The sequence below is a fragment of the Candidatus Viridilinea mediisalina genome, assembly GCF_002532535.1.
Taxonomy (GTDB): domain Bacteria; phylum Chloroflexota; class Chloroflexia; order Chloroflexales; family Chloroflexaceae; genus Viridilinea; species Viridilinea mediisalina.
Genome location: NZ_NQWI01000001.1, coordinates 1 through 54,653 on the forward strand (window position 1 = coordinate 1; position 54,653 = coordinate 54,653).

General features: G+C 60.0%; 65 protein-coding genes and 1 tRNA gene (1 of these 66 running past the window's edge). 42 read left to right on the plus strand and 24 right to left on the minus strand.

What is annotated here, in order from left to right:
• Positions 1–624: 624 nt before the first annotated feature.
• Complete coding sequence (gene malQ / locus CJ255_RS00005; protein ID WP_097642031.1) at positions 625–2,178, minus strand: 4-alpha-glucanotransferase; 1,554 nt, start codon at positions 2,176–2,178, stop codon at positions 625–627.
• Between the two features lie 528 nt (positions 2,179–2,706).
• On the opposite strand from malQ, the gene CJ255_RS00010 reads away from it, so the two are divergent.
• Complete coding sequence (locus CJ255_RS00010) at positions 2,707–5,169, plus strand: Ig-like domain-containing protein (protein ID WP_097642032.1); 2,463 nt, start codon at positions 2,707–2,709, stop codon at positions 5,167–5,169.
• A 198-nt stretch (positions 5,170–5,367) separates the two neighbouring features.
• On the opposite strand, the gene CJ255_RS24275 is transcribed toward CJ255_RS00010, so the two are convergent.
• From CJ255_RS24275 to CJ255_RS00030, 4 genes are all read right to left on the minus strand, one after another.
• Positions 5,368–6,519 (minus strand): carbohydrate ABC transporter permease, encoded by a 1,152-nt coding sequence (locus CJ255_RS24275; protein WP_097642033.1) that lies wholly within the window; start codon positions 6,517–6,519, stop codon positions 5,368–5,370.
• Between the two features lies 1 nt (position 6,520).
• Positions 6,521–7,651 (minus strand): carbohydrate ABC transporter permease, encoded by a 1,131-nt coding sequence (locus tag CJ255_RS00020; RefSeq protein ID WP_097642034.1) that lies wholly within the window; start codon positions 7,649–7,651, stop codon positions 6,521–6,523.
• 96 nt (positions 7,652–7,747) lie between these two features.
• Positions 7,748–9,307: an ABC transporter substrate-binding protein gene (locus CJ255_RS00025; protein WP_217352370.1), complete on the minus strand. Its 1,560-nt coding sequence runs from the start codon at positions 9,305–9,307 to the stop codon at positions 7,748–7,750.
• A 215-nt stretch (positions 9,308–9,522) separates the two neighbouring features.
• On the minus strand, positions 9,523–10,530 hold the full coding sequence (locus CJ255_RS00030) for a LacI family DNA-binding transcriptional regulator (protein ID WP_097642035.1): 1,008 nt from the start codon (positions 10,528–10,530) through the stop codon (positions 9,523–9,525).
• Positions 10,531–10,921: 391 nt separating this feature from the next.
• Between CJ255_RS00030 and CJ255_RS00035 the strand changes: the two genes are divergently transcribed.
• From CJ255_RS00035 to CJ255_RS00045, 3 genes are read left to right on the plus strand one after another with little or no spacing between them, the layout of a single operon-like run.
• A complete protein-coding gene (locus CJ255_RS00035) occupies positions 10,922–11,806 on the plus strand; it encodes an NAD(P)-dependent oxidoreductase (RefSeq protein ID WP_097642036.1) in 885 nt (294 codons plus the stop codon).
• A 51-nt stretch (positions 11,807–11,857) separates the two neighbouring features.
• Complete coding sequence (locus CJ255_RS00040; RefSeq protein WP_097642037.1) at positions 11,858–13,150, plus strand: hypothetical protein; 1,293 nt, start codon at positions 11,858–11,860, stop codon at positions 13,148–13,150.
• A 13-nt stretch (positions 13,151–13,163) separates the two neighbouring features.
• On the plus strand, positions 13,164–14,078 hold the full coding sequence (locus CJ255_RS00045) for a DUF58 domain-containing protein (protein WP_245863073.1): 915 nt from the start codon (positions 13,164–13,166) through the stop codon (positions 14,076–14,078).
• A gap of 129 nt (positions 14,079–14,207) precedes the next feature.
• On the opposite strand, the gene CJ255_RS23205 is transcribed toward CJ255_RS00045, so the two are convergent.
• A complete protein-coding gene (locus CJ255_RS23205) occupies positions 14,208–14,372 on the minus strand; it encodes a hypothetical protein (RefSeq protein ID WP_165774502.1) in 165 nt (54 codons plus the stop codon).
• An 83-nt stretch (positions 14,373–14,455) separates the two neighbouring features.
• Between CJ255_RS23205 and CJ255_RS00050 the strand changes: the two genes are divergently transcribed.
• The 4 genes from CJ255_RS00050 to CJ255_RS00065 all read left to right on the plus strand — a co-directional run bounded on the left by CJ255_RS00050 (position 14,456) and on the right by CJ255_RS00065 (position 21,739).
• Entirely contained in the window at positions 14,456–17,074 is a 2,619-nt protein-coding gene (locus tag CJ255_RS00050; RefSeq protein ID WP_097642039.1) for an SUMF1/EgtB/PvdO family nonheme iron enzyme, read from the plus strand.
• Positions 17,075–17,929: 855 nt separating this feature from the next.
• Complete coding sequence (locus CJ255_RS00055; protein ID WP_097642040.1) at positions 17,930–18,499, plus strand: Uma2 family endonuclease; 570 nt, start codon at positions 17,930–17,932, stop codon at positions 18,497–18,499.
• Between the two features lie 121 nt (positions 18,500–18,620).
• Positions 18,621–20,483, plus strand: a complete 1,863-nt coding sequence (locus CJ255_RS00060; protein WP_097642041.1) for a vWA domain-containing protein — start codon at positions 18,621–18,623, stop codon at positions 20,481–20,483.
• Entirely contained in the window at positions 20,480–21,739 is a 1,260-nt protein-coding gene (locus CJ255_RS00065) for an alpha/beta hydrolase (RefSeq protein WP_245863074.1), read from the plus strand. The genes CJ255_RS00060 and CJ255_RS00065 overlap by 4 nt, the downstream gene beginning before the upstream one ends.
• Here the strand turns inward: CJ255_RS00065 and CJ255_RS00070 are convergent.
• Complete coding sequence (locus CJ255_RS00070) at positions 21,660–22,250, minus strand: ATP-dependent Clp protease proteolytic subunit (RefSeq protein ID WP_097642043.1); 591 nt, start codon at positions 22,248–22,250, stop codon at positions 21,660–21,662. The genes CJ255_RS00065 and CJ255_RS00070 overlap by 80 nt on opposite strands.
• A gap of 88 nt (positions 22,251–22,338) precedes the next feature.
• Here CJ255_RS00070 and CJ255_RS00075 point away from each other — a divergent pair.
• The 3 genes from CJ255_RS00075 to CJ255_RS00085 all read left to right on the plus strand — a co-directional run bounded on the left by CJ255_RS00075 (position 22,339) and on the right by CJ255_RS00085 (position 24,527).
• A tRNA-Lys gene (locus tag CJ255_RS00075) sits at positions 22,339–22,413 on the plus strand.
• A gap of 489 nt (positions 22,414–22,902) precedes the next feature.
• Positions 22,903–23,844, plus strand: coding sequence for a hypothetical protein (locus CJ255_RS00080; RefSeq protein ID WP_097642044.1), 942 nt, complete (start codon positions 22,903–22,905; stop codon positions 23,842–23,844).
• Complete coding sequence (locus CJ255_RS00085; RefSeq protein WP_245863076.1) at positions 23,841–24,527, plus strand: ATP-binding protein; 687 nt, start codon at positions 23,841–23,843, stop codon at positions 24,525–24,527. Before CJ255_RS00080 ends, CJ255_RS00085 begins: the two co-directional genes overlap by 4 nt.
• Here CJ255_RS00085 and CJ255_RS00090 read toward each other — a convergent pair.
• Both CJ255_RS00090 and CJ255_RS00095 read right to left on the minus strand, forming a co-directional pair.
• Positions 24,475–24,822: a HepT-like ribonuclease domain-containing protein gene (locus CJ255_RS00090; protein ID WP_097642045.1), complete on the minus strand. Its 348-nt coding sequence runs from the start codon at positions 24,820–24,822 to the stop codon at positions 24,475–24,477. The two genes, CJ255_RS00085 and CJ255_RS00090, sit on opposite strands and share 53 nt — an antisense overlap.
• Complete coding sequence (locus CJ255_RS00095) at positions 24,819–25,109, minus strand: nucleotidyltransferase family protein (RefSeq protein WP_245863078.1); 291 nt, start codon at positions 25,107–25,109, stop codon at positions 24,819–24,821. The genes CJ255_RS00090 and CJ255_RS00095 overlap by 4 nt, the downstream gene beginning before the upstream one ends.
• Before the next feature lie 65 nt (positions 25,110–25,174).
• Between CJ255_RS00095 and CJ255_RS00100 the strand changes: the two genes are divergently transcribed.
• The 9 genes from CJ255_RS00100 (at position 25,175) to CJ255_RS00140 (ending at position 30,271) form a co-directional block, all read left to right on the plus strand.
• Positions 25,175–25,483, plus strand: coding sequence for a hypothetical protein (locus CJ255_RS00100; protein WP_097642047.1), 309 nt, complete (start codon positions 25,175–25,177; stop codon positions 25,481–25,483).
• A 52-nt stretch (positions 25,484–25,535) separates the two neighbouring features.
• Entirely contained in the window at positions 25,536–25,814 is a 279-nt protein-coding gene (locus CJ255_RS00105; protein WP_124681754.1) for a hypothetical protein, read from the plus strand.
• A 187-nt stretch (positions 25,815–26,001) separates the two neighbouring features.
• Positions 26,002–26,301 (plus strand): hypothetical protein, encoded by a 300-nt coding sequence (locus tag CJ255_RS00110; RefSeq protein WP_097642049.1) that lies wholly within the window; start codon positions 26,002–26,004, stop codon positions 26,299–26,301.
• A 224-nt stretch (positions 26,302–26,525) separates the two neighbouring features.
• Positions 26,526–27,002, plus strand: a complete 477-nt coding sequence (locus CJ255_RS00115) for a hypothetical protein (RefSeq protein WP_165774504.1) — start codon at positions 26,526–26,528, stop codon at positions 27,000–27,002.
• 66 nt (positions 27,003–27,068) lie between these two features.
• Positions 27,069–27,449 (plus strand): hypothetical protein, encoded by a 381-nt coding sequence (locus CJ255_RS00120; RefSeq protein ID WP_124681756.1) that lies wholly within the window; start codon positions 27,069–27,071, stop codon positions 27,447–27,449.
• Complete coding sequence (locus CJ255_RS00125; protein WP_097642052.1) at positions 27,446–27,901, plus strand: PIN domain-containing protein; 456 nt, start codon at positions 27,446–27,448, stop codon at positions 27,899–27,901. Before CJ255_RS00120 ends, CJ255_RS00125 begins: the two co-directional genes overlap by 4 nt.
• A gap of 12 nt (positions 27,902–27,913) precedes the next feature.
• Positions 27,914–29,392 carry a hypothetical protein gene (locus CJ255_RS00130; RefSeq protein WP_097642053.1) on the plus strand — a complete coding sequence of 493 codons (1,479 nt, stop codon included), beginning with the start codon at positions 27,914–27,916 and terminating at the stop codon, positions 29,390–29,392.
• A gap of 13 nt (positions 29,393–29,405) precedes the next feature.
• On the plus strand, positions 29,406–29,831 hold the full coding sequence (locus CJ255_RS00135; protein ID WP_097642054.1) for a hypothetical protein: 426 nt from the start codon (positions 29,406–29,408) through the stop codon (positions 29,829–29,831).
• Positions 29,828–30,271 (plus strand): HNH endonuclease, encoded by a 444-nt coding sequence (locus CJ255_RS00140; protein ID WP_097642055.1) that lies wholly within the window; start codon positions 29,828–29,830, stop codon positions 30,269–30,271. Before CJ255_RS00135 ends, CJ255_RS00140 begins: the two co-directional genes overlap by 4 nt.
• A gap of 78 nt (positions 30,272–30,349) precedes the next feature.
• Here the strand turns inward: CJ255_RS00140 and CJ255_RS23210 are convergent, their stop codons facing one another.
• The 3 genes from CJ255_RS23210 to CJ255_RS00150 form a co-directional block, all read right to left on the minus strand.
• Complete coding sequence (locus tag CJ255_RS23210) at positions 30,350–30,493, minus strand: hypothetical protein (RefSeq protein ID WP_165774505.1); 144 nt, start codon at positions 30,491–30,493, stop codon at positions 30,350–30,352.
• 70 nt (positions 30,494–30,563) lie between these two features.
• Complete coding sequence (locus CJ255_RS00145) at positions 30,564–32,213, minus strand: pentapeptide repeat-containing protein (protein ID WP_124681757.1); 1,650 nt, start codon at positions 32,211–32,213, stop codon at positions 30,564–30,566.
• Between the two features lie 14 nt (positions 32,214–32,227).
• On the minus strand, positions 32,228–33,214 hold the full coding sequence (locus CJ255_RS00150; protein WP_097642057.1) for a helix-turn-helix domain-containing protein: 987 nt from the start codon (positions 33,212–33,214) through the stop codon (positions 32,228–32,230).
• A gap of 132 nt (positions 33,215–33,346) precedes the next feature.
• Between CJ255_RS00150 and CJ255_RS23215 the strand changes: the two genes are divergently transcribed.
• The gene (locus tag CJ255_RS23215; RefSeq protein WP_165774506.1) at positions 33,347–33,517 is read left to right on the plus strand and encodes a hypothetical protein; all 171 of its coding nucleotides are present in this window, start codon (positions 33,347–33,349) and stop codon (positions 33,515–33,517) included.
• Positions 33,518–33,598: 81 nt separating this feature from the next.
• Here CJ255_RS23215 and CJ255_RS00155 read toward each other — a convergent pair whose 3' ends face one another.
• Positions 33,599–33,862 (minus strand): hypothetical protein, encoded by a 264-nt coding sequence (locus CJ255_RS00155; protein WP_097642058.1) that lies wholly within the window; start codon positions 33,860–33,862, stop codon positions 33,599–33,601.
• Positions 33,834–34,121, minus strand: coding sequence for a BrnT family toxin (locus CJ255_RS00160; protein WP_097642059.1), 288 nt, complete (start codon positions 34,119–34,121; stop codon positions 33,834–33,836). The genes CJ255_RS00155 and CJ255_RS00160 overlap by 29 nt, the downstream gene beginning before the upstream one ends.
• On the opposite strand from CJ255_RS00160, the gene CJ255_RS00165 reads away from it, so the two are divergent.
• The gene (locus CJ255_RS00165; RefSeq protein WP_124681758.1) at positions 34,071–34,493 is read left to right on the plus strand and encodes a hypothetical protein; all 423 of its coding nucleotides are present in this window, start codon (positions 34,071–34,073) and stop codon (positions 34,491–34,493) included. The genes CJ255_RS00160 and CJ255_RS00165 overlap by 51 nt on opposite strands.
• A gap of 20 nt (positions 34,494–34,513) precedes the next feature.
• Here the strand turns inward: CJ255_RS00165 and CJ255_RS00170 are convergent, their stop codons facing one another.
• From CJ255_RS00170 to CJ255_RS24790, 3 genes are all read right to left on the minus strand, one after another.
• Positions 34,514–34,825, minus strand: a complete 312-nt coding sequence (locus CJ255_RS00170; RefSeq protein ID WP_097642061.1) for a HigA family addiction module antitoxin — start codon at positions 34,823–34,825, stop codon at positions 34,514–34,516.
• A 17-nt stretch (positions 34,826–34,842) separates the two neighbouring features.
• Positions 34,843–35,187: a type II toxin-antitoxin system RelE/ParE family toxin gene (locus tag CJ255_RS00175; protein WP_245863079.1), complete on the minus strand. Its 345-nt coding sequence runs from the start codon at positions 35,185–35,187 to the stop codon at positions 34,843–34,845.
• 160 nt (positions 35,188–35,347) lie between these two features.
• Complete coding sequence (locus CJ255_RS24790; protein ID WP_097642063.1) at positions 35,348–35,743, minus strand: HNH endonuclease; 396 nt, start codon at positions 35,741–35,743, stop codon at positions 35,348–35,350.
• Between CJ255_RS24790 and CJ255_RS23220 the strand changes: the two genes are divergently transcribed.
• From CJ255_RS23220 to CJ255_RS00205, 6 genes are all read left to right on the plus strand, one after another.
• Positions 35,647–35,856, plus strand: a complete 210-nt coding sequence (locus CJ255_RS23220; protein ID WP_165774501.1) for a hypothetical protein — start codon at positions 35,647–35,649, stop codon at positions 35,854–35,856. The genes CJ255_RS24790 and CJ255_RS23220 overlap by 97 nt on opposite strands.
• Entirely contained in the window at positions 35,853–36,263 is a 411-nt protein-coding gene (locus tag CJ255_RS00185; RefSeq protein WP_097642064.1) for a hypothetical protein, read from the plus strand. Before CJ255_RS23220 ends, CJ255_RS00185 begins: the two co-directional genes overlap by 4 nt.
• Positions 36,250–36,852 (plus strand): response regulator transcription factor, encoded by a 603-nt coding sequence (locus CJ255_RS00190; RefSeq protein WP_245863085.1) that lies wholly within the window; start codon positions 36,250–36,252, stop codon positions 36,850–36,852. Before CJ255_RS00185 ends, CJ255_RS00190 begins: the two co-directional genes overlap by 14 nt.
• Positions 36,849–37,823 carry a coiled-coil domain-containing protein gene (locus tag CJ255_RS23225; protein ID WP_097642066.1) on the plus strand — a complete coding sequence of 325 codons (975 nt, stop codon included), beginning with the start codon at positions 36,849–36,851 and terminating at the stop codon, positions 37,821–37,823. Before CJ255_RS00190 ends, CJ255_RS23225 begins: the two co-directional genes overlap by 4 nt.
• Positions 37,824–37,852: 29 nt before the next feature.
• Positions 37,853–38,299, plus strand: a complete 447-nt coding sequence (locus CJ255_RS00200; RefSeq protein WP_097642067.1) for a hypothetical protein — start codon at positions 37,853–37,855, stop codon at positions 38,297–38,299.
• A gap of 749 nt (positions 38,300–39,048) precedes the next feature.
• Positions 39,049–39,552 carry a hypothetical protein gene (locus CJ255_RS00205; RefSeq protein WP_124681759.1) on the plus strand — a complete coding sequence of 168 codons (504 nt, stop codon included), beginning with the start codon at positions 39,049–39,051 and terminating at the stop codon, positions 39,550–39,552.
• A gap of 221 nt (positions 39,553–39,773) precedes the next feature.
• On the opposite strand, the gene CJ255_RS00210 is transcribed toward CJ255_RS00205, so the two are convergent.
• Together CJ255_RS00210 and CJ255_RS00215 are read right to left on the minus strand one after the other, a co-directional pair.
• A complete protein-coding gene (locus tag CJ255_RS00210; RefSeq protein WP_097642069.1) occupies positions 39,774–40,619 on the minus strand; it encodes a hypothetical protein in 846 nt (281 codons plus the stop codon).
• Positions 40,620–40,697: 78 nt separating this feature from the next.
• The gene (locus CJ255_RS00215) at positions 40,698–41,243 is read right to left on the minus strand and encodes an AAA family ATPase (RefSeq protein WP_165774507.1); all 546 of its coding nucleotides are present in this window, start codon (positions 41,241–41,243) and stop codon (positions 40,698–40,700) included.
• 376 nt (positions 41,244–41,619) lie between these two features.
• Between CJ255_RS00215 and CJ255_RS00220 the strand changes: the two genes are divergently transcribed.
• The 5 genes from CJ255_RS00220 (at position 41,620) to CJ255_RS00240 (ending at position 44,908) form a co-directional block, all read left to right on the plus strand.
• Positions 41,620–42,150 carry a site-specific integrase gene (locus CJ255_RS00220; RefSeq protein WP_097642071.1) on the plus strand — a complete coding sequence of 177 codons (531 nt, stop codon included), beginning with the start codon at positions 41,620–41,622 and terminating at the stop codon, positions 42,148–42,150.
• A 118-nt stretch (positions 42,151–42,268) separates the two neighbouring features.
• Positions 42,269–42,985, plus strand: a complete 717-nt coding sequence (locus CJ255_RS00225) for a hypothetical protein (protein ID WP_097642072.1) — start codon at positions 42,269–42,271, stop codon at positions 42,983–42,985.
• A 725-nt stretch (positions 42,986–43,710) separates the two neighbouring features.
• Positions 43,711–44,028, plus strand: a complete 318-nt coding sequence (locus tag CJ255_RS00230; protein WP_097642073.1) for a UPF0175 family protein — start codon at positions 43,711–43,713, stop codon at positions 44,026–44,028.
• A 150-nt stretch (positions 44,029–44,178) separates the two neighbouring features.
• On the plus strand, positions 44,179–44,424 hold the full coding sequence (locus CJ255_RS00235) for a UPF0175 family protein (RefSeq protein WP_097642074.1): 246 nt from the start codon (positions 44,179–44,181) through the stop codon (positions 44,422–44,424).
• Positions 44,417–44,908 carry a PIN domain-containing protein gene (locus tag CJ255_RS00240; protein WP_097642075.1) on the plus strand — a complete coding sequence of 164 codons (492 nt, stop codon included), beginning with the start codon at positions 44,417–44,419 and terminating at the stop codon, positions 44,906–44,908. Before CJ255_RS00235 ends, CJ255_RS00240 begins: the two co-directional genes overlap by 8 nt.
• 10 nt (positions 44,909–44,918) lie before the next feature.
• Here the strand turns inward: CJ255_RS00240 and CJ255_RS00245 are convergent, their stop codons facing one another.
• Positions 44,919–45,389 carry a DUF7682 family zinc-binding protein gene (locus tag CJ255_RS00245; RefSeq protein WP_124681760.1) on the minus strand — a complete coding sequence of 157 codons (471 nt, stop codon included), beginning with the start codon at positions 45,387–45,389 and terminating at the stop codon, positions 44,919–44,921.
• Positions 45,390–45,442: 53 nt separating this feature from the next.
• Here CJ255_RS00245 and CJ255_RS22330 point away from each other — a divergent pair, with 53 nt between their 5' ends.
• The 5 genes from CJ255_RS22330 (at position 45,443) to CJ255_RS00265 (ending at position 47,939) form a co-directional block, all read left to right on the plus strand.
• Complete coding sequence (locus CJ255_RS22330; protein ID WP_124681761.1) at positions 45,443–45,673, plus strand: hypothetical protein; 231 nt, start codon at positions 45,443–45,445, stop codon at positions 45,671–45,673.
• 119 nt (positions 45,674–45,792) lie between these two features.
• Positions 45,793–45,999, plus strand: a complete 207-nt coding sequence (locus tag CJ255_RS00250) for a hypothetical protein (RefSeq protein WP_097642077.1) — start codon at positions 45,793–45,795, stop codon at positions 45,997–45,999.
• Between the two features lie 123 nt (positions 46,000–46,122).
• Positions 46,123–46,443, plus strand: coding sequence for a hypothetical protein (locus CJ255_RS00255; protein ID WP_124681762.1), 321 nt, complete (start codon positions 46,123–46,125; stop codon positions 46,441–46,443).
• A gap of 400 nt (positions 46,444–46,843) precedes the next feature.
• The gene (locus tag CJ255_RS00260) at positions 46,844–47,269 is read left to right on the plus strand and encodes a hypothetical protein (protein ID WP_097642079.1); all 426 of its coding nucleotides are present in this window, start codon (positions 46,844–46,846) and stop codon (positions 47,267–47,269) included.
• Positions 47,270–47,282: 13 nt separating this feature from the next.
• A complete protein-coding gene (locus CJ255_RS00265) occupies positions 47,283–47,939 on the plus strand; it encodes a hypothetical protein (RefSeq protein WP_097642080.1) in 657 nt (218 codons plus the stop codon).
• A 273-nt stretch (positions 47,940–48,212) separates the two neighbouring features.
• On the opposite strand, the gene CJ255_RS00270 is transcribed toward CJ255_RS00265, so the two are convergent.
• Positions 48,213–48,635, minus strand: a complete 423-nt coding sequence (locus CJ255_RS00270) for a type II toxin-antitoxin system VapC family toxin (protein WP_097642081.1) — start codon at positions 48,633–48,635, stop codon at positions 48,213–48,215.
• Positions 48,632–48,940 (minus strand): hypothetical protein, encoded by a 309-nt coding sequence (locus tag CJ255_RS00275; RefSeq protein WP_097642082.1) that lies wholly within the window; start codon positions 48,938–48,940, stop codon positions 48,632–48,634. Before CJ255_RS00275 ends, CJ255_RS00270 begins: the two co-directional genes overlap by 4 nt.
• Positions 48,941–49,015: 75 nt before the next feature.
• Here CJ255_RS00275 and CJ255_RS00280 point away from each other — a divergent pair, with 75 nt between their 5' ends.
• Positions 49,016–49,309, plus strand: a complete 294-nt coding sequence (locus CJ255_RS00280; RefSeq protein ID WP_097642083.1) for a hypothetical protein — start codon at positions 49,016–49,018, stop codon at positions 49,307–49,309.
• Between the two features lie 86 nt (positions 49,310–49,395).
• Here CJ255_RS00280 and CJ255_RS00285 read toward each other — a convergent pair whose 3' ends face one another.
• Together CJ255_RS00285 and CJ255_RS00290 are read right to left on the minus strand one after the other, a co-directional pair.
• Positions 49,396–49,713: a DUF5615 family PIN-like protein gene (locus CJ255_RS00285; protein WP_097642084.1), complete on the minus strand. Its 318-nt coding sequence runs from the start codon at positions 49,711–49,713 to the stop codon at positions 49,396–49,398.
• Positions 49,697–49,924: a DUF433 domain-containing protein gene (locus CJ255_RS00290; RefSeq protein WP_097642085.1), complete on the minus strand. Its 228-nt coding sequence runs from the start codon at positions 49,922–49,924 to the stop codon at positions 49,697–49,699. The genes CJ255_RS00285 and CJ255_RS00290 overlap by 17 nt, the downstream gene beginning before the upstream one ends.
• Positions 49,925–50,089: 165 nt before the next feature.
• Here CJ255_RS00290 and CJ255_RS00295 point away from each other — a divergent pair, with 165 nt between their 5' ends.
• From CJ255_RS00295 to CJ255_RS00305, 3 genes are all read left to right on the plus strand, one after another.
• On the plus strand, positions 50,090–50,554 hold the full coding sequence (locus CJ255_RS00295) for a hypothetical protein (protein WP_124681763.1): 465 nt from the start codon (positions 50,090–50,092) through the stop codon (positions 50,552–50,554).
• Complete coding sequence (locus CJ255_RS00300; protein ID WP_097642087.1) at positions 50,551–54,075, plus strand: type IV secretory system conjugative DNA transfer family protein; 3,525 nt, start codon at positions 50,551–50,553, stop codon at positions 54,073–54,075. Before CJ255_RS00295 ends, CJ255_RS00300 begins: the two co-directional genes overlap by 4 nt.
• A 78-nt stretch (positions 54,076–54,153) precedes the next feature.
• On the plus strand, positions 54,154–54,653 hold the 5' portion of the coding sequence (locus tag CJ255_RS00305; protein ID WP_097642088.1) for a hypothetical protein. The gene runs 511 nt beyond the window's last position; 500 of the gene's 1,011 nt are visible here — the first part of the coding sequence; it begins with the start codon at positions 54,154–54,156; its stop codon lies off the right edge, out of view.

The window sequence follows — 54,653 nt, forward strand, 5'->3', positions numbered from 1 at the left end:
GGTAGGAGGTAGGAGGTAGGAGGTAGGAGGTAGGAGGTAGGAGGTAGGAGGTAGGAGGTAGGAGGTAGGAGGTAGGAGGTAGGAAGTAGGAGGTAGGAGGTAGGAGGTAGGAGGTAGGAGGTAGGAGGTAGGAAGTAGGAGGTAGGAAATAGCGCAAAGGAACGCAACAAAACCGCAGTGCCTTCGCCCCTCTCCCACAACGTGGGAGAGGGTTAGGGGGTGAGGGCCATCCTTTGGCCGTCCCAAGCCCTGTACATGGCTTCTGGACATGGCTTCAGGAAGCATGTTCTATCTATTCATGAACCTTTTTACCGTTGGAGTGCCGACGTTAGGGAAGCAGAAATTGTTACGTGTCCCAGCAGCCTGTCATGCTGAGTAGTACATGGTTCACATGCATCGTAGTGCCGACTTTAGTCGGCTTCCCATCGCTTCCACAGACCTCAGCCGACTAAAGTCGGCACTACCTACCGTCTCTCAGGATGACAAAACAACGGGGCAATCAACAACATCCGCTTCCCTTAGTCGGCTGAGGTCGCCGACACCCCCCGGATGCCGACTAAAGTCGGCACTACCTATGGCGCAAACTGTAAAGTGCCCTGAAACCATCCCTCACAAAAAAGCACCCTACGCCGGATCATACTCCAGATCGCTCTCCTCCGGCGCTGGCTTGCTTGCGGCGGGCAAGCGGTTGTAGAGGCTGGTGAAGAAGTGGAGCCCATGGGCCAGGCCATCGTTGAGCGCTTCAGGCTGGAAGCGCCAACTCCAGTTGCCGCCGGAGTGACCAGGGATGTTCATGCGGGCCTCGCCGCCCAGGCGCAAAACATCTTGGAGCGGGATGATGGACATATCGGCAACCGACATCATCGCGGTACGAATGAAATCCCATGCAATATCATTCCCATCGCGGCCCAAGTAGCCGCGTACATGTTCGCGTTCCTCTTCACTGAGTTCATGGAACCAGCCGATGGTCGTATTGTTATCGTGGGTGCCGCTATAGGCCACGCAGTTGCGGCTATGATTGTGGGGCAGGTAAAAATTATCGGCATCGCCCCCAAAGGCAAATTGCAGCACAATCATACCAGGCAGATCAAACTGATCGCGTAGGGCCAGCACATCGGGCGTAATCAGGCCCAAGTCTTCCGCAATGATCGGCAGGGCACCAAACTCAGCCTGGAGGCGCTCGAAGAGCGCCGCACCGGGACCTTTGATCCAACGCCCATTGATCGCAGTCTCTTCACCGGCTGGCACCTCCCAATAGGCCGCAAAGCCCCGGAAGTGGTCGAGGCGCAGGATGTCCACTTGGGTAAAGGCGGCGCGCAGGCGTGCCACCCACCAGGCGTAGCCATCTTTGGCCATACGATCCCAGCGGTAGAGCGGATTCCCCCAGAGTTGCCCGGTTTTACTAAAATAGTCGGGCGGTACGCCCGCAACAACCGTAGGCTTACTCTCTTTGTTGAGGAAGAAGAGATCGGGATTAGCCCAAACATCAGCACTATCGTAAGCCACAAAGATGGGGGCATCGCCAATAATGCGGATGTGGCGCTCGTTGGCATAGGCTTTGAGCGGCAGCCACTGCTGAAAGAAGAGAAACTGAAGGAACTGTTGAAGCTCAAACGCCTCAGCATGTTCGTGGCGCGCCTTGGCCAACGCTGCTGGCCGCCGCGCACGCAGCCCCGGCTCCCAAGTAGACCAAGACTGACCGTTATGGGCCTCTTTGAGCGCAATAAAGAGCGCATAGTCATCGAGCCAGCCAGCTTGCGCTTGGCGAAACTCCGCGAAGGCAGCGCTCACGTCCGGCGCAACGCCCTCACGCATCCGCTCATAGCTACGGCGCAGCAACGGCAGCTTAAAGCCCATCACCTCACCATAGCGCACACTCGCGTGATCGAGCTGATAATTGGCCGCAGCCTCAAGCACCTCATCGTAACTCAGCAACCCACGCTGCACAATCTGATCAAGGCTCACCAACAGCGGATTACCAGCAAACGCCGAAAAGCACTGATAGGGCGAATCGCCATAACCCGTGGGGCCAAGGGGCAAAACCTGCCACAGACTCTGGCCTGCGGCGGCGAGAAAATCAACAAACTGATAGGCGGCAGGCCCAAGGTCACCAATGCCCCATGGGCCGGGCAATGATGTCGGGTGGAGCAGAATGCCACTACTGCGCGCAAAGTGCATGCAAAACCTCCCCTAAGACGGCTAACACCACGCATTGTAGCATATTGCACCACTTTGGCTCAAAGGGATGGTTTCAGGACACTTTACCGTTTACGCCATTAGGTAGTGCCGACTTTAGTCGGCTGAGGTCGCCGACAACCCCCGGATGCCGACTAAAGTCGGCACTACGACGGTAAAGCTGAATGGCTGTTTCTGAAACCTTCCCAAAGGAATGCAAAGGAACACAAAAAAGCTATTTTCTATTTTCTCGTTTCTGTATCCTCTCCCACCGCACCACAGACCCTACATGGCTTCCCAATGCCCTATTCGCGGCCTCTATAACCCTATCGTCCAAACTGGACTATACCTAGTCAAGCTTGACTATACTTTTCGTATAGTCGCCGGAATGGGCATAGTCCAAGCTAGACTATACCTTTTCTATACCTCAAGTATAGTGACATCCGTCGCTCGTTACCCTAGGCTAGATGGCATACTGCAGGGTGCAGTATGCGCTTGGCTGCGCTAGGGAACTTGCTTAAGGAGAAAGTGATGTCTGGGTACCAACGCCCGCGACGAGAGCTGTGGTTGACGCTGTTCTTGGTGGCGCTCTTGGTGAGCGGCAGTTTTGGGCTGGCACTGCGCCCGGCCTATGCTTCAACAACAGAAGTTATTGGTGGTGAAGAGGTCGCAGGAACGCTCCGGGTTACGGTGTTTGATGATGGGAGAATGAATGTTGAGCGCTACAGTGGCACAGCATGGGTACGCCAGGTGTTTGGTAACAGGGCGAAAGACTCTGCGTTGCATATCGCTGGCAGCCGCTACACGATGGGTGGCTACTACGCAGGCACGCGTGTCACTGGTCTGGTGAATGTGCGCACAGACAATGTCATTACGTCTACTATGCGTGCGGGCAGTGATGTGGAGATTGTCCAGATCACGAGCTATACTGCCGGTAGAGCCTTCTACAATCTTGAATGGCAGATCACCAATCTTAGCGAAAACCCGCTAACCGATCTGCGTTTCTTTCATGGCATGGACACCTACCTCGACGGCGGTGATAACGGTGCTGGCTGGTGGGATGGGGCAAGTAACAGCATTGGTGTGAGTAAAGTCACCAGTGGCATCGAACAGCGCATGGCGCTCCGTGGGCTAACACCGCCACACGCCTATGAGAGTCGACGCTATAGCACCGTGAACGGCTCGGTTAATGCTGGTGCCCTGCAAAATGAGATTGACCCCAGGGAAACCACAGACAATGGCTACGCAATGGAGTGGCGCCTGGCCAGCCTTGCGCCAGGAGCGACGTGGGTGGTGCGGGCGCAGGAGATCTTCTTGGCTGGTGAACTGCTTGAGGCGCCGGTCATCACCGCGCCGACTGAAGGCGTGACAACCAGCGGTCGCCCGCAGATCAGTGGTACAGCCGAGCCCGAAACTACGGTGATCGTCAGAGATGCCAATGCCGAGACCATCTGTGAGGCAATCACCGATGCTGACGGCAATTGGAGTTGTACGCCAGAGACGAATCTGCCGGCAGGCGAGCAGGCGATTTCGGCGATTGCTGATCGTGAAGGCGGGGTGCCGAGCCAGCCGAGCGATACGCGAAACTTTACGGTACAACTCGGGCCAGTCCCCGATCTGCCCACCCTAGAGAGCCCGGCAGCAGATAGTACCGTTGGCCTGCGCCCGACCTTCAGTGGTACCGCTGAGGCGGGTAGTGAGGTGGCCGTCACCGACGCAGATGGCAACGAAATCTGTAGCACAACGGCGGATGAGGAGGGCAATTGGAGTTGTACGCCAGATGAAGATCTGGCTGAGGGGCCGAATAGCGTTCTGGTGACGGCGACCAATGAGAATGGCCCCAGCGAGGCGTTGCCGCGCGACTTCACGGCGCAAGCCGCGCCCGACGCGCCCACCATCGAAAGCCCGGCCTCCGGCAGCAGCGTTGGCCCGCGTCCGCCCTTCAGCGGCACTGCCGAACCCGGTAGCACCGTAGCCGTCACGGACGAAGAGGGCAACGAAGTTTGTACTGCCACCACGGACGCTGAGGGGGCCTGGAGTTGTACACCAGCGAGCGATCTGCCCGCAGGCAGCACAACCTTCAACGCCACCGCGAGCAACCAATGGGGCGAAAGCCCAGCGGCCAGCGTCGAAGTCACAGTCGAGCATACCCCCGACGCGCCCACCATCACCAGCCCGGCCTCCGGCAGCACCGTCGGCCCGCGCGCACCCTTCAGTGGTAGTGCTAAGCCCGGCAGCACCGTGGCCGTCACCGACGCGGAGGGCGAAGAAGTCTGTAGTGCCACCACGGACGCCGAGGGAGCCTGGAGTTGTACGCCAGCGAGCGATCTGCCCGAGGGCACCGCAAGCTTCAGCGCCACTGCGAGCAACGCGGGCGGCGAAAGCCCAGCAGCCAGCGTCGAAATCACGGTCGAGCATGCCCCCGACGCGCCCACCATCACCAGCCCGGCCTCCGGCAGCACGGTCGAGCCGCGCCCAACCTTCAGTGGCACTGCTAAACCCGGCAGCACGGTAGTTGTCACGGACGCCGAAGGCGAAGAGGTCTGTACTGCCACCACGGACGCTGAGGGGACATGGAGTTGTACATCAGAGCGTGATCTGCCCGCACGTACCACGACCTTTAGCGCCACCGCGAGCAACGCGGGCGGCGAAAGCCCAGCGGCCAGCGTCGAGGTCACCGTCGAGCATGCCGACGAGCCCACCGTCACCAGCCCAGCCCCCGGCAGCAGAGTCGACTCGCGCCCACTCTTCAGTGGCACTGCCGAACCGGGCAACACGGTGGTCGTCGTCAACGAAGCGGGCGACGAGATCTGTCGTGCCACCACGGACGATGAGGGCAACTGGAGTTGCAGGCCAGATCGCGATCTACCCATGGGTACCGCAAGATACCTTATCACCATAACCGACGCGAGAGGCGAAAGCACAACCAAAACGGTCGAAGTGACCGTTGAGATGATGCACTTCCGCATAATCCTGCCCATCGTGATTAGGTAGGGTTGCTCTTTATTGTTGCGTTGTGGCGGCTGCACCGCCACAACGCAACAATAAACGGGGTGTGGGGCGCATGCCCCACACCCCGTTTATTGTTGCGTTACCCCAATTACCAACAGGCCGCATGCCTCATGACATTCAAGCGCATTGAGACGCCATGTCCGACAATCTGCAATCTGCAATCTACAATCGTAAATGGTATTACCCCTTCACCGAGCCGGCGAGCAGGCCGCGCACAAAGAAGCGCTGCAACGAGAAGAAGACCAGCAATGGGATGAGCATAGAGATAAAGGCTCCAGCGGTGAGGACGTGCCAGTCTTGGCCGCGTGAGCCGACCATGTCGGCGAGGCGCATAGTGAGGACTTGGACGTTGGGTTGGGCACCGATGAAGATCAGGGCCACGAGGTAATCGTTCCAGACCCAGAGGAATTGGAAGATGGCAAACGAGGCCAGGGCGGGCAACGAGAGCGGCAGGATGAGGCGGGTGAAGATGGTAAAGTGGGAGGCGCCATCAATAAAGGCCGACTCGAGGATGTCGCGGGGCAATTGGCTGATGTAGTTGTAGAGCAGGTAGGTGGCCAAGGGCAAGCCAAAGCCGGTATGGGCCAGCCAGACCGCCATGTAGGTGCCGTTGACATCGAGGCGCACGAAGTCGCGCAGGAGCGGGATGAGCGCCACTTGTAGGGGGACTACCAGCAGGGCCACAACGATGGTAAAGAGCAGAAAACGCCCCGGAAAGCGCATCCAGGCGAACCCATAGGCGGCAAAGGCGGCAATCAGGATCGGAATGACCGTTGCGGGAATCACGACGGCAATGTTGTTGATCAGCACACCCCAGAGGTCTTCACCCGATTCTACCACCCGATTCCCGGCGGCATCGGTATAGACATATTCACGCCCACCTGTGACAATGCGGTAATTTTCGAGGGTAAAATTGGTATTCATGCCCCATGTCGGCTCTTGGAGTGCAATCAGGCGGGCACGGCGGTTCTCCCATGTAATTTGGCGGCCATCGGGCAGGATCACGCCATCGGCGATTTGACTGGCAGTATAGGTGCCACTGCCCAACTCGGCAGGCAGCGTAATCGGCTCACGCAGGTTGGTATCGGGTGGCAATTCAATCGTAGCCACCGTCTCGAGGCCACGGTGGGGCAACACCGTCCACCACCCGGAGCTACGAATATCATCGCGGTCACGGAAGGAGGAGACCAGAAGCCCCACGGTGGGGAGCGTCCAGATGACACAGAGGATGGCGAGGATGGTATTGACAATAATCTTGTTGATCAACTGCTGGCGCTTTTGGCTCGTCGCACGGCGCGCAGGTGCAGCAGGTTTTGCAGTTACCGCAGCCATATTAGAATACCTCCTGCTTCTTCAGTTGCCGCAAGTTGTAGATCATCACCGGAATCACGGCGAGCAGCAGCACAATCGCAATCGCCGAACCATAGCCAAAGTTGCGATTGGTGAAATATTGGCGGTAGAATTCAACCGCGATCACCCCGGTACCATATTGACCGCCGGTCATCACAATGACAATATCAAAAATCTTGAGCGTAAAGATCAGGATTGTGGTCGTCACGGTCACAATCGTCCCTTGAATCGCAGGCAGCATAATATGCCAAAAGATCTGCAACTCGCTGGCACCATCCACGCGGGCGGCTTCGATAATATCTTCAGGAATACCCTTGATTGCTGCCGAAAAGATCACGAGGGCAAAGCCGGTTTGCATCCAGATCAAAATAATCACTAAGAAGAAATTGTTTTGCGGTTGTAATAAGGTTGTCCACGCTTGTGGTGGAAAGCCTAGTTGAGTACCCATGGCATTAAGCAGACCAATCTGGGTCTGGCCAGGGGGGGCATAGTGGTAAACAAAGCGCCAAATCACGCCCGCACCCACAAAAGAGATGGCCATAGGCATAAAGATGAGCGATTTGGCCAGAGTCTCGAAGCTACTACGGTCGGCCAGCACGGCAATAATCAGGCCAAAGATCACGCAGCCCAGTGTGCCAATCAGCATCCAGAAGAAGATATTATTTCTGAAGGCTGTGAGCATGGTACGTTCAGTAAAGACCGCAACATAGTTGCTGAGGCCAACAAATTCCGCTGAGTTGAAATTGAAGAAACTCAGATAGAGCGTGCGCAGGGCGGGAAAGAGCAGCGCCCATCCTAGGAAAAGGATCGCCGGGCCAACAAAGACATAGGGCAGCAACAAGCGCCGCAGTTCTCCCGGCAACTGCTCGACAATCATATTGAGCGTATAAAAGCCCCAAGCAGCGCCGCCAACGCCCCAGATAATCGCCAGAGCCGCTGTAAGGAGTTTGGGCAAACTATCGTTGCGCTGCACATCGCGCAAAAACGTGAAACCGCCCCAAATAAAAGCGATCAGCAGTACCAAAAGCAGTAACGCGAGGGCCAAACGCCCCGGATTGAAATCTTCGCTTGAGGGCGGACTCACATGACGCGGAGTCGCATTTGTGGTCTGCATAAGACACGCTCCATTGCGTTCTTTTGTTCCGTGTTGGTGGCGTTGCCACCAACACGGAACAGGTTAAAGCGGAGTTGGGGCATAGCCCCCACAGATTTAGCGATCCGGCCAGCCTCGATCAATCTCTTGCATGGCCGTCTCCAGATCGAGCGTCCCAGCAACAAACTCGGTCATGCCGCGCCAGAAGGAACCAGCGCCAACCTCACCGGGCATCAGGTCAGAGGCATCGAAGCGCAGACTGGTGGCATTGAGGATAATCTCGCCCACCCCGCGCTCAATGTCGTCACCGTACCAGGCGAGATCCGAGTCGTTGTGGGGCGAAATCGCACCACCAGCAGCCAGCCACTCCTGCACCGAAGCGCCACTGGTGAAGTAGGACATCACCGCCCGCACTTCAGGCCGGTCGTTGAACATGGCCATCAGGTCGCCCGCGACCAGCACAGGATCGCCAAACTCTGGGTCAATGCCGGGCAGATAGAAGAAGTCGTAGTCCACGCCGGGCATAACATTGCTGGGGAAGAAGCTGGTGATGAAGTTGCCCTGCTTGTGCAGCCAGCAGCCGGGCGGATTGTTGAACATCGGCGCAGGCGCATCACCAAAGCTAGTGGTGACAATTGCGGCCCGTCCACCATAGACAAATTCGTCGTTGAACCAGATCTCAGCCATCTTCTCGGCAGCGGCACGCACCTCAGGCGAATCGAAGGGCAACTCACCCGCGACCCAGCGGTCGTAGTTTTCGAGCGAAGTGGTGCGCAACATGATCTCTTCGATCCAGTCGGTGGCAGGCCAGCCAGTGGCCGCGCCCGACTCGATGCCGATGCACCAAGCGGGATCGCCATCAAGCGCGATCTCTTCGGTCAGTTCCAGCATCTCATCCCATGTGGTGGGAATTTCGTAGCCAGCGGCCTCAAATTCGGCCTTAGGGTACCAGACCAAGCTCTTGCCATTGACGCGATGCCAGACGCCTGCGTTGATCGGGCCGTCGGGCCCTTCCATAATCGCCATGTCGAGCCAGCTCTGATTGTAGTTTTCGGTCAGCCAGGCCGAGTTGATGAACTGATCAACATCAATGACCTTGCCGTCGCGCACAAAGTTAGCAAGCAGACCAGGCTGCGGGAAGTCTACAATGTCGGGCGGATTGCCGCCATCAACGCGGATCGAGATGCTTGCCTCAAACTCTTTCGAGCCCTCGTACTGGATGTCAATCCCAGTCAGTTCCTCAAAGGTGGCAATTGCCTGATTAAACTTCACCGCATCAGCATCGGTGAAGGGGCCACTCATGGTGACCACGGTACCCTCGAACTCACCAGCAAATGCAGCAGCCAGTTCATCGCTGATCTTCGCAGCATCATTGGCCAGCGCACGGGTAGCCGAACCAGCGTCGCCTGCTGGGGTTACCGGCTCAGGCTCGTCAACCGGCTCAGGCTCGTCAACAGGTTCGGGCTCGTCAATCGGTTCGGGCTCATCAACGGGTTCGGGCTCATCAACGGGTTCGGGCTCATCAACCGGCTCCGGCTCAGTCACATCGGCAGGGGCCACCGTCGGCTCCGGCTCAACCGGGGGCGTCGTGGGGGTCGCTGCGGTACCACCGCCACAGGCGGCCAGCATCACAGCCAGCATCACGAACAGGGTCAGAATGGAGAGTTTGCGTACCATGTCGTTCCTTCCTTGACATTGGATTGAATGAGGCAGACGTTGCCTCTTGCGGGTTTGCTTGATTAGAGCGGCCTAGAATCAACACCACCTCCTTTCATAGGAAATAGCATACAGGAAATAGGATATAGGTTTGCGGCATCAGGATGTGCTGAATGCCTCCAAGCTGTTCATCTGTTCATCCGTTCCCCTGTTCCTCTGTTCATTCGTTCCTCTGTTCACCTGTTCTTCATACTCGTGCGTCGGACGACCAACTCGACGGGCAAGCGCTCGGCGGGTGGTGGTGCTGCCCCGCTCAAGAGCAGAAAGAGCAACTCAACTGCACGGGCACCGCTCTCAAAGAGGGGCTGGCGCACGGTGGTGAGGCCCAGATATTCAGCAATGTCAATGTCATCGAAGCCCACCACCGCGAGGGCTTCAGGGACAGGAAGGTGGAGGTCGCGTGCCGCTTCTAGCACCCCCATTGCCTGCGTATCACTCGCCGCAAAGATGGCGGTGGGAGGTTCAGGCAAGTGTAGCAACTCACGCGCCAACACGCGGGCTTCGTAGCGTCCATGCAGGCCGTGGCGCTCATAGGCGGGGTTCAAAGGCAGCTTGGCCGCTGCAAGCGCCTGCTGATAGCCAAGCATGCGGTCGCGGCTACTGGTAAAATTGAAGGTCAGGGGGTCCGTTTCAGGATCACCGATAAAGGCAATGCGGCGATGGCCCAACGCGATCAGATGGCTCGTCGCCAAGTGCCCGCCCGCCACATCATCAATGCTAACCCCTGGCAAGCCCTCGGCGCAAGTGTCAATCAGCACAACTGGCAGATGCGCTTCGCGCAGCGCCACGGCCTCATCAGGGCGCGGGGCCAACGAGACCAGCAAAAGCCCATCGGCACGATCATTACGCACCGCTTCGCGCAAACACTCGTCGCGCCGCTCGACCGCCTCAACATTAAAGACCACCAAATGGTAGCCGGAGGCCGTCAAGGTTGCTTCAATCCCCCGGAGCCGCTCAACGACCGAAGGGCGCGTAAAGAAGGGCGCAATTGTGGCGACGGTGAGCGTTTTGCCCAAGGCGAAGTTACGGGCAATTTGGCTGGGATTATAGCGCAATTCAGCCATCACCGCGAGGACGCGCTGGCGCGTGGCCGCACTCACCAAGGGGCTATTGTTCAGCACCCGCGAGACGGTGCCTAGCCCCACCCCAGCGACCCTTGCAACATCACGAATCGTAGCAGCCATAAGACCTATCCAAACCCTGATCAACACTGATGGGCTTGGCACCCCCTTGGAACTAGTTCCATCCTAGCACAAAAGCGACGCATGTCAAGGGGAGATGGTATGATGGGCAGGGCTACGCCCATAATTCCATTTTGTTGCGTGTTGGCGGCGAAGCCGCCAACACGCAACAAAAATTGTTAGCGCGAAGAAGCCTTGGGTTCGCCGCCACCGCGACGCTGGCTCGGTGGTTGAGCCTGCCGAAACCAGCCTGTCGAAGCCAAGCGGCGCGGCCCAGGACTTTTTCGTGCTAACCAAAAATTATAGATGGTTTGGGAGAGGCGCAGCCGCACCCAAACCCCCGCCGGGCGGCTGCGCCGCCACCCAGTAACAAAAAAAGTACGGAGGAACCAACATGCATGAGCGAATCGGCTTCATCGGGCTTGGAATTATGGGGCAAGGCATGGCCGCCAATCTGCTCAAGGCGGGCTATGGGCTGACTGTCTGGAATCGTAGCACGGCACGGGCGGATGCGCTGGTGGCGGCGGGGGCAGTGCGGGCCAATAGCCCGGCTGATCTGGCAGCCACATGTAGCATCATCTGCTCGTGTGTCAGTGATACCCCCGATGTGCGCGACGTGCTCTTGGGTGAACAGGGGGTCATTCAGGGGGCTACGGCAGGCAGCCTGGTGATCGATTTTAGCACAATTAGCCCCCAAGGGGCTCGTGAGATTGGCTTGGCCTTTGCGGCTCGTGGCATGCACTTCCTCGATGCGCCCATCAGTGGGGGCAGCGAAGGAGCCAAAAACGGCACCCTCAGCATTATGGTGGGCGGTGAGGCTGAACAGGTGGCGCGGGCGATGCCCTACCTGCAAGCTATGGGCAAAACGATCACCCACGTAGGGGCCAGCGGGGCGGGCCAGACGGTCAAACTGGTCAACCAGATTCTGGTGGTGGGCACCATGCAAGCCATGAGCGAAGCGTTGGTCTTTGCCGAGGCCAGCGGGGTTGACCTGCACACCATGCTTGCAGCGGTAAGCGGCGGGGCTGCTGGCAGTTGGACCTTGAGCAACCGTGGGCCGCAGTGCATCGAGCATGACTGGCGTCCCGGCTTTACCATTGATCTGCAGCAGAAGGATCTGCGCCTCGTGCTTGAAGCAGCGGATCAGGTGGGCGCACCCATGCTGATCACCAGCCAGATAGCCCAACTCTACCGCGCATTGCAACAGAGCGGCCTGGGTCACGAGGGCAACCACGCCCTGATCAAGGCGGTAGCACGTTTGAGTGGGCGCGAGTGGTGAAGCGGTGAATCCATGTTGACGCCGTGACACTCGTATAGGTATACTGATGCTGTGAATAGGTCGCTCCACAAGCAACTGCAACGTTTAGCCAGTGATCGCTGGGCGCGGCGCGGGCTGCGTTTGCTGCTGCGTGCCGCGATGCTCGCCCTGCTGTTGCTTGGTGGGACTGCGGCGCTCCAGTTGTTCAGTGAATATACCCCCAACTGGGCTTGGGTCAATGCGGCTGCACTGACCTGCATCGGCGTGGGGGCCGCGTTGGTGCTACGCCGTCCCTTGGCCCCATCTGAGGTTGCGCGTGATCTCGACCGGCGCTTTCGGCTCAATGAGCAGTTGAGTACCGCTCTGGAGATCGCTCAGCCAACCAATGGGGTTACCCACTGCCTACACGAGCAGTCGCGCCGGACGATGCACCGTTTGCAGCCGCAGATCGCGTTGCAGCAGGTTGTGCCTCGGCGCGAGGTGGTGGCCACGGCGTTGCTGCTGTTTACGATGGGGGGCTTGCTGCTGCTCAACTACTTCAATGAGCGTGAGGTTTTGGCCCAAGCCGGGCCTGATCCGCCGCCCGTAGCTACCGAACCGGCGCTCGTTGTGCCGCCCCCACCCCTCGAAGCCCCGCCGCCGCCACAGCCCTTCATGGCTACCGAATCCGACATGATCGGTGAGGCGCTGGTGCCACTCACAGACCCCAACGATCTTGCTGCCGCTGCGGCCTTGGCCGAGGCGCTACGCAACCAGAGTGTGACTCGCCCGGCTGCTGAGGCGCTCGACCGGGGCAATGCTGCTGAGGCGGCCCAGCAGTTGCGCGACCTGGCCGATCAAGCAGCCAGCCTCGCCTCTGAGACGCGGGGCGAACTGGCCCAAGGCTTGCGCCAAGCGGCCAACCAGATTGAGCCATTGAATCCTGCATTGGCCAACCAGGTGCGTGGTGCCGCCGATGCTCTGGCGACTACCGGCGTTGATCCGGCCCAAGGGTTTGAGGGCTTGGCCGCTGCGCTTGAGCAGTTGGCCCAAGGCCAGCGCCCTAGCCAACAGGCGGATGGCAGCGGTAACCCGGCTGGTGGTGGTGGTGGTGCGAGTGGGCAACACCTCGCGGGCCAGCAGCGCGAGAGCGTCAACCAGCGTCTGGGGGTGGATGGGGTACCCCTAGAGCTTGAGAGCGACGGGCCAGGTGGTGGGGCCACGGGTGGCGCTGCTTCAGATTTGCCGCTTAGTGCCAGTGAGGGTGGTACTGGGGCCACATTTGCACGGGGCAGCCCTGATAGTAACCGAGTAGAAGTGGGTGGCGATCCGCTACGGATTCCGCTCGATCTGCGTGATGTGGTTCAAGACTATTTTTCGCCGTAAGCAGCCCACGGCTGTGCCATCACCACTGCGCCCCAACGCCCCATCGGAGCGTCCGCTCTTCGATGAGCTCTTCCTACGCCGCATCGAGCGCATGAGCCTACAAGCGCAACGCACACTGCGCGGCAATCCGGCCAGTGGCGAGCATCGCAGCCAGCGCCAATTGCCCGCAACCATCTTTAGCGACCATCGGCCCTACAGTAGTGGCGACGATCTGCGCTACGTAGACTGGCATGTCTATGCACGCCAAAACCAGGTCTTGGTCCGCTTAGGCGAAGCCGAACAGGATGTGCATGTCCACCTGCTGGTAGACGCCTCGCAAAGCATGCTCCTGGGCCAACCCCCGCGCCTACGACTTGCCCAACAGCTTAGTGGCGCACTTGGCTACCTCGCCCTCGCCCACAGCGACCGTGTCCATGTTGTGCCCTTTGGCCCCAGCGCCGGACGCGCCTTTGGCCCCGTCCAAGGCAAAAGCCAAACGGTCGAACTGCTCCGCTTCATCACCCAGATCAAACCCCAACCCACCACCCAACTCACCGCTGTGCTCCAGCACTACGCCCGCGCACATCCGCAGGGCGGCATACTGGTGATCTGCTCCGATCTGCTGGTACCCGACGGCCTTGACGAAGCCTTGCGCCTACTCAGCCCGCCGCGCTGGCAGACGTTGGTGCTGCACCTGCTCGATCAGCAGGATCTCCAGCCGGAACTGCGCGGCAGCCTCGAGCTTGAGGATAGCGAAACGGGCCAGCGGCTCGATCTAACGCTTGATGCGACCACACTGGCAGCCTACCAACGCAACCTAGAAGCCTGGCGCAGCCAACTCGCCCGCACATGCAGCCGCTACGCCGCCACCTACGCCCCACTCATGAGCCACTGGCCCCTTGAGCAGCAGGTAATTCCCTACCTGCGCCTGCGCCGCCTGTTGTGGTAGGATGGGTGGGTGGGGAGGGGATGATTATTATGGATGGGCTTGGATAAGGCTTTGGAATGGACTAGATGGCCCTCACCCCCTACCCCTCTCCCACGTTGTGGGAGAGGGGCGAAGGCAACAAAGTTTTTGTTAGCGCGAAGAAGTTCTGGGCTCGTGGGGGGGCGTCGCGTTGGCTGAGCCTGTCGAAGCCACCGCGACGCTTGGCTCGGTGGCTGAGCCTGTCGAAGCCACCGCGACGCTTGGCTCGGTGGCTGAGCCTGTCGAAGCCACCGTCGCGGTCCAAGGCTTGTTCACGCTAACAAGTTTTTTGCGTTCCTCTGCGTTCTTTTGCGGCAATCTGCAATCTGCAATCTACAATCGTAAATGGTATTACACCCATGAACCAACCCGATCCGCCCCAGCACATAGACCAATCCCAGCAGCAGGGTGGGATAAACTTCGGTGCGTTCAATCAGATCAAGGATGTCCACATCGGTGATGCGGTTCGGGGTGACAAGATCACCATCTTCCAGTTGATCACCTATACGGGTGAGGCGGCTCCGCGCGATCCTGCTATGCGTGCGGCATTGCTTCGCGCCTACCGGAGCGAGGTTGCGCTGCGTTACGCCCAGTGGCGGCGGCGCTATGCCACGTTGCCGCTCGTGGCGCTGCCTGTGGCAACCCGCAGCGGGGCTGCGCCCCACTATGAGCGCGAGGAGCTCTTTTTTAGCACATGGCGTCAGGCGCTACGCACGGATGAGCAGCCCACAGGTGGCGAGGGCGCGCTCAGGCAGCACACCTTCACCGACCTGCGCGACGGGCTGGCCTGCTACAACCATATGTTGCTGCTGGGGCCACCAGGCGGCGGCAAAACCACCGCCCTCTGGCGGCTGGCGCTCGATAGTGCTGAATCCGGGCTGGAGGATGCCAATGCGCGGCTGCCGGTCTTTGTGCGTTTGGGTGGTTTGCAGCCTGACCAATCGCTGCGCGACCTGCTCCATGCCGATCTCGCCAGTGCGGTCTTTGTAGACGCCAATGGCCTGCGCTTCCCGCTCACAGGCCATCGCGCTCTCGCCGGATTGCTTGACGAGTTGTTGAGCGAGGGGCAACTGATTCTGCTCTGGGATGGCTTGAACGAAGTGCCGCGTAGCCGCTTTGCCAGTGTTGCCCAAGAGCTAGAGCGCTTTCGGCAAAACCATCCTGGGCGCATCGAAGGGCCACGCAACACAAGCGTCACCACCTGCCGCGCTGACGACCACGCGCTCTTACTGGAGGCGTCTGACGGCGACCCCTACCCGGTGCAGCGTGTGCGCATTGAGGGGCTGGATGGTGACACTATTCAGCAGATGGTGGTGGGGTTGCTGGGCGCGGAGCGGGGCGATGCTCTGCTGAAAGCATTGACTGAGCCAGCACATGCCGTCTTGGCCGAACTGGCCCGCACGCCACTGCTCTTGACGATGCTCTGCGACGTGTATGGCGCAACAAGCGAGCTCCCGCGCAACCGTGGCCAACTGTTGCAACGCTTTGTGAGCCACCGCTGGCAGTGGGAACAAGAGCGCCGTCCCGAAGGCTGGATCGCCGCTGCAGTACAGGAGCGTGCGCTGGCCCGCCTCGCCTACGCCATCACGGAGAGCAGCGGGCGTGGGACGAGTGTACTGTTGTCATGGGCAACGTGGTATCTACCTGTTGGAAGAGCAATTGATCTCACTGAGTTACTGCGGCAGGCTCAAGCCGCCGACCTCATCGAATTGCTCGGCGATGGGGCGCAACTGCGCTTCAGCCACCAACTGGTGCAGGAGTATTTTGCAGCGGTAGAACTGCGCACTAAGTTGCAAGTGGCGATGCGCTGGGGAAAATTACCGTTAGTTGGAGGATTGGCACAACAAAGATTCTTGCATCAATACGCCCGTCCCGGTGTACGCACCGGATGGGAGGAGACGCTGTTGCTGCTGGCGGGCCTTGAAGATGATACGGGTGTAGCTCGTGGGTTGATTCGTAGCTTTACCACTCAACCATTGCAAGCCGCTAAGCTGCTGATGGCCGACGGCGGCGTGGTTGATGCGGGACTGCGTGATGAGATCTGCAGCGAAGCACTGCAGCAGATCGCAGCCCATCCGTTTGATCCTAAGCAGCGCCTTGATGCTGGGCAGGCGCTTGGGTTGCTTGGCGACCCGCGCTACCCCGTGAGCGAGCAGGAGTGGCGAACGAGCCTCGCAGCCCCTTCCACCACCTTGACCGACCAGGGCGAACACTACTGGCGCTACGTGCCAAGCGGAACCTACCGCATCGGCGGATGGAAGGAAGGAGAGCCAGCAGCCGATCTCACCCTGCCCGCCTTCTGGATCGCCCGCCTGCCGATCACCGTCGCGCAATTCGCCCGCTTCGTGACCGAGGGCTACCGCGACGAGAGCTACTGGACGACCAATGGACTGTATTGGCATGGCGAGCGTACTGAGCGTAAATGGGGCAATCCGGATTACAGTGCAGCAAACCAGTCGGTGGTAATCACGACATGGTACGAAGCCAGCGCCTGCTGTGCATGGTTGAGCCGCCAACTAACTGATCTCTTACCCCCTGATTACATCCTGCGCCTGCCCAACGATGCGGAGTGGGAGATTGCTGCTGCATATGCCGGGTCGAAAGTGCGTCGGGCGTATCCTTGGGGTAACGACGCACCCACCTCGGAGCATGCGGTCTATGACGCTTGGCAGATCAACGCCCCCGCCCCCGTGGGCCTCTGCCCAGCGGGCATGGCCGCTTGTGGGGCGCTCGATCTGGCGGGCAATGTCTGGGAGTGGGCAAGCAGTAGCTACCATGCATACCCTGGGGGGGCTGCTGTGTTGGCAAAAGACTTTACATACGATGATCGGAATGTATCCGTTCGAGGGGGCGCATTTTGGAGTGGAAACACAAGCGTTCGCTGTGGAGTGCGCTACAGGCTTCATTCCTACCTCAGGCACTACGACCCTGGATTTCGGGTTATTCTCGCCCCTCGCGCTCGCACAAGCGATGGTTAGCCGCCGATGGGCCGGGCGTAGCAGCGGCCTTTGGGGTGCGTTATGGGCATGGCTCCCTTGGGGGCCGCTGCTACGCCCCTACGTTGTGTGGTGATGGATTGGCGATCTCCACCACACATTCATGGAAAACGCATGGCCTCCCATCGTAAGGGAAGCGGATGTTGTTGATTACCCCGTTGCTTTGCTTCCATGAGAGGCCGTAGGTAGTGCCGACTTTAGTCGGCTTCCCATCGCTGCCAAAGACCTCAGCCGACTAAAGTCGGCACTACGATGCCCGCACATGGACTATTCAGCATGACAGGCTGCTGGGGTACGTAACAATTTTTGCTTCCCTAAGGGAATGTAGGGGCGTAGCAGCGGCCCACCCCAAGAATCACCGCGCAGGAGGGAGCGTATGGGCCGCTGCTACGCCCTGCCCGGAGAAGAACAAGAATCCGTCGCCATGCGAGGTGCGGGCATGGTTCTCTTGGGAGGGCGTAGCAGCGGCCTTTGGTTCACGATATGGGCATGGTTCCCTTGGGGGCCGCTGCTACGCCCCTACATGTGCGGTGCGCTGGGGGCATTGCCCGTTTCCTACATCCCCGTCGTAAGGCGATGTAGGGGCGTATTTGTCCACCGCGAATTCATGAAAAACGCATGCATCCCCGTCGTAAGGCAATGTAGGGGCGTATTTGTTCACCACACATCCATGGTATGATGCAATCTTACGAGTGCGCGGCGATGAGGAGCGGGGGTGTAATACCAATTACCCTTGAACATGCCGTATTATCAAGAACGCTAAAGCCCATTGGGACGCCATGTTCGGCAATCTACAATCTGCAATCTACAATCGTAAATGGTATAAGGAGAACCGCAATGAGCATAGCAATGACCCGCCATTTATTCACCGTTCAGGAGTATGCTCGGATTCGTGAGGCTGGCATCCTGACAGAAGATGATCGTGTTGAATTACTTGACGGGGAGATTTATGTCATGAGTCCGATTGGCCCATTGCATGTCAGTATTATTAATAAATTGAATAAAATTCTTATGAATCAGGTTGGCGACAATGGGATTATTAGCATCCAGAATCCGATACAATTAAGTGATTACAGTGAACCACAGCCTGATATCACAATATTAAGCCCGCGTGAAGATTTTTATACTAGTGCTCTGCCAACTCCCGATGATGTGTTGCTTATTATTGAAATTGCGGACTCCTCTATTGACTATGATCGTGACGAGAAACTGCCTCGCTATGCACGGGCGCAGATTAGTGAGGTATGGATTGTTGATGTCCATAAGTCTGTCATCGAACAGTATACACAACCACTCCAAGGAGAGTATACGCAGCTTCACAAGGTGTTATTAGGCAATATTGTAACCGCTACAACAATTGCGAATGTGTGCATAGATACTACGCAGATCTTCCTGTTTGCGCCGTAGGTAGTGCCGACTTTAGTCGGCTCCCAGTGCTGCCAAAGACCTCAGCCGACTAACGTCGGCACTACGATGCAGCATGACAGGCTGCTGGGATACGTAACAATTTCTGCTTCCCTATAACCACATGTCTCTCCTTGCACCTCTTGGTCTCTTGGCTTTGTTCAGCCTCCCCCTGGTTCTGCTGCTGCATCTGTTGCGCGAGCGGCGGCGACGGGTGGTGGTGCCTTCGTTGTTGTTGTGGCAGCAGTTGCCCCAGCGTCCGCCCCCGCGCCGCCGCCGTTTTCCGCCCCCTACGTTGCTGCTTTTGCTGCACCTGTTGATTGCAGCGCTGCTCGCCCTTGCGTTGGCTCAGCCCGCTTGGACGCTGGCTTTGTTTGGGCGTGATGAGCAGCTTGTGTTGATTATTGATACCTCTACGAGTATGGCGGCTGTGCGCCCTGGTCTGGTGGAATCACGCCTTGAGGCTGCCCGCAATCTGGCCCGCCGCCAGATTGCGAATCTTGGCGCTCGGACGAGCTTGGCGCTCGTTGCGACCCACCCTGAACCCCGGCTGTTGGCTCAGGCTGGCCCGGAAGGTGCGGCTCAACTCTTGGCGGCGCTGGAGGATTTGCGGGCGGCTGGTACGGGCAGCAATCTGGCTCAGGCGCTGACGCTGGGCGAGGCGCTGTTGCAGGGCCAGAGCGGCGGGCGTATCCTGGTGTTGACCGATGCGGCTCTGCCGCAGAGTGAACTGGATGCGTTGGGCGCACGCCCTCGTAGTGTCGCGGTGGAATGGCTCAATCTGGGGGGAACCCTCGATAATCTGGCGCTGGTCAATTTTGCGGCGCGGCCACGCAGCAGCGGGCCAACGCCCGTCTATGCGCGGGTGGTCAACTATGGGGAGACGTCGGTTCGCACCGCCCTACGGCTCTACGGTGATGATCAGTTGCTCGATACTCGCGCCGTTAGCTTGGGGCCTGCTGGCGAGGTTGAGTTGACATGGCGCATCCCCCAGGGTGTTCGCCTGCTGCGTGCCGAACTGGAGAGCCGCGATGCCCTCGCTGCTGATGATGTTGCCACGTTGAGCCTAGCCCAGCAACGTCCGCTCCAAGCACTGCTCGTCTCTGAGCAGCCGAGTGCGCTACTACGGGCGCTGCGCGTCTTGCCGGAACTCAGTCTGGAGGTGGTCTCATTCGAGGACTACCCCAGCAGTCCTCTTGTCACCGAGGCCGATCTGACCATCTTTGATGGGGCGATGCCGTTAGCTTGGCCCGCCGGAGCGGTCTGGGTGATCAATCCGCCGCCGGGCTCTGCGTTGCTGCCCGTCGGTGAACTGGTAGCGGCCCAAGGGCAATTGGCAAGCAGCGCAGCGATCTTTGATGATCTAAGTCTGGCGGGGGTAAACTTCGGCCTTGTGCGCGAACTGGTGCCACCAGCCTGGCTTGAGCCGCTGCTCGTTCAGGGGGGCCAGCCGCTGATCGTGCGCGGGCGCTACGCAACGAGCGACGTGCTTGTCTGGAACATTGATCTGGCCCAGGGCAACTTCACCAGCCGTCTAGCCTTTCCGCTGCTGGTTGCCCGTAGTGTCGGCGACCTCACGCCCCCCGCGTTGCCAGGGGCCATGCTTTTGGGTGAAACCTTGGAGGTAACGCTTGATCCACGCACCACCCAGCTTGAAATTGTAGCCCCCAACGGTTATGTGCAGGTGCGAACCCCCCAGCCCAATGAGCCAATCCTTGTGCAATTCGATCAACCGGGCTTCTATACGCTTGCCGAGCAGGCCGAAGGCCAGAACATCTTCACCGGCACCATTGCGATCAACGCTGGTACCCCCAGCGAATCAAACCTCCGTGCGCGCATCCTCCCGGCCCCAAGCACACCCGCAGCGGTGACGCTCAACGAAGCCGACCAGATGCAACCACTGTGGCCCTGGTTGGCCCTGAGCGCCCTTGTGATCATGGTGCTGGAATGGTTCTATGTGCATGGAAGAAGGCAAGTGTTGACGTGAAGAAGTTGTTAGCGCGAACAAGCTTTGGGTTGGCAGGCGGCTTCGTGGTGGCTTCGACAGGCTCAGCCAGCGGTGCGCTGGCTGAGCCTGTCGAAGCCAAGAAGTTACATCAGCACGTCACAGCCCTATGCTGCTGGCTTGGCCTATGGGAAACATTGGCGGCACAGGCAGAGCTACGTGGCCTAAGTTGGGGGGCAGGGCGGTACGGCTTGGGGCTGAGTGTGGCGCTGGTGCTAGGGAAGAGGCCAGGCTGGCGGCCACTGGCAGCCATGCTGCCAATCAGCCTAGGCGTGCAACTCGGCTTGGCCATGTGGCGGCGGCGCGACCTGAACCCACTGCAACAACTTGCGCCAGGCGTATACCGAGATCGCAGCATCACCCGGCTCGATCTCGCAGCGCAAGCTGGGCCAGTGCCAGCCCTCCACATCGTGCCAACCGGCGGCACCCAAGCGGCAGTCTGCGTTGTGCATGGATCGGGGGGGGATAAATGCTTCTATGCGTGGCGTCTGGTGGAAGTGCTGGTGCAACACGGCTTTGCCGTACTACTGATCGATCTCGACGGCCACGGCGAGAGTCCGCGCGCCCAAGCCTTCCCAAGCATTGTCACAAGTGTTGCCGGGCCCCTGGCCTGGCTCCAAGCCCACTATGGATGGATCGGGCTGTTGGGCATGAGTCTCGGCGGGGCGGTGGCAACGCGAGCCATCGCCGAGGGAGCACACTGTGACGCCTTGGTACTCTGGGTGACGCCGCCACGCCTGCGGTTAAGCCGGGCGGCCTATCGGCGGGTGCAACTGCTAGAGGCGCTCCGGATCATCCGGCTACCTCTAGTTCACCTCTTCCGCGATGCAGCGCCGCAGCACATCGTAGCCGCCTGGCAGACCAGCGGCATCAGAGCGCAGATTGGTACCTGGGATCTCTTTGACGCACTCGATCTCCTAGGGAGTCTAGCACAGATCAAAGCACGTGCCCCACGCCCGCCCCTGCTGCTCTACTATGCTGGCCGGGACGCCGTGGTAGCGCCTAGCAGCGCCGAAGCGGTACGCACAGCCACAGCAGACTGGAGCGAATTTCGGCGCATCCCTGGCGCAAGCCATGTCTCTTTGCCAATTGAACAAGCAGTGATTGAAGGAACCGTCGCGTGGTTAGGGTGCGCGAGGGAACTTGGTTCCCTCGCAGCTATGAACGTGGCTCCAACACCGCATCAATCAAACCATACTCAATCGCCTGAGCAGGCGAGAGATAGGCATCACGGTTAAAATCCTGCTCAATCCGCTCGATTGGCTGGCCGGTATCCTGAGCCATAAGTTCGCGGATGAGGCGTTGCAAGCGCAGCATCTCACGGACTTGGATCTCAACATCAGGAGCATAGCCTTCGGCTCCACCACCGGCAGGGTGGGAATGGATCGTAGCATGAGGGAGCGCAAAACGTTTGCCCTTAGCTCCTCCAGCCAACAAGACCGTAGCCATGCTCGCCGCACGCCCCACACAGACCGTACAGACATCAGGGCGAATAAGTTGCATCGTGTCATAGATCGCAAGACCAGCACGAATGACCCCACCAGGGCTATTGATATAGAGCCACACATCGCGTTCCGGGTCTTGATGCTGCAAGACCAGCAGTTGGGCAACGACAAGCGAGGCCATATCATCGTCAATGGGGGTACTAATCATAATCACGCGCTCTTGCAGCATGCGCGAGAAGATGTCCCAGGCACGTTCACCGCGGGCAGTGCGTTCGATAATGGTTGGTACAGGCAGCGAGGGCATAGGGAACCCCTAGAATTGATTGTTGACGTAGTGCTAGATAGTATAGCACTTCTTTGACGGTAGCGTCATGCTCGGCTATAATGCGTGCGGGCCGGTAGCTCAGTGGCAGAGCACCTGACTTTTAATCAGAGGGTCGTGGGTTCGATCCCCACCCGGCTCACCATCCACACTTCCTCTTCCCGCCCATTTGGGTGAGTTTCCGCTCCCCATTTGAGGGCTTCGACACCGGCGCCGCCGTCGATCTGGGTTGCTGCTAGCAACGCGGGTCGGCGGCGGCGCTTTTTGTTGCGCCCCGCCGCTCGCAGAGGAACCCTGATGCGGCGCATGTTGCCAGACCTCGCCGGCGCATCCATGATGGCCGGCCCATCCTTCGCCCGCGGCCCGCCCTGCGCGAGCAACACGCACGCTGCGCTCGCCAGATGAGGCTGCGGGCTGCGGGACATGAGCAAAGACCCCTCGACACAGCCGGCAAGCACTGTCGAGAGGCCTTTCCCTGTCGTTCCTTCGGCTTTGGAAAGCGCAGAAACAATCTCCAACCCCATTATAGCATCTGCCCATGGCACGGTGCAAGGGGATGCTTTGCCCAAAATAGTCTCGGTTTCGCACCCTTCGGCCGTCCTAACCGGACGGTCGTTGCCCATAGAGGTCTACGATGACAACGACTGACCGCATAGCTTCCAGCGGCGGCTCGCGTGATGAACACACGGGCGTGCCCCGCCTCGGCGGTGACGAGCTCTTCGTCCCGGCGTCGCACGTCCTGGTGATTGACCGGCACGTGAGCCATCCCGCTTTTCGGCTCTGGTGTGTGCTCCATCGGCTCTGGTTCCTCCGCGAGCCCCCGACGATGGAGGTGCTCCAGGCGTTGATGGGTTCCCACACGACTGCGAAGGCAAGCCCGAACCCCGTTTGGCAGCCAGCCACTCGGCGCAGCATCGAGCGCTGGCTGACCGAGCTTGAGCACGCTGGTTGGCTCGTCTGGGTGCGCCGTGAAGAGACGACCCGGCGCTACCATCTGCGCACCAGCGCCCGCAGCGCCCCTGATACGGCCATCCTCACCGAGTTGCGCACCCTGCTCAATTCCGGCAAAGCCACCCTCGCCGAGGTGCAGGCGCTGGTGCATGGGGCCGCCGCCGCGTCCAATGCTACGACGGCAGAGTCGCACGCTACGACGGGAGAGTCGCAACCACCGCTTGAACCCAGCGCATCTGGTGGTGATGATGGGGGTGGGCCAACCACCACGGAGCGCTATTTGATCCGCCAGGGCTTCAGCGTCAAGGCAGCCCGCGAGTTTCGGACGCTCGATTGGGCCACGGTGCAGGCCGACTTCGAGCGGCGGCGCGAGCTTGGCCAGGGCATTGGCGCGATCGTGACCACCTGGCGCGTTGATCCGCCTCAGGCCGAATCGCCGCATGTCGTGCTGCCTCACGCCCAGGAAGCAGCGGACGCGAAGGCCCAGGCGCTGACCCTGGCCCCGCCCGACGCGAGCGACCTGGAGATCCAGTACCTCGCGTTGGATCTCGAAGACGGGCTGCCGCCTACGGTAGCCCTGGCCCACCTGCAGGCCCGCCGGGCCGGGGCCGGAGGTGCGCCATGAGCACGTCCACCGCGACCAAGCCCTGGCAGCGCATCCGCATGCGCTCCATTGGCGGCACGACGTACCTGCACATCGAGCCGCCCCCGCCGCCGCCCGACGTCTGCCCAACCTGCCGGGGTGCAGGCTACTTGATCGCCGATGTGCCCTACGGGCACCCGCGCTTTGCCGAGTTGATCCCCTGTGCCTGCAAGCAAGCCGAGCAGCAGCAGCGCCGTCAGGGTACCCTGGAACAGCTCAGCAACCTCGCCGACGTGCGTAGCCTGACCTTCGCTGCCTTCAACCCGGATGTACCGGGCGTGCGCAAAGCCTACTTGCGAGCACGCGAGTTTGCCCAGCAACCGCAGGGCTGGTTGCTCCTGTTCGGGCCCTACGGCGTGGGCAAGACCCATCTGGCCGCTGCCGTCGCCAACGCCGTGCTGGCGGGCGGAACCCAGGTGCTGTTCACGGTCGTGCCCGATCTACTCGATCACCTGCGGGCGACCTTCGGGCCGAACAGCGAAGTCGGCTACGACGAGCGCTTCGAGTTGGTGCGGACGGTGCCGCTGCTGGTGCTCGACGACCTCGGCACCGAGAGTGCCACCGCCTGGGCACGCGAGAAGCTCTACCAACTGCTCAACCATCGGCGCACATTCAGCATTCTGGCTGCGATTGCGCCACCAGGATTGCATGCACCGCCTGTTTGAGGGGAGGAATGTCGCGATGGATCACGATCCAGATTTGATCGAGGTCAATGCCGAGATAGTTATGCACCAACACATTGCGAAAGGCCGCAATCTGACGCCACGGAATTTGGGGCTGACTCGCTTTCGTCGCGTCGGACAGCCGCTGGGTTGCCTCGGACAGCGTCTGCAAATTGCGCAAGGTCGCGTCTTGCAGCGTATCCGAGGCGAAAAAGGCATCACGCCCATCCGCTACGTGGCGCTCAATCCGGCGAATGCATTCCACGATATGCCGCAGGTAGACGGTGTCGTCGCTCATAGCGGACGCGCTTCCTGGAGCACACGTTCGCGGATGGCTGGATGCAGTGCCCGTTCGGTGACGATATCTACCCGCCGTCCCAGCAATTGCTCCAGATCGAGGATCAGGCCCGCCGGGAACCAGGCACTGGTCTCGGGCCCGGTCTCGACCAGCAGATCAATATCGCTCGTCGGAGTCGCCTCGCCCCGCACGACCGAGCCGAAGACCCGGATGCGGGTCACGCCGTGGCGACCGGCAATCTGGGTAATCGCATCGCGATGCGGGTACAGGATGTCTTGTTCGCCCATCAGCATCACCTCCGGTTCCATTATAGCGCAGCTGCCCCTCCGTTGAAGCCTCCAAGGAGATCCCGATGACCACCCCTCCAACCCTGATCGCCGCCGATAGTGGCAACGTCACTACCAAGTTCCGCCGCCAGGGCGGGGCCTGGACGATCGCACCGTCGCTGGTGCGCATGCTCAGCGGGCGCACCGGCTATAGCTTCACCCACGCCACCCCGGTCTGCCCGCTAGTCTACCTGAGCGGCCCGGCGGGCATCGAGCCACACGCGCCCTACCTGGTCGGGCACGATGCCCAGCGCGCGGGGGTCAGCGATGTGGCCGTGATTGGCAGCGCCGAACTGCGCGTGCATGCGCCTGCCTACCTGCTGCTGCACCTATGATTTTAGATTTTAGATTTTGGATTGTAGATTGTCGCACATAGTGTTCCCGTGTGTGACAATCCAAAATCTAAAATCAGGCGACGTGCGGGCCAAGATCCAGACCGCGCTCAGTGACACGGCGAACGCGATTCTGGCCCAGGTGCTGCCGCGCTGGGAACGCACGCTGGCCCAGGGCGAAGTGCTGCTCTGCGGTGGTGGAGGCCAGGTGATGGCCCCGGCGATCAGCGCGACGCTGAACCCGATTACCCCGGTGACGTTGCTGGAACAGCCGGTCACACGGGTTGTCGATGGCATTGAGCGGCTGGCGAAATACCGGCTACAGGCGGAATGACCCAGCGGTGCGCCAGCGACCGCTGGCACGCGGAATGGCTCATCGGTGCGCCATTCGACGAGAGCCACCGAAGGGGTGCTTTTCCGCATTGGGACGATGAATCGCACGGGTGCGGGCCGACTGGAATGACGATGCAGACGGGCCCGTGCCCACAGAATGACGCAGGAACGCGCCATTGGAGCCGACGATGAAACCTGATTTTCCCGATCGCTACTATGCCAGCGTGCCCGCCGACGACCCGCGCTTCGGCGAGTTACGCGAAGTCCTGGCGGCGGTGAAGCAGACCGGCCGCCACAGCCCGGCGGCCCGCATGCTCGGCGAATGGGCCTTGCTGGGTTTTCTGATCACGACCGGACGGCTTGGGACACCCGACCCACACGCAGCAGCGGCTCCATCGGCTGATGACCTACCCGACCCCAGAGCCGTACTGACCGCGAAGCGGCAACTCGCCGCCGCCGCCCAGCTTGGCGACTTCGAGGACGAGTGAGGAGGCCCCCTATGCCGCTGAGTCTGCGCCGCCGTCCCCGGCTCCCTCCACTGGAGCCCGCACCGTTTTCGGAGCCATCGGTTGCCCATGCCGAAGCACCGCCTAGCGGGGGTATCCCCGAGTCTGCCGGCTCGGAAGCATCCGCCGCGACGGCCAGCCAGCCCGTGCGCCGCCGCACTGCCAGAGGCTCCCGGCGGCGCCCCCACGCTGGCTGGCACGACCGCATGCTCGGCGAAATCTTCTTCTTCCTGGTAGGGCTGGGCGTCTGGCTGAGCAACGCCAGTTTCACCGTACTGGGAGTCACGGCACCGATTGGGCTTACCCCGCTGACCGGCCTACTCGGCTTCCTCTTCCACCTGCTGCTCTCACGGGCCGAACTGTACCTCTGGTACCGCTGGCGCGACCCGTGGTACCTGCTGCTGCTGGTAGGCTGTGTGCTGCTGGACACCGGCACGACCCTGGTCGGGCTGCTTCCCCTGGCGGCAAAATGGTTCCCAATGCTTGTTGGCAATACCCCACAGAACGTGCTAGACTGGGGGCAGATTCTCGCCGCGCTGGTGAGCAATACGGCCGTACCGGCATGGTGGCCCAACGCGCTGCTGTTGTTAGCCATTACCTTCGCCTTCGCGCTCGGCTCCGAGCGGCTGCTGCGCAAGTTCTATCGGGGTATGATCGAGACCTGGCAGGAGCGGCCAGCGTGATGGTTTCTCGGAATTGAGGTCTCCCATCGAGAACTCTCATCGCGGCACGAGACGTGCCGGGAGGTCATGATGACAACACTGACGATTGAGCTAGCACCTGATGTCTATGCCCTGCTGCGCGCTGAAGCCCGCCAGCGGGGGCAAGCCGAGCAGGAACTTGTCGCGCAATTCCTGGCAGAGCGGCTGACTGGTGTGCAAACGCCAAGACCCGTTGTCATCGCGCCAGAGGTTCAAGCCCTGCTACGTCAGATGACGGAACGCGACATGCTGGTGCCGCCGCAAGGAACCGCTGCGGATGCCGTGCGACACCTGGAGGCGTGGAACGCAGCCGATGGCACCGACGAGGATGAAGAGGGCGAGGGCACCTGGGAGGATGTGTTGCGTGCGATTGACGCCAATCGCGCCGAGTATCGCAAACTCTTTGCGGATCGCGATACACAGCCATGAGCCGGATTATCCTCCTTGATGCTGGCCCGCTCGGCCTGCTGTCTCAGCCACGCCCGACCCCGGCGAGCCTGGCGTGCCGTCAGTGGGCGGCCGACCTGACAACCGCCGGGGCACACATCCATATCGCCGAGATCGCCGACTACGAAGTGCGCCGCGAGTTGCTGCGGGCACGCAAAGCGCGTGGCGTCGAACGGCTCAACCAACTCAAAGCCGATTTTGGGTATGTGGTCCTGACCACAGCGACCATGCTTCAGGCCGCAGTTTACTGGGCACAGCTGCGTCACGAGGGTAAGCCGACCGCGCCGGACGTGGCTCTTGACGGTGATGTCATTCTGGCCGCCCAGGCCGCCGTGCTGATCGGCATTGGCCACGACGTGGTGATTGCCACCACGAATGTCGGCCACCTCTCGCGGCTCGTGCCTGCCGAGGAGTGGCAGCAGATTGCGCCCTGAGGAGGTATCGCGATGCAGCCAGACCTGCTTGAAGTTCTCGCGCTCTTCCAGTGGCTCGGCTTCGCGCTGCTCGTGGTCGCCTGGCCGATCTACGAGGTGCTCAAGCTGCGTCGGCGAGCCAGGCAGGCTGAGGAGCGGGCCGCACAGCTGACCCAGGACTACCAGCACCGCATCGAGGCGCTCGATGCGGTTCAGCGTCAGGCCTACGAAAAGTTGCTTCAGCACCCCCAGCCGCTGCGTACCCCACCGGCGGGTTTCGGGCCAACCCTACGCGGCGTCACGGCACATCACGAAACCGATCCCTACGCGATCCCGATCGGCTGGCAGAACTCGGACGGCGTGGCCGACCTCGTAACCGGCAGCCTGCACGGCGACAGCGACTACTTCGTGGGCAATGTGCAAGTCACCGGCATGACCCGCTGGGGCAAGAACCTCTGGGAGTTCCTGGTTACGACGACGCTGCTCTCCCGCACGACCCCAGCCCAATTGCGGATCTTTCAGATTGACGGCAAAGGGCCAGATGGGGCGCTCTGGCGCGGGCTGGCGCACAACTGGCGCGAGCCAATCACCCGCGAAGAAGACATCCCCGGCGCGATCGCGGCACTCGAGGTGCTGCGCGGCGAGCGGATGCGCCTGTTGGAGAAGCACGGCGTGACGAAATGGGAAGAGCTGCCGCCCCAGAGTCGCCCACCGCTGGTCTGGGTGGTAATCAACGAGCTGTCGCTGCTGGAGAAGGTGCTGGGCCGCGAGCTGGAGCACTGGCTGACGCGCGAGCTTGCTTCGGCCCTGGCGGGCGGCATCCGCTACTGCATTCTGATGCAGGATGCCTCGAACTGGGAGACGGGCTGGCGCCGGCAGATCGGCCTGGCCGTAGCCGGAGGCCAGGTCAGCCGCGATGCCGACAAGCCCAACCTGGGGATGAGCACCGCCGAGATCAGGGATCGCGGTGGCATTCCACCCTCAGAACTCGCCGAGCGCGGCTTCTTCACGGCCCGCTTCTACCGCGATGTCGTCTCGGTCAGTATCCCTTACCTCACTATTGAGGAGCGGAAGGCGACTATCTCACGGCTGCCCAGAGCGCTGCTCACCGCTGCGCCGACGGAAGCGATGTTGTCAACCCTTTTGGCTGATGTGCCGCCCGTGCGTACCAGTTTGGAACCCGTACCTCGGGCGTTGGCGGAAGCGGAATGTGCTGCCGCGACGGCTCATCGAGGTACAACTGGTACGGAGTACGAAGCTGGTACCGCTCAGTACGACGCGATGAGCAGCCGTACCGCCATGGAGAGCGACGCCGCGATCGATGCGGTGCTGGCAACCGGTGGTACGCTGAGCGACGAGCAGATAAAGCATTTACACCTCGTGCGTGGCTGGTCGCCAAACCGGATCGCCCTTTCAGGTGGATTGCGCGGACAAAAGCAGGCGCGCCTGGAGCGAATTTACGCAGCACTTGGCCTCCGCCGCGAGCTGACTGAGGTCGAGCAGCCGGCGTAGAAAGCGAGAACTGATGACGACACGAACGATCGAAGTGCCCGAGGAGCTGTATACCCAGCTGGAGCAGCGCGCCCATGCGGCCGCCCAGTCGGTGGATGCGGTCGTCATTCGGACGCTCGCCAGCAGCCTGCCCCCAGCGCCAGAGCCGGATCTTCCTCAGGCTGTCCAGGACGAACTGGCGGCCATGGAGCACCTCTCGGATGAGGCGCTCTGGGCGATCGCGCGCAGCACGATGAACAGCGATTCGCTGGCACTCTACGACCTGCTCCGGGATCGCAAGGAGGAAGGGTCGCTGACTCCCGAGGGCCAGCAGTGGCTCGCCCGCCTCACGCAGGACGCCGATGCGCTAGCCTTGCGGAAGGCGCACGCCTACGCGTTGCTCAAAAGTCGTGGACATCAGCTGCCCACGCTCGCCGAGCTGCCGGTTCCCACCTCGTGAGCCGTCCGTACATCCCGGTTGAGCTCCAGGAGCAGGTCCTTGCTGATGCCGGCCATCTCTGCGGCTACTGCCACTCCGACGAGCGTCTGAGCGGCATTGCGCTGAGCATCGAGCACATCATCCCGCGGGTCGCCGACGGCCCGACGGCGCGTGAGAACCTGTGGCGCTCGTGCCGGCCCTGCAACGAGCAGAAGGGCGGGCAGATCGCTGCGACAGACCCTGAGACTGGCGAGCTCATGCCGCTCTACAATCCGCGCACACAGCCCTGGCACGAGCATTATGGTTGGAGTGTTGACGGCTCCCTGATCGAGGGGCGCACACCCAGTGGGCGTGCGACAATTGTTGCTCTGCAGCTGAATCGCCCTATGCTCGTCGCGGCCCGAAGGCGTTGGGTGCGCGCCGGCTGGCACCCACCGGAGGAAGATCTGGAGCGCAGCTGAGCGACAATCGACCTTGCATGGCTGCAAGCTGACTGCATGTAAGGTTCTCGGCATCTCAAAGCAATAAAGTGCGATTTCTCACCGTTGGGCAACGGCCCATGCAGCCGCAACCAGATCGCTCGGTGCCTGATCGGAAAGGACGCCCACCCCCGGGTGTTCAGTCCGATACTGTTCAGTTCGAAGGAGACCCATTGACCACGGCGCAGGCACGCGGATCGTCATGCTGCACGCGATGTCCAGCAACCCGCTCCCTACGCCCCTGGCGAAAATGCCTTATCGGTTTGCACACACTCTATTGGATTGATTTCTGATACCTTGGCATGTTATGTACCAGCACACCTTCAACAAAGAAGTTGTGATAGGGCTGTGCCGTCAGGTTATAAACCGTTGAGGGTTGCTGCTTCGTTTCAAGCGATACCACTCGCACCCAGCCGTCAAGGGTACGCAAAGTATCACCGATCTGAAGATCACCAGCAAGCACCCAGCGTTCAGCAGATGCAAATGCCTCCGAAGGTGTGGTATGAATACACTGGTTGATGGTGACAACAGCGGCGGTATCACCACGAAAGAGTTCGGAGACTTTACTTTCAACAATTTCTTTGGTCTCGAAGCAAAACGAAAGCACAATATCACCGACAACAATATCTTCAATAGCTTTCATTTCTCGTGTAGCCATAAGAAGGCGAGTGCCCTTGAGGAAGCAATGATATGTGCGCGTTTCTGGTTTTGAAAATCGCATATTCTCAGAGTTATCATCACGTACAATCTCTTTTTCTTTTAAGTATTTTTCTAATTCTGTACCTGCAATCCTACTTCCACCGATCCGAGCCGAATGCCAAGTGACATCATCAAAACGACAAGAATGAAGATTGGCTTGGTCAATTTGTGCATTTGTCAGGACTACATTACGCAATGTGCTTAATCCAAAGTTGGTCTTGATCAAAACCGCATCGGTCAAATTCACGCCATCCATCTTTGTTGATTGAAAACTAGCTGTACGAGCGTTCACAGCAGTCAGGTTAGAATTTTTGAGGGTGCAATGATTGAATTTTGCATGATGAAGGTTAGCATGAGCTAGTTCCGCTCCCTTGAGATAGGTGTAAATAAAATCTCGCTTGATTAGAGAAGCACCAAAAGCATGCAACAAACTCAGGGCATTGCCACCTAGAAATTGCGCTTTCGCCTCCAGTTGTTGCTTGGTACTATCAACCCAGTCCCATAAGGTCGTAAGCCATTGTGGTTGCCCCTGATCACGATAAATGTCAATAATCCAATCGCGCACAGCGCCGGTAAGTTGATCTGAACGGAGCAAATCGGGGACGTTATGTTCAATTTCCAAGCTAAGCGCACGTGCTGCCAGATACTCGGAAAGAGAGCGATGGGAAAAACTATAGATGTCTTTGCTCCGTGTCATAAAGGAGCAGGCGATAAAATCACGAACATAGGCTTCAAGATCGCTACGTTGCTGATCGGTAAAGGTTTTTGCCAGCACGTCTTGCATGGTTGTGACACGCATTCCATACTCGCCAGTACGGTAAAGGGCGCTAGCTACAACCTGAAGTAATGCGATACGTTGTTCACGACTTTGGATTAAGAAATCGCGGCGCTTATAGCGTTTTTGCCTCGAAAGTTCATCTGTAATATATGTCTCGTACAAGCGTGGGCGGGTCACAATCCCACCCTCCCGTACAATTATTGGTAATGCAGTCAACGTAATCTCTAACAAAACCGGGCGTGAAGTGATTTCATGCAAGCCCTTGATATTCTGGATTTTTTGATAATATTCTGTCCATGTATCAGGAAAACGCTGTTGGAGAAATTGGGTGATTTGTTGGTCATTAAATGGTTCAAGTTCGATTTTTATCAACTTATTTTTCGACTCAAAAGGAAGATCCTCGACTACGGCTAGTAGTTCTTGCTCTTCCTGATCTGTTTGGAACAACTCGGGACGACTTGTTAACGGTATCCACGCTTATCGTCTGCATCACGATAGGCGACTGCAAGATCGTAAGCGACCTTGAGTGCAAGTGTGGATTTGCCGGTTCCATAGCCCCCTAGGACAAGCGCCATGGGTTGCTGATCGTGTTCTAACCACTCATTCACCGCTTGGATTACGGGCTTTATCAGGGTTCTCTGCGTAAACTGAGCCTGATTGGCATTGACTCGCGCATTCAATTCAACAAACCCTTGTGCCAATGGCACACGCCCGAGTCTTTCGGTATCACCCTGTTCAAAATTGGTAATAATTTGACGTATGTGGCGATCAAAATTAATCAATCCTCGTACTAGTTCATCCTCTGTCTGAAATGAAATTGGCCCGCTAAGACGTTGCTGTAATGGAGTAGGCAGTGAATGCCGTGTCACAATCAAGGCACTTGTGGCAAATCCTTCACGCAATACATTGGTGATGGTTTCCTCAATAAAGCGCAACACTCCTTCGGTAATCGTAGTGCTAGCATTATCAAGACAGACCACAAGGGTCTGATCAGTTCGTCGAAATGGACGTTCCTCAATCAGCACAAACATATGTGATGGGACCGAACTGTCAGCCAAGGTGATAACACCTGCTCCGGCGACACTACATAAGTGTTTGATTTGTTCTGTAAATGCCTCTGCATAAAGAGGTTCGGTGGAAGCGTGATCGGCTGGCAAAGCTGCGAGAAAGTCTCGTTGCTCTGAAGGAGCGAGATCCGCCCACCCCCACTCTTGGGCAATCTGTCTCCAATATGCCTGGAAGAGATCAGGCTCACTACGCAAACGTAAAGTGTCAGCCATATAGCGCAATATGTACTCACGGCGGCTTGCTGGTGGTTTGCGTTCGCCCAACTCCCACTCACCTGCACGATGACGCATACTCTCTTTATAGCCAAGCGTTTTGGCCATGTCTGCAAGGGTAAGTCCCAATTGCTCACGCCGTTCACGCAGAAACTTTACCCGATACATGCGATGCCCCTCAACAAACATGTAACCAGACTGTGACTAAGGATGTGACTCGATTGGATCTATCACTGTAGCGGGTAAAGTTGCATACTGCAATAGGTTAGTATGTCGCCTATACCATACAGGAGGAACCGTATGAATTTCACGATTGGCGCAAATGATCAGCAATTTGAACTGCGGATTCGCATTCATTGGCAATCGGTAAGCGGTATCACCAAAGCACTTCTGACCGTCATTACGGCGATTTTGTCTTTTTTGGCAGCGCCAGAGGTGGTTGAGTTAGGAGTGCGCCTTGGTTTTTGGTGATACATATGTGCGGATACGCATGCGTTTTATATACGTATCCGCAATGTCATTCCACCGTGCGTCGCTTACCCATGGAATCGCTCATTGCTGCGTAGTTGAAGTTGATGATGGTGAGATAGTCGTTGGTTGCACGGTGAGGGCCGTTGCTTTGAGGAGCAGCCGCAAAGCTTCATTCACCGCAGCTTCGGTTGGAAATGCTGCCGCAACATCGGGGGCTAGGCGTACAAGGTTCGTACCAGCAGCAATGCGGGCAAGGTACTTGCCACGCACCCCATCCGTGAGCACCGTTTCGTCATATTCATCACGCAATTCATCATCAAGTGGGGTCTGAATTTCCTGCTGCATAGAGTCTCCGTTCTTTTGGTCGCGCCACTCGCGCACTAATGATTCTGATGCGATCACCACGATCAGTATGAGCTACAAACAAAAGTCTCCCCAGATCAGATGTGCCAAGAATGATCCAACGATCTTCCGTCATTGAATGATCGGGATCGGCAAATGTTACCGCAAGGGGATCGTAAAAAACAGCCGCTGCCTCGAGAAATGAGACACCGTGCTTGGCAAGGTTATGCGCAGCTTTGCGATCATCCCATTCGAAATCCATAACCTCAGTATACCATTATCGGCAGCTTCAGCATGGGAATGCCTGAAGCGCAGACAAAAACCACAACGGTGGCAGCAGGTGCGTCCCGATCTCCTGCGCCCACCGCAAGCCGCATCGCCTACGGGTACCTCCCAGCAGCCCGCTTCGGCCCTTGACCGCGCCCGCGCCGCGTTGCAGGCCGCAGCCTGGGAGGAGGCCGCCGCCGCGCTGAACGAAGCCGCTCAGTCCGACAATGACCCGGCGGTGCGGGCGCTGCTGGACGAGGCCTGCCAGCTTCCGGCCTTCGTCGCCCTGGACGTGCTCGGCAAGATCCGCCGCGATGATGGCAGCCCGGCGCTTGATGCGGCGATGCTGGTCTTCATCAGGTATTGAATGACCGGTTTTTTCTCACCTCAAGCCGAGGTCGGCTCATACTGGCGAATAGAACGCAGGGTATCTTGCTCGCGTTGTTGTGCGCCATAGAGATCCCAACGCAGTTGGACGTTCATCCAGAAATCGGCTGACATGCCAAAGAACCTAGCGAGGCGCAACGCCGTGCTTGGTGTAATGCCGCGCTTGCCATTGATAATTTCGTTGACGCGCTGATAAGGAACGTGAATGGCATCCGCCAATTCGCGCTGGGTCAGCCCCAGGGGTGTCAGAAACTCTTCCAGGAGCATTGCGCCGGGGTGGGTAGGCGCACGGTGCGTCGGGATGCGGATCATGTGTCACCTCAATAAGGTCAGTGATAATCAACGATTACCACTTGGTCAGGGCCTTTTTCTGTCCACACGAAGCACAGCCGATATTGCTCATTGAGACGGATGCTGTGTTGGCCCTTACGATTGCCCGTTAGTGCTTCGAGGCGGTTACCAGGTGGAATGCGCAGTTCTTCTAGGGCTGTTACAGAGTCAAGTAGGTCGAGTTTTCTGGTGGCGACCTTCCAAAGGGATTCCGGGCAGGTTTTGCGAGCGGCTTTGGTATTCTCACCGTTGTAGATATCTTCAGTGCCTTGATCCTGGAAAGCGACAATCATACCATCATGATAGCACGGATACCATGCTATAGCAACCCATGGAGGATTCATGTTGCATGCTATTCGGGCCGCCCAACGCTCGCCTTCACCTGCGCCGCTGGCAGGATTGATAGATCGGCAGGAGGCGGCGGCACGCCACACGCATGAAAAACGCACCAAGTTTGATGACGCGCCAGCGGCGTCAGGTGCGAGCCAATGTTGGGCGGCGTCTTTAGTAACAAAGATAATCTAGATTATATCTCTCACTGTGTCGCTCTAATGCATATTTATCCGGGCTGTAATCCGATTCTTTTGGGATAAGTAAGGGCTGATTATGGAATTCTACATACTCTGTGTTATCGAGTAGTTCACTGATCTTTATGATCATCGGATCTTTCTCTGCATATATGGTTATCATTCCTAAATCAAAAAGCGTATGGATTTCGGCTCGTAATAACAAGCCGTTTTCTATGGAAAAAGTGCCGCCGTAGCAGTAAGGAGTAATATGGGCCGCTTCTAGGATTGGCTTGAATGTACATCCACGCGGTTGATCATCTGCCCCCAGCCCCACCACCACCGCTGCTGCCGCCACCCGCACGCGCGACCGCTGACGAATCGGTCGAGCCACCGCGCAGCATTCCTAGCACGCGCACGGGCTGGCTTGATGCGGCCCTGGCCCACAGCCGCGAGCGGGCCAGGTTGCGCCAGGCGGAGGAAGCCGCCCGCAAGGAGCATCTATGACCATGCTCTGGCTGCTGACCGGCGCAGTCAGCGGGGCACTGGTTGCGTGGGCGGTCGGGGAGTGCCGGTGGCGGCGCGAGCCACCCTCGCTGCCCGCTGCGCCTGCTTTGGCGTATGAACTGATGCTGCTGCGCCTGGGCGAAGCCCGCGGGCGTCAGGCCATCCTCGACGAGGTACGCATGCTCGCACACGGCCATCTCAAGACCCACGTCCTCGCCGTGCAGCGCTGTCGCATCCTCGCCCGTGACGCGCCCACGCCCGTACAGCGCAGCGACGGGCTGACGGCGGGCCTGCGCCAGACCCGCCGCTTACTCGATCGCGTCGTGACGCTCCACCAGACGGCGGGCAGTTCGGCGCTGCCGAGCGACCCTGGCCCCCCATCAGATCGAGGTCATCCCGGCCCGTAGTGGGGAAGAGGCGCTGGAGATGGTTGCCCAGGATGCGCCTATCGCGGCGGCTATCTGCGACGTCCTGCTGCCGCACGCCGAAATCGAAGGCATCGCGGCCGCCCGCATGCTCTGGTACGACCACGGTATTCCCTGCCTGATCCTGACCAGCGTGCAGGAAGCGAGTACCCGCCTGGCCGCGATCTACGCGGGCGCGTTTGGCTACGTGCTCAAGGACATGGCCGAAGCCGACGTGCTCGTGTGCAGTGTGCTGACCCTGCTCGCCGGGCAGCGGCCCCAGGATCCCCTGGCAGCCCTGAACATCAGCCCCCACGAAGCGCAGCAGCTCGCCGAGATCCGCGCCGCCCATATGCGGGCCTTGGAGCAATTGACGCCGCAGCAGCGCGTGGTCGCGGGCCTGATCCTCGAAGGCAAGACCAACCACGAAATCGCAACCCAGCTCGTGCTCTCCCGGGGCACGGTCAACTCCCACGTGAGCAACATCTTGCAGCGGTTGAACCTGGCGACGCGGCGTGACGTGAAGACCCGCGTCCTGCTGAGCACGCCAGGGATGGGCCAGCGCCCGACCGCACCAAAGGGAAGCGTATGACGACTGACCTGCCCCCCACAAACGCCCTGAGCGAGCGCGTGGATCACGCCGACACGATCGACGACCTGCACTGGGCCAACCTGGAGATCGAGAAATCCCAGCGCCAGATCAGCCGCGGCATGAGTGAACTGGCCGAAGGCATCGTCACCCTCGCGCTGATTCTGCTCGACGTGCGGCGGCGGCGACTCTACCGCTTTGACCCGGCCTATCCCACCTTCGAGCGCTTCGTCGAACAGCGTCACAGCATCAGCGCCCAGCAGGCCAACCTCTACGTTGACGCGCTCACTGCGCTGGGGCCACAGCAGTACCGCACGCTGATCAGCGACCTCGGCGTCCAGCGCACCTTCGCGCTGGCGCTGCTCCAGCAAGCCGACCCCGCGCTCGTCACCGCCTTGCAGCGCCTGCCCGCTGCCGAGCGCCACGCGGTCACGGTGGCCGAAATCGAAGCGGTGGATGCCGCGGTGGCGCACGAACTCCGCAGCCGGGTAGCGCAGCTCGAGCAGGAGATTACCCGCGAACAGGGGTTACTCCAGCAAACCCGCCGCCGCCTGCAAGAGGTCGAAGATCTGCATCAGCGCGTGACCGGCGGGCTGATCGAAGAACGCGACAGCGCCCGTCAGGCCCTCGACCAGGAGCAGATCCAGACCGAGCGGCTGCGTAAACTCCTGCGCGAGGCCCGCGAAACGGCGGCGGCCCCAGCCCGCACGGCAGGCTCGGCCCCGACGGCGCCCGCCGCCCCACCACCGCCCGTCGCCCCACCACCGCCCGCCACGAGCGTCACTGAAGCCGTGGTTGTCGTCGTCACCTGCGACGTGGACGCCATCATCAGCGATGCGCGAGGCCTGACGACCAACCTCGAGCGCGTTCGCCACCTCCGCCGCGAGGACATCGCGCCCGATCAACGGCAACGCCTGTCCAGTGCGCTCCAGGGCCTCAGTGGCATGCTCCAGACCCTGCTGCGGCACCCGTAGGACGGAATCATTCCAGAGGAAACCGCCCCATGCCCGTGCCAGACGCCAGCCAACTCCACCAGCTCTACATCGTGGAAGGCCAGACGATCCGCGCCATCGCCCAGCGCTACCGCTGCCGCCCGGCGGCGGTCATTGCCGCGATGGAAGCCGCTGGCATCGCTCGCCGTCGGTCAGGGCGAACCCGCGCCCCGCTGCCCGCCTGGGACACCGAAAAACTCCGCCAACTCGTCAGGGCCAAGGGCGTGCGCTACGTCCGAGCCTTCGCCCGTCGCCACGGCGTCAGCAAAGAGAAACTCGCCGTCCTACTGGGCAACCAGCGCCTCGACCGTGGTCGTCGCAGCCACCAGCGCGCCCTCGAACACGACGCCGCGATCCGCAGTGCCTACGACGCGGGCGCGCCAATCACGGCCCTCGCCAAACAGTACGGCTGCACCCGGCGGGCTATCGGCTACAGCCTGGATCGCACCATTTCATAGCCGATAGAACAATAGCCGATAGCCGATAGGACTACCATGGTACCTGCGCTCAGATACCCTCAGATGCGCCGCAAAAGAACGCAAAGCGCACATCGCCGCAACCAGTCCGCTGTTTACCCATTTTGCGCTCTTTGTGGTCTTTCGTGGCAAACGTATGTGCGATACGGTGCGACCTTCAACCGGCATTGGCATTAGAGATCATCGACCACAAGCCGATACAACAACGTCATTGGGACAACCCGTGAGCGAACCAGCACGGCCACGGGAACCAAAGGGAAGCCAAACCTGACTCGTTGAGCTTTGCCTTCCCATTGGTTCCCGCCAGATACCAATTCCTGATGCGATCACTATCCGATGCGCTGGGAACAAACCGCAGCACGGACGAGTCCAAGCGCATTCCCATGCGCTACATCTTGCTCATCCCTCGACACTCAGCACTCGTCACTTGTCACTCACAGAAGAGGAACCAGATGGTTCAGCCCGAAAACCACCCGCCCAGCGTTGCACCAATCCGCGTCACCTGCCCCCACTGCGGCCATGCGCTAGATGTTGTTCCTCCACGGGTTACCGCAGCCAGCCCAGACCCGCGATCACCCGAGGCGGCTTCTGCATCGCGGGCAGGATGGCTCGGTCAGGCAGTGCGCCAGGCATTCGCACGCCGCAGCGGCCCATTCAGCGCCGACAATGCTCCCGTGCAGGCAGAACAGACTGCGCCGGCGCCACGCCCCTGGGGCCGCATCGTGCTCGTTGTGCTCGGCATGATCGTGATCAGCGCCCTACTGATCTGGCGCGGCCAACCTACTGGCTTGACAGGCGCGGAGCATGCCGTCCCACCCGCCCAAGCACCGCTCGCGGTCGCCACTCCTCCCAGCCTGAGCGCCGACGAGGCCGCAATCCTGGATACCCTGACCCACTACCAGCGCGCCGAAAGCGAAGCCGCCGCAGGGCTGACGATCGCGCCGATCATTCCGTACATCGACCCAAACAGCCCCTTCGCTCAGCGGCGCCTGGCCCAACTCGCCGAACGCCAGCGCCGCAACGCGCCCCACCGCAGCATCCTGGTGCGCTGGGCCGTCGGCCCGATCACCATCGTCGGCACCAGTGCCACCGTCGTCACCCAGGAAACCTGGAGCAACCAGGAGGCCGGGGCCGTCGCGCCCGAGCAGGCCACCGTGCGCGTGACCTACACCCTACGCTGGGAGGCCGCGGCAGGCCGGTGGCTGATTGTGGCGAGTGAGCAGATGGGGGTGTAGGGGTTAGCACTGAGCAGTGCTGGATTGCCGCTGAACGCTCCGTTTTCACCGGCACCGCTGGCAGGCGTTGAGATCGCTACCGGCCTTCGGCACAGAACCACTGATCAAAGTCGCGCCCAGGTCAGGGCCGCGCCAGCGGCGTCCGTGTGCAAGGCGATGTTGGGCGGCTGCTTTTTCGCTTATTGATGCAGTACTATACTGAGCATATGAAACTCGAAGAGTTAAACCCAAACGTCTTCTGGTTGATATTTAAAATACTTTATGGCTACCTTCTTGTATATGATCGCCGCAATTCCATTTACGACTGCAAATACATTCCCAACATATTTTGTATCAATAGGGATTAGATCACCAACCGTCAAATCATTTCTTTTAGTTTCACGCAAGTATTTTAGATCTGCTCTTCCGCCGTTATGTACGAATGCATGTCGCATTCTTCTTGCGTCATCTACAAAAGAAATGTTCCTTTCAGGCACTTTAATATCCAACTTCAAATTACCCCCATTTAAAACAGCAACACATTCACTAATTGACTTACCTTCGAAAAGTTGGGTTGCGTACTTCTCAGACAAATTTTCTATTAGAGCATCCCAATTACCTGATTTTATAACTGTCTCCCAATCAATAATACGATCTTTGTTTATCATAATTTCCGGTCGCATTTTACACATAATTCTTATAGTGTCAACCAAAAATGCTTCGAGGAATGTAAAGACCATTACTAGATTTTGCGAGCAAAGCATGCGTACAAAGTCAATATCCGAGAAACTGGTTATTGACTTGTTAGTCTGCTTAGCCCGAAATACTAACGCCATAAGCAAGAGAACAATATTTTCTTCTGTAAAGCTAATTCTAAGGCTCACCTTTTCTACTTCCGTTGCCTGGAGTTGTTCGGTAGTTTCGTTAAAATTATGATTAATATGATCTATTATGTATTGCGGCATTCTATTAGGAAAGTCGGTAAAGAGGATATTGTTCATTTGTAGCATAAATATCCCTTGCTGAATCGATGTTGAGAAGTCTAAATAAGTTTTTGTGTGCAACTTAGTCCAATGGTTCTCGCTCATCGCTCCACCTTTCTTTGTTACTGATGTATCGCTTGTAGATTCATGGAGATTATATTAAATGATCAACTCGGCAATAATCTATTCCAGGTCGATTTTGAGGATTTCCCTAAGTATTTCGGTTGGCGTTTTACCTTTTGTGTAGATTACATGTTTAGCTAATTGATAAATAGACGGATTTTTGAGAAATGAGAGATTTAATCTTGTATGGGAATGTGTGCGTTTGCAAATGTTTGCGTCATTTCGCTCGTTCAACTCTTTCATTGCTATATCAATGTCTGGCGAAGGAGTCAAGAGTATGACATTATATGGCATAAATACATTCCGCATCTCTTCAAGATACGTATCTTCATAGAGTGAATGGCCTACTCCAAGGTCTATGATACACATTTCATCCTTGTGATCTTCAATAAATCGTCGAACTGCATGAGCATAATATGGTTGCCATTGTAAAGAGTCAAGATCTCCTAGTGATTCTGCGGCTTCGAGAGATAATCCCTTCTCTTTGTAATACTTCCAGGCATATTCATCAAGTGAAAAAATCGCTTTTCCAAGGTCACTAGCAAGCAATTGACCAATCGTTGTCTTGCCGATGCCGTATGGGCCTATTAGGACTATTGATTTCACATAGTTCTCCGTCACTCTTTGATAGATGGTTGAGGCACGGCGCTATTGTATCATAAAATTAAGCGGTGGCAGGGGTGGTGCGCTGATAGGTGCTGCAGCCGCCCAACTACGAAATGGATCGCATTTCCACAGTTTAATCGCCTCCACATCCCACTATAGCCCATGCAACCTATCTCACCTGCACAGGCTGTTTCGCATGCATTGGTGCAGTCGAAAATCCCCTAGTTGGAGGTTCGATTGCATGCTGCTGCGCGTATCGTAGCACGCGCCGCTGCGGTATACAAGGAGAGCTGAGTTTGCTGCATGACGACGACGACCCTCTTGGTCGTGACGCTGTTCCCGGAATCGTGCCCTGACCACACCACCCCCGAAATGACTGGACGATGCGCGCGAGGTTTTGCACGCACGCCACGACGCCTACCGCAGCAAGCAGCACTCCATTGATTGGATGCGTCGCTTTATCCTGTTCCACCAGCAGCGCCCTCCCCGTGCTATGGGCCGCCCGAAAAACAAGGCCTTGCTGATCCACCTCTTCACCGAGCAACACGTCGCCGCGTCGATGCAGAACCAGTTTCGCAGCACCATCCTCTTCCACTATCGCTACGTCCTTGAGATCCCAGTTGAGGTGCCAGTTGGCGTGCTAACCGCCCGCACGTCACGGTGCTTGCCGTTTGTCTTCACCCGCGCCGAGGTGCGGGCGGTGCCGGCACACCTGCACGGTTCGCGCCTGCTCATGGCCCAGCGCGACAACTCTGTTGGTCGCGCTGTCTGTGCGAGCAACGCAGGCAGCTGGCAGATCGCAGTGCCAGCCGGTGCATACCCGGTGGCGCTGGTTTATGGCGGATCTCGTGCTGCGCATAGTGGTTGCGGGCGACGTGATCGCCCTGCGGTGGCGGATTACCCATGAGCCCCTCGCCTCGCGGATGAGATCTGACTGACCCATTTCATCCACCCTCACCGATGCCCCTGCGAACCCTGGCTGCTATGGTGCAGCCGGGGTTTCGTTATGTGTGCAGGAGTTTGGTATGCGGATGGCGGTTGTTCCTTCATGGGTCTGGTTGACGCAGCATTGGCGACGGGTCTTGATCATCGGCAGCATTTTGATCAGCCTGGTGCTGATGATGCTGATCGCCGTGCCGCCGGCGCACGCCGATTCGCCCTTCAATGACGTCACGCAGCCACGGCCGCAGGGTGGCGGGACGGGGAGTATCACGTCGGCTGAGCTGCCTGCGCTGCCGCCGAGCTTCGCCGAGTTGCCGCCGCCGCTGCTCGGGCCAGCCTATCGTCCCGCTGCTACGGGGGCGCTGGCACCACTTCAGCAGCAGACCCCTGACACGAACCCCAACAATCCGCTGGCCTGGATGAGCCTCAGTCTCAACCCGGGCAAGTGGCTGCTCGATTCGGTACTCGGGGCTACGACCGGCATTATCTACTCGCTGGCCTCGGTGTTTGAGGTGCTGGGCCGTTTTGGGAGCGGGCAGATTGTGGAGCTGAACGGTCAGATCAACAGTACCTCCGATACGGCCTTCAATCTGCTCTTCACCACTCCCGAAGCGCTCACGATCAGTTGGCCGGGAGCGTCGGGGTTGGGGAGTCCCCAGGCGATGCACAACGTCATCCGCCAGGCGGCGCTCTCGATTCTGGTCATCGTCTGCACCTACCGGGCGGTCTTCGTGCTCACCGGCAATAGCTTCCGCAGCGGCCTCACCGACCTGCTCTTAAACGTAGAACGTAGAACGTAGAACGTAGAGCGTAGAGCGTAGAACGTAGAACGGAGACATAGCTTACACGAGTAAAAAACATATGATTAACACTATCACGACACTGCCTTATGTGCCCAAATCGGCTCTGCACATAGGACGTGCTTAGGCGCTGTAAGGAACTGCACAAAACCAACTTCAAGGATACCGTGGTCAGCACGAGCCGAGCAGACCGTCACTATGTGACGCTCCTGCCCGATAGTTACCGCTGACGTACCGCTTGGTCTCCACGGCTAGCGGCGCAGGTGGCTTGCTACAGGGAGGCCAACAGCCCGCAATCTTCACATTACCAGCGGCAACACCCTTCATAAAGCCATGTGCGACCGCCGCATCAGGATCTGCTTGCCTAACAGCGGTGTTGATCACGCAACATGCGAGAACAAGTTTGGCCAATCAAATCCCATCTGGCGCGGGTGAGCGTTCGTTCTGCGTTCTACGTTCTACGTTCTACGTTTAAAAGGCCAACCCGGAGCGGCCCGACGGCACCTGGTGGAGTCCCGGCAACGACGACCGCGCCAACGAGGTCGAGGGTGCGCTCGGTGGCCCGGCCATCCTCGACTGGCTGACGTGGCTCTGGTGCCTGTTGTTTGGCTGGCTGCCGTGGGCGGGGTGCGGGGTGTAGACGTGCCCCATAGAAGAAACACCTGTTCGCTATGGTACAATAGGGGCAGCTACCCGCGAATAGACCACCGCGAGGGAGGAATGCGATGACGACCATCACGCCTGAACAGGTGCTTAATCTCGCCCGCCAGCTTGCGCCGACCGAGCAGCGCTGGTTGGCGCTGCACCTCCAGGAACACGTGGAGACAATCCTGCCTGCCCATGCGACTCTGGATGAGGTGGTTGAGCTGTATCTCGCTGATGCCTGTAGTCTCGCGCGTGCCGCTGAGCTCGCTGGGGTCACGCGCTGGGATGTGCTGGACGCGCTCCAGGCGCGCGGCATGATGCAGCGCCCCAGTGCAGATCGCTCCGCCGACGAGCTTGATGATCTCGCCGAGCGGTTGGAGCACCAGGGGCTGCGGTGACCAGCGCGGCCCAAGGGCTACCTTGCTAACGATGATGGCGAGGGTGGGTCTTCTGGCGCCGTTGACGTTTGATTGTAGGCACACGCTCGTGCTGTGGCGGGAAGCGCTCCATGCACAGCGACTGCTCCCATCATCGCGACGGAGTGACCTATGAGCATTCAGATCACGTATCCCGACGAGTTGCTCACCCTCGCGGGGTTGACGCGCGATCAGTTTGAGCACCTGGCCCACGAGGCGGTCTTGATCCGGTTCTACACGCTCGGTGCGATCTCAACCGGCAAAGCCGCCGAGATCCTTGGGGTATCGCGGCGCGAATTCCTTGACCTCTTGGGACGCTACGGTGTCTCTGAGTTCGACGACGATATCGATTTGGAAACGGAACTCGAGCGTGGCTAGCCAGCCGGTCGTCTCCAACACGAGCCCGCTGATCACGCTTGCTGGCGTCGGTATGCTCGCATTGCTCCCTGCCGTCTATGGCGAAATCCGCATCGCCAAGGCGGTATGCGACGAGTACGAGGCGAAGCGCGGTGCGTTGGAGCCGGCGCTTGACACCCTTGCCTGGCTGGTGGTCGAGGCGATCGGACCTGACCGCGAACTCGTCGCGATCCAGGGCCTGGGCCGCGGCGAGGCTGCCACGATTGCCCTGAGTACGGCGCTTCAGGCACGGGCCGTGGTGCTGGATGACCGGCTGGGCCGGCGCATTGCCATAGCACGCGGCCTGCCGGTGATTGGGACAATGACCGTGCTCTTGCGCGCCAAACAGCAGCGCTTGATTCCGGCTGTCGAGCCCGTCATCGCCGCGATGCTTGCCCAGGGCCGACGTATCAGCCCCAGGCTGCGCGCGCATGTGCTGCGTATTGCCGGGGAAGATCAAGCCTGAGGCCAGCCACTTAGCCGGTGCGCTTCAATTGCCCCACCACCCGGTTATAGGTCTCGTGGCTATAGACGCCATGCGGCTCGAACCGTGCTGCAGCGGTGCGCCTGAAGATGATGCGATAGTGATCCCGCAGCGGAATAGAGACGTAGCTGGGGCACTTCGCGAGCTGTTTGCCCCCGAGCGCACGATAGTCTTGCCCCCGGGCCATCGCGGCGATCACCTGGCGGGCCTGGATAACAAGTGCGGGCTGGGGCAGACGGCGGAGATTGATCGGATCGGTGGTGAAGCGCGCCTTCCAGTCGTTCCGCAGCTGCTGCTGCGCGGCGCGGGCCGCTGCCTCGTGGTGGGCGTGCTGGGCCTGCTGGGCACAGCGGTGACAGGACTGACCACAGCCGCGATGGCCGCAGGGAAAGGTCTGGATGTGCTTCACTACGGTTCTCCTGGGTGTGGATGCGAATACGGTGACGAGAAACTTCGTGATCATAGTACGCCGAATCGCCCAGAATGTTTCACGGAACGCCCCGTGCAGGGGTTTATTTGGGCACCCAGGTGCTGCGCTCGTTGCGCCCCCCCCTGATTCCAGGGCAGCACGCCACCACGCGTTCCTCGTTGCGGCGCGGCGTTCCCCGTCCCGACCTCCCCAACTTCCGCACCTCCTACCGATGCCCCGCTCCCGCCTTCGGCCTAGACTGGCTGCATCAGCAGTTGCTGAGTTCCTGGTCGCTGGTGAAGGAGGTGATGCCACCGAACATAGCCGATAGCCGATAGACCGATAGCCGATAGGGACGTGTGCGAACACAGGGCAAACTCGCTCCGCTGGCGAACGCTCATCACTCGTCACTCGTCACTCGTCACTCGTCACGTAGATAAGGAGGTTCCTGCACGCTATGTGGACTGGCTTGCCTGATCTGAATGCGCTGCTGCTCCCGGTGTTGACCTGGGCGACGGCGGCGGTGGCCACCATCGCCGCGATTATCCTGGTCTGGAGCATTTACGAGAATTGGACGCAAAATCCGGATCGCTTCTCCTGGTTCTCGGCCCTGTTCAAGGCCCTCGGTGTCGGTCTGGTGGCGGTCGTCGCCTCACTCATCTAGACCCTCAGCGCGGCCCAGCAGCGCGCCCCCGACTTTCAGAGCTACACCATCCTCGGAGCGCTCACCGACTCGCTCCAGCATACCTGGGCTACGCTGGTGCCGCTGCGCACGGTGCGCTGGGTGGTGGCGGTGCCCTCGGTGGCGCCTGAAGTGCCGCCGTCCGGGATGTGGGGCGAGTTGCTGCCCGCCGCGATTGTCGGTCAGATCAGCCGCTTGCCCGGCGATCCGGTCACGGAGGCGCTCACACGGGCGCACCGCTTGCTCGGGCAACTCGCGACACTCGGCATTGAACCCGGCCCGACCCTGCTCTCGGCTGGCGCGATTCGTCGCTTGCTGCGCACCGCCCTCGACCCGGTGGTCGCCGAGAGTCAGCAGCAGATCACCGCGCTGGATGGCCCGCGTCCGCTCCAGCTTGCCACCGAGGAGGTGTCGCATGGCCGTTGACCCCGCGTTTCCACCGCTCCACAGCGATAATACCAATTACCATTGATGATGCCGCATTGGCCTGGCCTCCAGATCGCATGGGAACGCCATGCGCGGCAATCTAAAATCCAAAACTCGCAATCTAAATATGGTATAACCCGCTGCCGCTGGTCATTCCGTCCTCGCGGCTGCGCGGCGACGTCCGGTTGAACGCGACCCGCGATGTGCATCCCATGACACCGGCGCATGATGAAACTTGACTCACATTTCAATCTATGGGTATAATTCTTACGGGATATACGTTCATCCGATAGTATCGCATTGATCGCGATCATGGATCGCTGACCACCGCCGTTTGCGTGCGTCCAGTGCTTAGCAGGCGGACATCGGTGGATGGAGTCGCTTCAAAGGAGCATCGTGGATGAGCAAGTTCAACAGCCAAATCCAGTCCGCCATTGATACGTTTGATGCCGACAAGGCGCGGGTCTTGCTGCGTGAGGCGCTGCAGGATAGCCCAGACGCTGAAACGTACTACCTGGCCTCGCTGGTGGCGATCAATGCCCAGCAGCAACGCAAGTTTCTCGATAAGGCCCTTGAACTCGATCCGTTTCACCCGGCAGCCCATGCGGCCCTGGAACAGTTGGACAGTGGTAAGGGTTTGTCCGCAGCACCAAGCACTCCCGCTGAACCGCCTGCGGCTCCGGCCCCACCCGTAGCGGTTGTCGCCCCCCCCCCCCGCACCTGCACCACAACAGGCTCAGTTCATTACCGCGACCGTCGTAACCAGCAGCGAACTCAAGGTCTACCCCTGGCCCACCGCCCCCAAGCGCACGACGCTGCCTCCTGAGGCTACCCTGATCGTGATCGCCCGCACCGAGAGCGCCCATTGGCTGAATGTGCTCTATATCGGCACGACTGGGAAAGAGATTCTGGGCTGGATCGAGGCGAGCATGCTGACGCCACCGAATATCGCTGGGCAGCAGGTTGAACTGCTCGATCTTGAGGTGAGTGAGTTTCAGTTCAATACGAAGCAGGAGGTGGTGGATTTTAGGGAGGCTATATCGAAATTAATGCTGCAATATTACAAAACTGATCCGTACTCAATAATGGGTTTTATTTCCTTTGCACTATTTTTTATGGCACTTATTTTATCTTTTATTTTTTCATCTCTCACTCTCGGCATGGTTTTGATTGGTGCTGCGGTATTGATTTTTGTGGTTTATACTTACCTTCACACCAAACACAGGAATGTGCTTGCTCACGAGTTTACTAATTATATGATTACTAACCTTGGAGAGGTTTGGGTAGAATCTGAGTCTTCTTTGACAGCCTTTCCAAAAAATACACCGTGGTGGAAACGCTTGGAAGCCATCCGCATCAGCAAACAGAGTGATCTCGAAAACCAGATGGAGTTCCAGGCGAAGCAGTCCGCCATGAATGCCGCCGTCCATCTGGGCGGGATCGTGCTGAATCGCGCCATCACGAACCGGCAATCGATTGAAGTGCGGCATCGCTAGCCGAGTAGGAGCAGTGGCGCGTGAGATACTCGCGGCTCACGAAACGATCATTCATTGAGGGTTGAACTACGCTACAATGAGATGTATTGTCAGCGAAAGGAACGGCTATGCAAGCTGCGCTCCGGCTCATTGCTGAGGTTCAACCGGGGGGCAAGATCGAAGTGGTAGACGCCCAACTCCCCGTGTTGATGCGAATGCGGTAATCTACGCGATTGAATTGAAATTTGCCCCAAACGGTTTCGCTGTCCATTCTGCGATGACCATTCGAACGCCTCAAGCTGCCCAGTCCTCCAGCGTGAGTCCTGGCACCTGGGCAAAATCCCGCGTATTTCGCGTGACGAGGATTGTCCCCTCAGCTAGGGCAATGGCGGCGATGCGGAGATCCTGCGTCCCGATGCGAATTCCCTGGCGGCGCAGAGCTTCAAAGTGCGCGATGGCGGCAGGGGTGTAATCGACCAACTGGATCGCTTGATAGAACGTGACGGTTTCCCGTAGACGCACGTAACCTCGTGCCGTATCAGGCTGCGAACCAGATCGACTAATCATGGCGAGCCGACCCTGAATTTGCTCGCCGAGCGTGATCGTCGTTGTGGCAAGCTCGGCGGGATCGAGTGCCAGGACGCGGGTTACCACCTGGGGATGCCGTCGCTGATAGAGCGAGATGTGGTCGGTATCAAGGATGAAACGCGGACTCATACGGGTGGTGTGTCAGGCGTATCGACATGACGCAACGCTGTGACGGTTGCATCAAACGCATCCCAGTCGGGATCGTGCTCCCACATGCCTGCGAAGCGCAGCCAAGGATGCTCTAACGTTGGTGTAGTGATCGGTAGTTCAACCTGGATTATGCGGCTATGCAGATGCACATCGCTCAATGCGGCCCGCAGATGCTCTACCGCCTCGGCCTCTGTCGCGCCAGAAACAACGATCTCGGGCAAGACGAGGGCACGCGCTGTGTAGCGGTTGTCAGGTTGGCGGGTAATGAGGACGTTCGTCGCCATCGTTGCTTCGCTCCTAGACTTCTACCGTAAACTCGTCACCGGCTACATGATACCACAGCCAATCTTCAGCTTTGAATGAGCCTGCGCCACCGCCAGATCATGCCCTTCGTGCTGGTCTGTCTCGTGGGCGGGGCCGTGATGCTGCTCCAGACCCCGCACGTCGCTGCGGCGATACCCGCCACGGGCCATGCCGCGCTGGCTGGCTTTGCCTGTTTCTGCCTCTGGGGGCTCTGGCGCTGGCGGCGGATGCTGCCGTCGTTGCCGACGCCGCCAGCAGCGCCCCGATCCGCGCCTGCGGATCCTGCGCCGCCGCCTCCTGCGCCTCCAGATCTGGACGCGCCTGATACCATTGAAGATTGCGGATTTTAGATTGCAGATTGCCGCCAAACGGACGAGGAGGCTGCCGCCTCCCTACGCAGCGGGGGCAACACATCGCGAAGCTTGATCCTCGCGGATCAATCCACTACAACCACTTCGCCAGGTTTCATCCTAGCAATGAGCGCAAGCACCTTTGGCATCAGTGGCTTCAGCAGGGGGTACGTGCTTCGGCGGGCCTTGAGGATGATAACCGCAATCGTGGTGGCATTAAAGTTCTGTTGGTACCGTACATTTTGATCGACCGTCACGAGGACATCATACTTCCCGGAAGCAGCTTGCAAGAGCCGTCCGTTCTGTAACCCCTTTAATCCGGCCTCCTCGACGGTATGAACTTCTTGCCCGATGAACTCCCGTTTGAGGTGGCGCGTGACACACTCGTCAAGCAGTACGCGCATAGCTGAGGATCAAGCGTTGCTTTGATTCTTCGAGAACTGCCAAGGCTTGCGCTCGCGTCACGGTTGGGAACTGGTCGAGGAATTGATTGAGGGACTCGCCTTCTTCGAGACAGTCAAACAAGTTCTGGATGGGCACGCGAGTGCCGAAGAAGACGGGGGTACCGCCGAGTTTTTCGGGGTCTATTTCCACCAAGGGATTGGGGGTATCCATAGCTACCAATCCTTGCCATCGTTGCTTCGCGCCCAGACTTCTCGCGTACGCTCGTCACCAGATCCATGATACCACAGCTCATGCACAGCTTGGCGTTTGCTGCAACCCGACGCGCTCGCTCATCCCAAGTATCCTTGAGCCTTCCCCATTGGCATAACTGCCAAAGTGTATTGGAACGGCAGGCGCGGCAATCTACAATCCAAAATCTGCAATCTACAATGGTATCAGGCCCGCCACGCGCAGTTGCGCCAGCGCTTCGCCCGCGAACGCGGCCACGCGGAGGCCACCCAGCCGCCGCCGCTGCTGCTGATGGTCACGCCGACCGCGAGCATGTGGCCGGATCTCTTCCCGCTCCTGGCTCCAGCGAGTGGCGTGCAGGTCGTGCTCATCCTCGGCGACCAGGCGCCGCTGGCGACCCTGCGGGCAGCCTGCCACCGCTTGCCGGTGATCGAGACCCCTGATCTGCGCTACCCAGCCCTGCCCGACGCCTTCCGCCCGGCGGGACTACCAACGGTCAGGATGGGCCAGGCGATGGCGTGGCTCCCCGGGGGGCAGACGGTCTGGCGCGGCCTGCCGCCGCTCGTCGAGACTCCACCCATGCGGGGCGATGCTGCGGAGGGCACCGGATGATGCCCCGTTCTCCCAGCACGCAGGGCGGCGCCGCGTCGCCGTCGCGGGTGCCGCCGCGTACCCAGAGTCCGCGCTGGCACGGCAATCCCGACCAGCGCCCGCCAACCGACGCCGAAGTCGCCAAGGGCCGACGGCGGCAGCGTTCGCTTGCCCGCTTCTTCGGCATCATCGGCCTGCTCCTCGTTGGCGGGTTCGTCCTTGCCCCCACGCCCGTGCTGCTCGCGCTGACCCAGGCTCCACCGGCGCTCGCCCCGCTGTCCGCACGCGTGGGCTGGTGGCTCCAGGTGGCCTATCCCTTCGTCAAGCTGGGCCTTGTGGCCGTGCTGAGCTACGTCATCCTGCACCTGATCATCGGCGCCGGGATGATCGCCCGCCAGATTTCCCGGCGGCGCACGCTGGCACTGTCAACCGTGCTGGTGGAACTGCCGCGGACTCCTGCCGCAGACCTCGGTCGCGGTGTAGACCTCTTCGCAGGCCTTGGCGAGATCCTGAGTCCTGCGGGGCGGCTCCAGGGCAGCGAAGATCGCGTCGTCTTCGCGCTCGTCAATGGCATGGCCGATCATCGGGTGCGGCTCGCCGTGCGCACCCCGGCAGGGCAGGCCACCCAGGTCGCCAGCACGGATGCCCTGCGCAACCTGCTCAGCGGTGAGGCGCCCGGCACCACGACCCGCCCGGCGAGCGACGATGTCTCGACGATGCTCACCCAGCACCAGGATTCTGACGGGCCGCAGCTTGCGGGCTACGCCGACTATATGCTGGCTCGCACGCCGTCCTACCCGCTCAAAGACCTGGCGATGTTCGTCGGCGGCGACCCGCTCGGGCCATTGGCGACGGCGCTGACCCGCCAGGATGGCGTGAGCTACGCGGCCTTCGAGGTGATGGTGCGCGCCCTGCCACCGAAGGAGGACTGGCGTGCCCCGCTCCGCGAACGCATCGGCCAGATTCAGGGCACGGTCAACCCGGAAGACCTGGCCGCCTACGAGGCGCTGGTGCGCAAGGTCGAGAGCCACGGCTTCGATGTGGTGGTGCGCTGCATCGTCGCGGCGCAGACCCGCGACGCCGCGCTGCGCCAGCTGCGGGCGATGCACCACGCGCTGCGCACCTTCAGCCGTCCAGCGGGTGATGCCCGCCAGAGCCTCATGCGGGTCGGCAGCCGGATGCCCGGCCGCACGCCAGGCTTTCACCTCATCCCGCTCACCCCCGCGACGATCGGCGCGGCGCCGCTGCCGACCTGGGGTCTGCCGACGATCATCGGCGCGGTGATCACTGCCCTTGCCGGCGCTGCGGGTGGGATGACCCTAGCTCAGGGACTGCTGCGCATCCAGGCTCTCCTGCCGAGCGTGCCGATCGCCCTCCCCACGGTGCCAACGGGCCTGCTCGAACCAGTCTTGGCCGTCCTCTGCGCGCTGGCGGGTCTACTGCTCGTGCTGGCTCGGAGCCCGCGCCGACGGGCGGCGCGCGCCCGTGACCGGCTGGCAACGCTGGGCGCTCACGCCCACCAGCCGATCTGGCCAGGCTACCGCTGGACGCTCTTCCCCGCGCCGGGCAAGCAGCGCAGCATCCTCGGCCCGTATGAACTCGCGGCCTTCTGGCACCCGCCGTCGCTCGATCTGGAGGCCCAGTTTGCCTGGCGCAGTAGCAAGCACCTGCCCGCCCCCGTCGCGGCCTTCCTCAGCCCAGCGGAGGCCGCCGCCGCCGAATCGCGGCAGGTGCAACCACGACCAGCCACACCACACGAACTCGGCCGCGCACGTCTGGGCCTCGCCTATGCCCAGCAGCGCGATGGCGCACTCGCCCTGATCGGCCCGACCCTGCGCGACCTGCGCCAGGGCTGGGACACCATGGGCGGCATGGGCAGCGGCAAGAGCAGCCTGGTCGAGACGATGGTCTACGAGATTGCCCGCCTGGGCGGTGGCTGTGGCGTGATTGACGCCAAGGGCGACCTCTGCGACCGCCTGCTGCGCATCCTGCCGCCAGAGGCCTACGACCGCGTGATCGTGATCGACACCACCGCCGCATGGGTACCGTGCATCAACCCCTTCGACCGGCGGCTCATCCGCGACAAGCCACGCGATGTCGTGGCCGGCGAAATCGGCCAGATCTTCGCCCGCATCGAGCCGGAAATCTGGGCTGGCGCGCTGGGCATGCAGCAAGCCCTATTCATGGGCATCAGCGCGCTGCTGGAAGGCGAGCACACGCCGAGTCTGGTTCACCTCGAGCGCTTTTACCTCGCGCCGAGTTACCGCGACGAGGTGCTGAGCCGGGTGGTGGACAAAGCCATCCGCGATTATTGGCTGGTGCAGGTGCCCGCGATGCCGGAGAAGATCAAGACCTCGATTGACAGCCTCAAGCGCCGCCTGACCGGACTGGTCGGATCAGAGACCGGCCAGCGCCTGCTCTGCCAGCCCGCCTCGACGATCGATCTGACCAAGGCGATGCGCGAGCAGGCGATCGTGATCATCAAGTTCGTGCCCGAGAAGATCGGCGAGACCAATGCCGCCTTCTGGGGCGCCGCCCTGTTCCAGAGCATTGTCAGCGCAACCTTCGCCCAACAGGCCGAGACCGACCCGGAGCAGCGCTGGGATTGGCCGCTGTTCGTGGACGAGGTGCAGATGTTCGTGAAGGCCGAACGCGCCGAAGACGCCGAGCGCATGTGGACGCGCACGCGCTCAATGGGCGTGGGGCTGGTCGGCGCGCACCAGGGCCTGAACCAGCTTGGCGAGAAGCTGGGCGGCATCGTGCTGAACGTGATTGGCGGCATGTGCCTGACCAGCGGCGTGCGCGACGACACCCGCGACCTGGTGAACGCCTACGCCAACCAGGGCCTCCAGCCCGAAGACTTCACCGGGGTCAAGCCCCGCGAGGAGTTGCTCATCCGCTTTCCAGTGCAGAGCCGCGACATGGGCTTGATGTCGGCCATCCCGCGTGATCGCCCGCCCGAGCAGCCAGCACCGGAGCAGCACGCGACAGCGCCGGTGCCCTTCACGCCCGCATCACCCGCCGAAGCCTGTGACCTGGCAACCCTGGAGGCCATCGAGCAGGGCGTCAACGAGGCCCTGGCGACGCACCCGGATCTGCTGCCCGAGACGGTCTACCGGGCGGTGGCTCACGACTGGCTCAGCGCGATCCATCAGGAGTGCAGCGCCGCGCTGGTTACCGAGGGCAAAGGCACGAGTGCGAGCCAACTCAGCGGGCAAGCCTGGACGGAGGTACAGCACATGGTCGAGCGGCTCCGAGCGGTCGCAACCCGACGAGCGCAGCACGATGCCCAGCACCTGGCTCAGAGCCCGCGCACATTGCCCGCCGATCAGCACCTAGCGCAACTCAGCCAGCAGCGCTACGGTGTCCACCCGCTGATCAACGCCTGCTACGTGGCGGCGCTAGTGCGGCGCTACCCGACCGACGAGCTCAGCATGGCGCAGCAGGATCGCGGACGGCGGCAGCGCGACGCCGGCCGGTCGCCAATTGGCCCAGCCGTCACCCCACCGGCCGTGCCTGGCCCGCCTGGAAGGCAGCGATGACAAGGTGACCGGGTGAATCGCCACGAGTTCACACACCTTATCCACCCCTCACCTTGTCAGGTTTCATAGGAGCAATAGATGCCCCCCACCACCCGCAGCCAACGACGCAGCACATGGGCGAAACTCGGTGAACGCACCCGACTGCTGCTCCAACGGCTGAACGACTGCATCCTGCTCGACGAAAACGACCTCTGCACACTCGTCTGGCCCGAGGCGGTGAGCCGTCAGGCCCGCGCTGAACGCTTGAGGCGCTGGCAGGCGGATCAGACCATTCAGCCCATCGCCATTCCTGGCGGGCGCAGCTACCAACTCGGGCGCAACGGAGCGCGCCTGCTGCGCGAGGCGGGTTTCCCACGCATTGCGCCCGTGCGCCCGGTTGCCGAGCGGGTGCGCTCAGGATTACTGCTCGCCAACCAGTTTGGCGTTGCGCTCACCGACGATATCCAGCGCGACCTGGGCATCAGCGGGATGGGCTGGATGATCCGGCCTTTCAGCGGCAGCGACGCCCGCGGCGACGGACTCGCCGCCATCGGCTACGACCTCGACGGGCTGCCCGCGCAGCGCACGCGGCCCGATGC

Coding starts and splice junctions, on each gene's coding strand:
- malQ (WP_097642031.1), bottom strand. CDS start 2,178: ATGCACTTTGCGCGCAGTAGTGGCATTCTGCTCCACCCGACATCATTG.
- CJ255_RS00010 (WP_097642032.1), top strand. CDS start 2,707: ATGTCTGGGTACCAACGCCCGCGACGAGAGCTGTGGTTGACGCTGTTC.
- CJ255_RS24275 (WP_097642033.1), bottom strand. CDS start 6,519: ATGGCTGCGGTAACTGCAAAACCTGCTGCACCTGCGCGCCGTGCGACG.
- CJ255_RS00020 (WP_097642034.1), bottom strand. CDS start 7,651: ATGCAGACCACAAATGCGACTCCGCGTCATGTGAGTCCGCCCTCAAGC.
- CJ255_RS00025 (WP_217352370.1), bottom strand. CDS start 9,307: ATGGTACGCAAACTCTCCATTCTGACCCTGTTCGTGATGCTGGCTGTG.
- CJ255_RS00030 (WP_097642035.1), bottom strand. CDS start 10,530: ATGGCTGCTACGATTCGTGATGTTGCAAGGGTCGCTGGGGTGGGGCTA.
- CJ255_RS00035 (WP_097642036.1), top strand. CDS start 10,922: ATGCATGAGCGAATCGGCTTCATCGGGCTTGGAATTATGGGGCAAGGC.
- CJ255_RS00050 (WP_097642039.1), top strand. CDS start 14,456: ATGAACCAACCCGATCCGCCCCAGCACATAGACCAATCCCAGCAGCAG.
- CJ255_RS00055 (WP_097642040.1), top strand. CDS start 17,930: ATGAGCATAGCAATGACCCGCCATTTATTCACCGTTCAGGAGTATGCT.
- CJ255_RS00060 (WP_097642041.1), top strand. CDS start 18,621: ATGTCTCTCCTTGCACCTCTTGGTCTCTTGGCTTTGTTCAGCCTCCCC.
- CJ255_RS00070 (WP_097642043.1), bottom strand. CDS start 22,250: ATGCCCTCGCTGCCTGTACCAACCATTATCGAACGCACTGCCCGCGGT.
- CJ255_RS00080 (WP_097642044.1), top strand. CDS start 22,903: ATGACAACGACTGACCGCATAGCTTCCAGCGGCGGCTCGCGTGATGAA.
- CJ255_RS00085 (WP_245863076.1), top strand. CDS start 23,841: ATGAGCACGTCCACCGCGACCAAGCCCTGGCAGCGCATCCGCATGCGC.
- CJ255_RS00090 (WP_097642045.1), bottom strand. CDS start 24,822: ATGAGCGACGACACCGTCTACCTGCGGCATATCGTGGAATGCATTCGC.
- CJ255_RS00095 (WP_245863078.1), bottom strand. CDS start 25,109: ATGGGCGAACAAGACATCCTGTACCCGCATCGCGATGCGATTACCCAG.
- CJ255_RS00100 (WP_097642047.1), top strand. CDS start 25,175: ATGACCACCCCTCCAACCCTGATCGCCGCCGATAGTGGCAACGTCACT.
- CJ255_RS00110 (WP_097642049.1), top strand. CDS start 26,002: ATGAAACCTGATTTTCCCGATCGCTACTATGCCAGCGTGCCCGCCGAC.
- CJ255_RS00115 (WP_165774504.1), top strand. CDS start 26,526: ATGCTCGGCGAAATCTTCTTCTTCCTGGTAGGGCTGGGCGTCTGGCTG.
- CJ255_RS00120 (WP_124681756.1), top strand. CDS start 27,069: ATGATGACAACACTGACGATTGAGCTAGCACCTGATGTCTATGCCCTG.
- CJ255_RS00125 (WP_097642052.1), top strand. CDS start 27,446: ATGAGCCGGATTATCCTCCTTGATGCTGGCCCGCTCGGCCTGCTGTCT.
- CJ255_RS00130 (WP_097642053.1), top strand. CDS start 27,914: ATGCAGCCAGACCTGCTTGAAGTTCTCGCGCTCTTCCAGTGGCTCGGC.
- CJ255_RS00135 (WP_097642054.1), top strand. CDS start 29,406: ATGACGACACGAACGATCGAAGTGCCCGAGGAGCTGTATACCCAGCTG.
- CJ255_RS23210 (WP_165774505.1), bottom strand. CDS start 30,493: ATGACGATCCGCGTGCCTGCGCCGTGGTCAATGGGTCTCCTTCGAACT.
- CJ255_RS00150 (WP_097642057.1), bottom strand. CDS start 33,214: ATGTATCGGGTAAAGTTTCTGCGTGAACGGCGTGAGCAATTGGGACTT.
- CJ255_RS23215 (WP_165774506.1), top strand. CDS start 33,347: ATGAATTTCACGATTGGCGCAAATGATCAGCAATTTGAACTGCGGATT.
- CJ255_RS00155 (WP_097642058.1), bottom strand. CDS start 33,862: ATGCAGCAGGAAATTCAGACCCCACTTGATGATGAATTGCGTGATGAA.
- CJ255_RS00160 (WP_097642059.1), bottom strand. CDS start 34,121: ATGGATTTCGAATGGGATGATCGCAAAGCTGCGCATAACCTTGCCAAG.
- CJ255_RS00170 (WP_097642061.1), bottom strand. CDS start 34,825: ATGATCCGCATCCCGACGCACCGTGCGCCTACCCACCCCGGCGCAATG.
- CJ255_RS00175 (WP_245863079.1), bottom strand. CDS start 35,187: ATGAATCCTCCATGGGTTGCTATAGCATGGTATCCGTGCTATCATGAT.
- CJ255_RS23220 (WP_165774501.1), top strand. CDS start 35,647: ATGTACATCCACGCGGTTGATCATCTGCCCCCAGCCCCACCACCACCG.
- CJ255_RS00185 (WP_097642064.1), top strand. CDS start 35,853: ATGACCATGCTCTGGCTGCTGACCGGCGCAGTCAGCGGGGCACTGGTT.
- CJ255_RS23225 (WP_097642066.1), top strand. CDS start 36,849: ATGACGACTGACCTGCCCCCCACAAACGCCCTGAGCGAGCGCGTGGAT.
- CJ255_RS00200 (WP_097642067.1), top strand. CDS start 37,853: ATGCCCGTGCCAGACGCCAGCCAACTCCACCAGCTCTACATCGTGGAA.
- CJ255_RS00210 (WP_097642069.1), bottom strand. CDS start 40,619: ATGAGCGAGAACCATTGGACTAAGTTGCACACAAAAACTTATTTAGAC.
- CJ255_RS00225 (WP_097642072.1), top strand. CDS start 42,269: ATGCGGATGGCGGTTGTTCCTTCATGGGTCTGGTTGACGCAGCATTGG.
- CJ255_RS00230 (WP_097642073.1), top strand. CDS start 43,711: ATGACGACCATCACGCCTGAACAGGTGCTTAATCTCGCCCGCCAGCTT.
- CJ255_RS00235 (WP_097642074.1), top strand. CDS start 44,179: ATGAGCATTCAGATCACGTATCCCGACGAGTTGCTCACCCTCGCGGGG.
- CJ255_RS00245 (WP_124681760.1), bottom strand. CDS start 45,389: ATGATCACGAAGTTTCTCGTCACCGTATTCGCATCCACACCCAGGAGA.
- CJ255_RS00250 (WP_097642077.1), top strand. CDS start 45,793: ATGTGGACTGGCTTGCCTGATCTGAATGCGCTGCTGCTCCCGGTGTTG.
- CJ255_RS00260 (WP_097642079.1), top strand. CDS start 46,844: ATGAGCAAGTTCAACAGCCAAATCCAGTCCGCCATTGATACGTTTGAT.
- CJ255_RS00270 (WP_097642081.1), bottom strand. CDS start 48,635: ATGAGTCCGCGTTTCATCCTTGATACCGACCACATCTCGCTCTATCAG.
- CJ255_RS00275 (WP_097642082.1), bottom strand. CDS start 48,940: ATGGCGACGAACGTCCTCATTACCCGCCAACCTGACAACCGCTACACA.
- CJ255_RS00280 (WP_097642083.1), top strand. CDS start 49,016: ATGAGCCTGCGCCACCGCCAGATCATGCCCTTCGTGCTGGTCTGTCTC.
- CJ255_RS00285 (WP_097642084.1), bottom strand. CDS start 49,713: ATGCGCGTACTGCTTGACGAGTGTGTCACGCGCCACCTCAAACGGGAG.
- CJ255_RS00290 (WP_097642085.1), bottom strand. CDS start 49,924: ATGGATACCCCCAATCCCTTGGTGGAAATAGACCCCGAAAAACTCGGC.
- CJ255_RS00300 (WP_097642087.1), top strand. CDS start 50,551: ATGATGCCCCGTTCTCCCAGCACGCAGGGCGGCGCCGCGTCGCCGTCG.